Raw genomic sequence first — 57,671 nt, 5'->3', positions numbered from 1 at the left:
TTTCCTCATTCAACTGCTGGTGGGTGGTGGAGGCCGGATGGATGATCAATGATTTCGCATCCCCGACATTGGCCACATGGGACCAGAGGGTGGAATGGTCAATCAATTTACGACCGGCTTCACGTCCGCCTTTGATTCCGAAGACAACCATGGATCCGGCTCCGCCTTTCAAATACTTCCCGGCAAGGTCATAAGTGGGGTGATCCGGCAGCCCGGGATAATTCACCCAATCCACGCCTTCATGGTTCTGCAGGTAGGCAGCAATTTCATATGCCTGCTCTGCATGCTTTTCGATTCTCAGGTGGAGCGTTTCGAGTCCCTGCAGAAGCAGGAACGCGTTCTGCGGGCTCAGGCAGGCACCGATATCTCTCAAAAGCTGAACACGGAGCTTAACCGCATAGCCGGCAGGTCCAGCATCAATACCGAAGCGGATGCCGTTGTAGCTTTCATCAGGCTCTGTAAAACCCGGGAATTTTTCGTGGTTCCAGTCGAACCGGCCGCTGTCTACGACAATACCACCGATAGCTGTACCATGGCCCCCGATCCACTTCGTTGCGGAGTGGACGACGATATCTGCCCCCCAGGTGATCGGCTTGCATACATAAGGGGTGGCGAAGGTGTTGTCGACAATCAATGGAATGTGATGAGCGTGGGCAATATCCGCCACCGCTTCAAAGTCCAGCACATTCAGGCTTGGATTACCGATGGTTTCAGCGAAAATCGCTTTCGTTTCAGGTGTAATAGCTTCCTCGAAGGCATTAGGATCGTTCCCATCTACGAAAACAACGTTCACACCATAGCGGGGAAGAGTGTGCACGAATAAGTTATACGTACCTCCGTACAAGTTGGAAGAGGTGACGATGGTATCCCCGGCACCGGCAACGTTCAGGACGGCCATCGTAATTGCCGCCATCCCGGAAGCTGTAGCTACAGCGGCAGCACCGTCTTCCAGAAGGGCAACACGCTGCTCAAATACATCGACTGTCGGGTTTGTGATTCTGGAATAGATGTTCCCCGGTTCGGCCAGGGCAAATAGGTTCTGGGCATGATTGGTATCATTAAAAACATATGAAGTCGTCTGATAGATGGGAACGGCACGCGATCCTGTTGCTGGATCAGCTTCCTGTCCACCGTGAAGCAGCTGTGTTTCATCACCATACACATGATTTGAATAGGTCATTGGTTCATTCCTCCTTATGATTTCCAGGACATCCTGATCCTCGGTGTAGAGGGAATAAGAAAAACCCTCTTCTGTAAGTAAGAAGAGGGTTTTTTATGTATGTTTACCTCCCCTTATCTTTCAGATCATCTGATCTGTAGGATGTAGCACCTTTTCAAGTTTTCCTTGAAGGTTGCCGGGCGTCTCAGGGCCTAGTCCCTCTGCCGCTCTCGATAAGAGTTTTCAATATTTAATTTATCTGACTTGTTTGAAATTATAAAGGGGTCCTGCTCTCTTGTCAATTCTCAGCTTGAAACAAGGGTGTTTAAATCTATATTAGGGCGGGAATGGATAATTAAGTCTATGTTGAAGGAGATGTTTTCATGAAGGAATATAGTGTAGTACCAAATAAAGATGTAACCGGCTGGTTCGTAAAGATTGAGGACGTAGCTCCGACAGATTTATTTGATGAGCGTGATACAGCTGTAGAAAAAGCTGAAGAAATCGCGAAGCAGAACAAACCGAGCCGCTTGTACATCCTTGACCAGAATCACGAAGTTGAAGAAGAGCGTACCTTTTAAAAAATCCCCGCCCAGGGGATTTTTTTATGGCTTCCTATGCTTGTTTTCCTGTGGCAGTAGTTTTTTTACGTGAAACCGATTATGATGGGACACAGGTTGAGAAAGAAAGGAAGGACCGGAATGAATCATACATATGACGTGATCATTACAGGAGCCAGGGCAGCTGGGGCGAGTCTGGCTGTCCTGCTCGGGAAAATGGGGAAGCGTGTTCTGTTGATCGATAAAGCCGCGTTTCCAAGTGACACACTATCCACTCACTTTATGTCCCATACCCGCTTCCTTGAGGAGCTGGGCATCCTTCATAAACTGGAAGAGACTGGTTTGAGGAAAGTGAGTCGGATGCGGACGTATATCGGCCAAAGCTTTATGGAAGGACCGAGAGCGGATTATACGATTATACCTAAACGGGATGTGCTCGACCCGCTTCTGATCGAGCAGGCCGAGGGGTTGAATTCCGTTACCTTCATGCCGCGTACGTCAGCAAGAGGTTTGATCAGGGAGGATGGGCGCGTTACCGGACTTCACCTTGAAACGGAAGGGAAAACGTGGGAGGCCTATGCCGCGTGGGTGGCCGGAGCAGATGGAAAGCACTCGAACATCGCTGCCTGGACGGGAGCAGAGAAGTACCGGGAAACGAAGCCACTCCGTCCGGTGTTATACGGCTATTACACAGGCGTGGAGCCGTTAAGCGAACCTGTAACGGAGATTTTCCTGCATGAAGGACGAATCGGCTTTGTTTTTCCAATGGAGGAAAACCGGGACTGTCTCGGTATTGAAATACACCCTGGGGAGTTTGCAGACATGATGAAAGCGCCGCAGGAAACATTTGAACAAACGTTTAATCAATATTACGGAATGAAGAAGAGGATGGAGAGGGCAGTTCTGCAGGGAAAGATTATCGGAACCCCCGGAATGCCGAACTTTTTCAGGAATGCTTATGGAGAGGGCTGGGTCCTCCTTGGAGATGCTGGTCACAGCAAAGATCCAAGTACGGGGCTTGGAATCAATGATGCGTTTCTGCAGTCCTTCCTGCTGGCCGATGCTTTTCAGCAGATGGATGAAGGGGTGGATTGGGAAACGTCCCTGGATCGTTTTCAGAGTCGAAGGGATGAGCAGCTGCTGCCGGGATTTCAGCTGACATTGGATTATATCCGATCGCTACGGAAGTGGACAGACAACGAAATGGCATTGTTTCAAACCATCGCGGCCAACCCTATGGCGTGGAATAAGCTGATGCCTCATATGGGACGGCATTTAAAAGAAGACACCACAGATTTCCCTCTTTTTTATCAATCGGTGGAAGAGGAAGCTTCCTCCTTCGGTTTCAGGAAGGATTAACTTCCTTTGAAGGCGAAATGGTTAAGAGAGGTGATGAGAAGATGGAATGGTCGAAAACATCAGCTTTCGAAAAGCTGCAGGAAATTTATACAGATAAAGTGATGCAGGACGAAAAAAGAAGAATCTTTCAAATGGTGTACCGCCATCTGCATGGCCATCTTGACGATCTTGCTGTAGAAACAGGTCTGACAGAAAAAGCTGAAAAACAATTGAAGTTTTTTAAAGAATACACGTTTATGCCGGGCGATAATCTATTTCAGTCGATGCGCTGGGTCTTTTTAGTCGCCCGTGGAGAGAAACCGAAGGAAGCAGAAGAAACAAGGGAGCACTTGAACCGGATTTACCGTTCGTTGTATCAGCCGGCCGGCTTGAAGAATCCGGCCATTCCAGAGACTTTCTGGGAAACGCCTCTCGGTGTCGCCTGTCTGGTGGCAGAAGAAGGAGTCGAGGCGGTTTATCCGATTCTTGATGAAGTTCTTGAAGTCGAAAAAATATAGGATGAATGTGGTTTTCTGAAAAGGAAGCCCAAGAGAAGGGGAGGGTCAAGGATGGAACATTATGAAGTGACGATTATCGGTGCAGGCCTTGCAGGAATAACAGCCGCGCGCCGTCTGATGAAGCAGGGACGTACAAATATCCTGCTTGTCGATAAAGGGAAAAGTGTCGGGGGACGCCTCGCCACCCGCCGGATTGCAGGCGGCAGGGCGGACCACGGGGCCCAGTTTTTTACGGTCCGTACAGAAGAGCTTGAAGAAGAAGTCCAGGACTGGGTAGAGGCCGGATGGGTAAAGGAATGGTTCGGTGACGACCACCCGCGGTATACGGCTGTAGACGGAATGAATGCTTTTGCCAAGCAGCTTGCTGAGGGTATCCCCACCTTATTGGAAACAAGGGTCGAAAAATTATTGGAAAATGACGGGGGATACAGGGTCTACAGTGCAGACGGTTCTGAATGGCAGACGGACAGTCTGTATTTAACGATGCCTGTCCCCCAGGTTCTGGAGCTCTTCAGAAACAGTACCATGAGCACGCCTGAACCTGTGAAAAAACAATTGAAAGGCATCCTGTTTGAGCCAACGTATGTGGGATTGTTTGAATTCAACAAGCCTACAGAGCTCCCTGAGCATGGCCATTTGGATCAAGACCTTCCCGAAGGTGTGGAACGGATTGTCGATCATAGTAAAAAAGGAATTTCTGAAGACGTGATCGTCAGTGTCTACATGACAGGAGACTGGTCCAGAAAATACTACGGTGAGGATTATGTCATGTCTCTGGTGAAAGAAAAGGCGGAGAACTATCTTCCTTGGGACGACCTGGAGTCGGAGCAGTTGAAGCGGTGGAGGTATGCCCAGGCAAAGAAAGTTGTGAAGGAGTCCTGTCTTGATGTGAATGGAGACGGCAGACTCATCGTCGGAGGAGATGCGTTTCTCCGCCCGAACGATACAGCCGGCCGGACCCGTTTTGAAAGTGCCTATTTGTCAGGGAAAGATGCCGCCGCGCATCTGCGCTGGTAGAAAAAGTTCGTCCTATCCAGTTAGAGTTGTGCGTATGTCATGTTGAGAGGGCACGTTCCGCTTATCGGTGGATGCTTGCCGAGGCACGGCCTCAGCTAACTTGATCAAAAAAACCATTTGACCAAGTGGATCTTCGGCTCGCACTGTTCCCGCAGGCGTCACTGCCGCCTGCGTGGGGAAAGTCCTATCCATGACCAAGTATTGGTGATCGCTCCTTTGGGGTCACTAGAAAAAAGGTTTCTCTACAAGCTGAAAGGTGTTCTCTATAGGAGAACACCTTTTTATGTGACTTTCGGTTCGTATTTCTTCATGCGTTTCATGCGCGCCATCGTATAAACGGCAAGTCCTGCCCAGATGAATGTAAAGGCAACGCCATGCACCGATGTGAATGGTTCGTCATAGAGGAATACTCCGATGAACAGCATAATCGTTGGCGCGAAATACTGTAAAAAACCCACCATGGAAAGTGGAATCCGTTTAGCCCCCGCTGAGAATAGAAGTAACGGGACAGCGGTAACGACTCCAGCGCCGAAGACAAGGAGTGCTGTGAGCGATCCCCATTCTACAGATGCCCACTGTCCGCTTTGCTGTTGGAGCAGGAAGAAAAGCGCAGCTGGTGTAACGATGAACGTTTCAATGGTCAGACCAAACATGGCGTTCAACGGCACCAGTTTTTTCAGCAGGCCGTATGTCCCGAAGCTGAAGGCCAGCAGCAGGGCAAGCCAGGGGACGGAGCCGAACTTTAGTGTCATATAAAGCACGCCTGTTCCAGCGAGAGCGAAAGCGATCCACTGGGCTTTCGAGAAGCGTTCCTGAAGGAAAATCATGCCGAGCAGAATGCTGACCAGCGGATTAATGTAATAGCCGAGACTGGCTTCAACCACGTGATTGGTATTGACAGCAAGTATGTAGGTCACCCAGTTGATACTGATGGTCACAGATGCCAGTGTAATTCCGATCATCTGCCGCTTATTCGTTAAAATGCGGCGGCATTCCTTGAAAAACGCCTGCTGTTTTTGAAGAACCAAAATGATCAGCGTCATAAAGACAAACGACCAGACGATGCGGTGGGCAAGAATCTCATAGGCGGAAATTTCCTGAATCCATTTCCAGTAAATCGGAAGAATGCCCCATAAAATATAGGCCCCGGCTGTATAAATGATTCCTAGTTTTTGATCATTTTCCATCTCTGTCCTCCTTTCTACGAAAACTGATCGATGTACGTCCGAATCATTATAGCACCATTTGCAGAACAGGATGGAAGGAAAAGCTCTGAAGAAGCGTGGGTTTTTAGATGATTGAAAAGTATAGGCCGGCCACTGGTTTCTCCGAAGGATACGTGTGGCTGACCAGTGGATGCGGCCTCCGGTCATCTGGAAGCATGAGAAAAGCTTGTAGATAAACACAGGGTTTCTCTACAAGCGGTGACACGTTTGTCATTGATTATGGCGTATCCTGAGGCCGGTCTGCATCATCAAGGTTTTGAAACGGGAGTTCCGCATGGTTGTCGATCGCTATTCTCAGAAGAGGCTGGTCGGCCGGTCCTTCCATGACAGAACCATCATAGGAAAAGCGCGACCCATGACACGGGCAGTCCCAGGAGTGTTCCGCACTGTTCCATTCGACTTCACATCCAAGGTGGGTACAGGTGGTATCCAGGACGTGAAGCTGCCCCTCCTCATCTCTGAATGCACCAGCTCTCTGGCCTTTCCACTGGACAACCATTCCTTCTCCCTTCTTTAAACGGTTCGGTTTATCTTCCACCAGTTCGACTTTTCCTTCCACCAGGTGGGCGGCTACATCGAAGTTCTGGGAAATGAACTGCTTCATACTTGGATCTGACTTGAAACGGGATGGTTTGAAAAGCTCGTGGAACAAGGAGGTTTCCCCGCATACATAATCGGTAATCAGCTGGGCAGCCAGTGTTCCATTTGTCATGCCCCATTTTCGGAAACCGGTCGCAATAAAAATCCGGTCATTTTTCCGGGTGATCGGTCCGATATAAGGAACCTTATCGAGCGTCGTCAAATCCTGGGCAGACCATTGGAAGAGCTTCTTCCTGATGCCGAACGTCACGGCAGCAAACTCTTCGAGAGCCCGGTAATGGAAGCTGGTATCGATCCCCTGGCCGGTTTTATGACTTTCTCCACCGATGATGAGTACATTTTTTCCGTTGTACTCAGCCGTGCGGATCGAGCGTTTCGGTTCGTCGATGGACAGGTACATGCCCTCAGGAACTTCACGCTCGGGTTCGACAGCGATCACGTAGGATCTTTCCGCATACATGCGGGAAAAGTACAGGCCTTTTCCATCATAAAAAGGGAAATGGCTGCAGGAGACCATCTTCTCGCAGGACACGACGGACCCGCCGCCGGTTTTAATTTCAAGACGGTCTTTCTCAGTAACGTCGACCGCTTTCGTTTGTTCGTAAATTTCTCCTCCAAGTCTCACAAACTCCTCAGCGATGGCTTTCAGATATTTCACTGGGTGGAACCGCGCCTGGTTTCTCATGCGAAGTGTCTTTTCAGCATCCATGCTGAAAGGGAGTTCATTCCCGGTACCGCCGGGAATGTCCAACTTCTGATAGGCTTCGTACTCCTTGTCCAGTTTCAATGCTCCTTTAGAGGTGGTTGCGAATAAAAAAGCGTCTTCTTCCGCCCAGTCACAGGCGATATTGTACTTATCGACCCATTCTTTCATCGTTTGGAGGGCCTTTGTCTGTGCCTGGTAATAGAGGGAGGCGGACTCCTCACCAAAGTGTTTAATCAACTCGTGATAGATTAATCCGTGCTGGGCCGTTACTTTGGCTGTCGTATGTCCGGAGGTGCCGTTGATTAATCGGTCCGCTTCCAGAAGAATGACTTTTCTCCCGGTTTTGGCCAGCAGATAAGCCGTCGTTATTCCGGTAATACCACCGCCGATGACAGCAACTTCCGCAGATGTATCTTCTTTTAACGGTTCATAGGAAGACAAGGATGTATCTTCTCTCCATAGTGGTTCAGGTTGTGTCCACTGTTCAAATTGTGTCATAGAAACCCTCCTGAGAGATGCTTTTCTTTCAGTGTTTCCTTTCCTTACCAAATCATGTATCTGGAAGAAGGATAAGTTTTCGACAATCCGCAGGAAAAAATGGTCGGGCAGGCTTGTACCTGCCCCCCCCCCCCCTGTATGGAAAATTTTGTAGTATAATCAGTAGGTATATGGAATCAGATTGAGGTGATAAACAGGATGGAAGTATTTGTGGCCCGACAGCCGATTTTGACGGTGGAGGATGATGTGTACGCCTATGAGCTTCTATACCGGAATAGTGAGGAAAACCGGTTTGTGCCCATGGATGAGAACAAGGCAACATCGGACGTGCTGATGAACAGTTTCGTTACAATCGGACTGGAACGGTTGTCCAATCATAAGCCCTGCTTTATTAATTTCACGGAGGATCTGTTGTTGGAAAAAATTCCGGCATACTTCGCCCCTGAAGAATTGGTCGTTGAGATTCTTGAGGATGTGTCATTCAGTTTCGAGATGATCCAGGTGTGCCGTGAGTTGAAATCAAAAGGGTACACCATTGCTCTTGACGACTTTATCGACCCGGAAAGAGCCTCTATTTTCGAGCTGCTTCATTACGTGGATATCATTAAGGTGGATATCCGTATGGTTACAGAAGAGAACCGCAGAAAGATCATGGCGCTTGCCGGAAATTACAACATCCGGCTGCTGGCTGAAAAAGTGGAAACCAGAGAAGAGCATGAGCGGTGCCTTCAGGAAGGTTTTGAACTTTTCCAGGGTTTTTATTACAGCAGACCTGACATCGTAAAAGGGGTGGACATTCCTTTTTTCACCTCCACATACGTTCAAATGCTGATGGAACTATCGACAGCGGATGAAGACATCGATATGGAACGCATTACGAAAATCCTCGAACAGGACCCGGCCCTCACCTATAAACTTCTCAGACTGATAAACACATCACGGCGCGAGTCGAAAATTCCAGTCGAGTCCATTAAACAGGCGGTTATGCTGCTTGGAACAGAATCCTTGAAGAAGTGGCTGTATGTGCTGTCTGTGGACCAGACCATTCCTGCAAAGTCTGCTCATACCAGGCTTATTGTGAAAACAAGTCTTGTACGAGCGAAGATGTGTGAATAGATGGCTGTGAAAATCTATACGAAGGAAAAAGCAGAGGGTTATTTTCTTACAGGATTTATGTCATTAATCGATGTTCTTACCCAGCGCCCTTCGCTGGAAACGATCGAACCGCTGCCGCTTGCAGAAGAGATTAAAGAAGCTTTTCGTGGAGAGAACAATACATACAGAAAACTTCTGGATATTGCTGTAAAGCTGGAAGCGGCTGATTTTGATTGGCTGGAGCGGCTGACTGATTTTCCTCTTACTCTTTCCCAGCTGTTTGAATGTTATGGTCGTGCGGCTGCATGGGCAGAGCGGCTCTTTCATGAATATTTCAATGAATATAAGGACGGAGACGATGTGGAAGAACAAGAGTCTCTGTGATGAATATAGTAGGAAGGGGGGAGCCTTTTCCCTCCTTTTTTGATAAACTATTAATGTAAACGCTTACAGAAAAGGGAAGGGGAAGGGTTATGAAAAAGACACATATGGAAACAAAGATGATTCACAATGAGCAGGCTGGACATAATGAAACAGGGAGCCTGACCACCCCGATCTATCAAACCTCTACGTTTTCATTTGCTTCCGCACAGGAAGGGGCGCGCAGGTTTGCCGGTGAGGAGCAGGGCTATATTTATTCCAGGCTGGGCAACCCAACCGTCGCCCAGTTTGAAGAACGAATGGCCGCTTTGGAAGGTGGCGGGAAGGGACTTGCCTTTGCATCCGGTATGGCGGCTGTGTCGGCTGTCCTAATTGCGCTTACAAAAGCCGGTGACCATATTGTCTGCTCCAATGGTCTGTATGGGTGTACGTACGGCCTGCTCAAGATGATGGAAGAGAAATATGGGATTACTCATGACTTCTGTTCCATGGAGACAGAGGAGGAACTGAAGCAGACGATAACAAATCGTACGGCCTGTATTTTCGTAGAAACGCCGATAAATCCAACGATGAAAGTCATAGATTTGGAGATGGTGTCACGGACAGCCTCTTTGTCTCGCATCCCGGTTGTTGTTGATAATACGTTCTGCACGCCTTATCTTCAAAGACCGCTCGAACTTGGGTGCGACGTTGTCGTTCACAGTGCTACGAAATATATAGGAGGACACGGTGATGTCGTAGCCGGTGTCGTCGTAGGCAGTCACTCGTTTATGGAGAAGCTTGCTTCTTCCCAGCAGAAGGACATTGGCGGTATCTTATCTCCATTTGATGCGTGGCTGTTGATCAGAGGAATGAAAACAATGCACCTCCGCATGGATCGCCATAGTGCGAATGCGTCTGAAATAGCAGCTCGTCTGATTCGTCATCCGAGAGTGAAGCACGTGTATTATCCGGGCTTTGCGGATGACAGGCAGACCGCGATTGTACAAAATCAAATGAAGACCGGAGGGGGAGTCATCGCATTTGAATTGAACGGAGGACGGGAAGAAGCGGAACAATTCATCAACCGGTTAAACCTCATTAAGATTGCGGTCAGTCTGGGAGATGCCGAGACATTGATCCAGCATCCCGCTACCATGACTCATGCGGTCGTTCCTGAAGAGCAGAGGAACGCCATGGGCATTCACGAATCGCTTATCCGTATATCCGTCGGACTCGAAGCCGTCGACGATATTTGGTATGATTTATATCAGTCCCTCTCGGAAGATTGATGAACGCGTCAAAGCCGTGACACCTGTCCGGCTTTTTTGTTTTGTTCGGCGTTTATCCTTTCCGGTGCAGGGAAAAGTAAAAGTAGCTTCATGAACAACCGTGAAACTATCTTTAACATTTATAAAATCATAAAGGACGGTGCCGTATGTTTAAAAAATTATTCGGTAAAAAAAATGAAGAAGAGCAGCTTACTGCTCCTGTCAGCGGGAAAGTTGTCGCGCTTGATGAAGTGGACGACCCTGTATTCAGCCAGCGTATGATGGGTGATGGTGTTGCAATTGAACCTGCAGATGGAAAAGTGGTCAGTCCTGTATCCGGAGAAATCGTTCAACTGTTCCCGACCAACCATGCCGTAGGGATCAAAACGAAGTCCGGTGTTGAAGTCCTTGTCCACATCGGTCTTGAAACTGTATCAATGGAAGGGGAAGGTTTCGAAGGTCACGTGAAAGCTGGAGACCAGGTGAAGGCTGGAGACCATTTGATCACATTTGATATGAATCTGGTTAAGGAAAAAGCGAAGAGCACGATTACTCCTGTCATCATTACCAACTATGACGATATCATCGACTCTTTTGAACCATCGTACAGTGATCATGCAGAAGCCGGTCAGTCTACAGTGGCTGTCTTAACGACGAAGTAATAGGAAAAGCCTAAAATACTCTGGTGTTTTAGGCTTTTTTCTTTTTTTATGCAGAATACCTGAAGAAACAAAGCAAGCTTCAGGGAGAAGCATGGTTGTCGGCTCGTGCTCATCTGCTGGGATATGAATGGAAAATAGATAGAAAACGCTATATAATAGGTGGAAAGAATCAGGTGATAGGCCGTATTTATACATAGAGGGGGATGACATTGACGGAGCGTGAAGAGGAACTGAGAGAACTTGTAGAAGCGGAAGTACGTAAAAACAAAGAGAGTGTGGAAAATGACCCTTACCGCCTCACGTACCACCATATGCCTGCAGCAGGATTGATGAATGATCCGAACGGATGGATCCAGTGGAACGGGACCTACCACTTGTTTTATCAGTGGATGCCTTTCCATACAGGCCACGGGGCCAAGTTCTGGGGACATCGGACATCCAGGGATCTTATCCACTGGACAGAGCAAAAGCCTGCACTTACGCCGTCCGAATGGTTTGATAAGGACGGGGCATTCTCAGGGAGTGCTGTCGTATCGGATGATCAGCTGCATCTTTTCTATACAGGGAATATAGATGGTGATGGAGAGCCTGAAGAGGAGTATCAGTGCCTGGCCGTTTCGAGTGACGGAATGACCTTCACGAAAAAAGGTGTCGTCGCAGAGCGTCCTGAAGGGTATACCAGTCATTTTCGGGATCCTAAAGTGTGGCATCATGAAGGAAAGTGGTACATGGTCGTCGGGGCACAGACGGAAGCCAGGCAGGGGCAGGTGTTATTATATCAATCACCGGACCTGGAAAACTGGGAGTTTATCGGACCTGCCGCAGGGAGTTTCCAAGGGCCGCTGAAAGCGTTCGGTTATATGTGGGAATGCCCGGATTTCTTTCATTTGAACGGCCGGGATGTATTGATTGTTTCTCCACAGGGGCTTGACCCGGATGGGATGGATTATGCCAACACTTATCAGAGTGGATTTTTCACCGGAAGTTTGGATTATGAGGCAGGAACCTTCGATCACGGCCCCTTTAAGGAACTGGACCGAGGATTTGAATTTTATGCTCCGCAGACGATGGAGGATGAGCAGGGGAGACGCCTCCTTGTCGGATGGATGGGAGTGCCTGATCAATGGGAGGAGGCTCACCCAACGGTCGATAACCATTGGATACATGCCCTGACGCTTCCGCGGGAATTGACATGGAGGGATGGACAGCTGATTCAGTCCCCGGTGGAGGAACTGCAGGAAATGAGAGGGCCGGTCCTTCTGCATTCGTCCATCACAATTGAAAATGATCAGAAAGCTGTGAGAGGCGTGGAAGGGCGGTCCATAGAGCTTAACCTTGAATTTGAAAAGCTCGGGGATCAGTTTGCGCTGGAATTCTACCAGTATGCCTCCTTCAGTTATAGAAATGGCATCCTTACCTTATCGCGTCCACGTCTGGATGAGCATTCCGAAACGGAATTCCGGAGAGTCCGTCTTGAGCGTCCGTTGGAAAGCTTACGTATCTTTGCGGATACATCAAGCCTGGAAATTTTCGTGAACGGGGGCGAGGAAGTGTTCACCTCACGGATTTTCCCTCAGCCGGAAGAAGAGCATATTTTGTTTACTTCTCTTGGGGAGAGCACCTTCTCCATTGAAAAGTGGAATTTGTCAGGATGGACGCTTGAGCAGGGGTGAGGCCCTGCCAAGCTTCCTGAACACTATTTTTGTATGGTAAGATAAGGATACGTAATTTGCACGAAGGGGTCATGTCTATGAGTCAATCTTCTAAGAAAATGAAAGCAAATGAACGGCGGGAGTACATCCTCACCCTGTTGAAGCAGCGGGGGATGCCGATTACGGGCAGTGCTCTAGCTGAAGAAATGAATGTAACGAGACAGGTAATTGTCGGCGACGTTTCCCTTTTGAAAGCGGGGAACGAACCGATTGTGGCTACCAGTCAAGGCTACATGTATATGTCAGAGGCGAAAGAAGATCTGGCTTATCAGCGGACCATTGTGTGTCAGCACGAAGGCAGCGAGACAGAAAATGAATTGAATATCCTGGTGGATCACGGTGTCCACGTCCGGGACGTCGTCGTAGAGCACCCGGTATACGGGGATTTGACCGCAAGGCTTCAAGTGGCAAACCGCCGGGATGTAAAGAAGTTCATTGAAAAAGTCCGTTCCACCAATGCTCCCTTTTTATTGGAGCTTACGGGCGGCATCCATACGCATACGATTGCTGCAGAGAGCAGGGAAGCACTGGATGAAGCAGAACAGGCTCTTAAAGAAGCAGGAATTCTCTTGGAGCATCAAGGGTAGACGTGTATGAGACAGGCATAAGGAGATGCGCCTGTCTTTTTTTATGGTATTTTTTACATGATTTCATTCCTTTCCCAACCTGTGTGAGGTGGAGAATATGATATATTGAGAGAAATGGTGTTCAATAAAAGGCAGGTGTATACATGGTAGACATATTTCCGATTTTATTAAGTATTATTCTTGGCTTAAACGTCCTTCTGGCTTTGGCGATCATCTTCCTTGAACGAAGGGATGCCAGTGCGACGTGGGCGTGGCTGATGGTGCTCTTATTCATTCCTATTGCAGGCTTCCTGCTGTACCTGATTTTCGGGAGACGCCTCAACCGGAAAGAAATCTTCACATGGGATAAAAAGAGCCGTCTCGGTCTTCTTACGGCTGTCCAGGAGCAGTTGACGGCCATTAAGGAAGGACATCTGGAAGTTCAGCATAAAGACATTATTCCTTATGAGGATCTTATATACATGCATCTGAAGAACAATGATGCCCTTCTTTCCCAGAACAATGCTGTGCAGATCTTTACGGATGGGCAGAAGAAATTCCAGGCTCTTCTTGAAGATATTGAACAGGCGGAAGATCATATCCATCTGCTCTATTACATCCTCCGGGACGATAACCTTGGGCAGCGGCTCGCCGATGCGTTGATTCGAAAGGCGAAAGCTGGTCTTGAAGTGAAGCTTCTTTATGATGACATGGGATCACGCCTTTTGAAGCGGGGCTACCTGAAGAAGATGAAGCAGGCCGGCATCCAGGTGGAGTCGTTTTTTCCTTCCTTTATTCCGAAGGTCAATTTAAAGATCAATTACCGCAACCATAGGAAACTTGCCATCATTGATGGAAAAATCGGCTATACGGGCGGGTTCAATATTGGGGATGAATACCTCGGGTTCAATAAACGGTTCGGCTACTGGCGCGATACTCATCTCCGTGTCGAGGGAGAGGCGGTAAACAATATGCAGACGCGTTTCATTCTCGATTGGAACCATGCCTCCCGCAGAGACATCGTCTATGAAGAACGCTACTACAAGGCAGAGCCGAAGGGTGATGTCGCCATGCAGATTGTTTCAAGTGGACCTGACTCGGAATGGGAGCAGATCAAACACGGCTATTTGAAGATGATCTTATCGGCGAAAAAATACGTGTATATCCAGACTCCGTACTTTATTCCAGATGACAGTCTCCTTGATGCGCTTCGTGTCGCCGTTCTTTCAGGCGTGGATGTCCGGATTATGATTCCGAACAAACCGGATCACCCTTTTGTCTACTGGGCGACGTATTCGAATATCGGTGATATGTTGAAGGCGGGGGCAACGGTTTATATTTATCAAAAAGGATTTCTCCATGCCAAGACGATTGTTGTGGACGATAAAATCGCTTCTGTCGGGACGGCCAATATTGATGTGCGCAGTTTCCGGCTCAATTTTGAAGTCAATGCATTTCTGTATCATCCTGACGCAGCGACAGAACTGTCCGACCGTTTTCATGAAGATATCATGGATTCTACTCAACTTACCCTGCCTCTTTATCAATCAAGGTCAACGTGGATTCGTTTCAAAGAAGCGATCTCTCGGCTGTTGTCGCCGATCTTATAACGTAAAAACCCCTGCACATCGTGTGCAGGGGTTTTTTGAGAGAGGTTGATTTGGTTTTACTATCGTCATAGAAAGGACGGAGGGACAGGTGACAGGCAAACAGGATAGGAGGGGGGGATCTCAGCTGTCTGCCTGCCACCGTCCGTTCGGTCGTTTCTTTATCTGTCCCTGCTTCTCAAAAAGGAGGTTAGTCTTTTTAAGACGCAGAGACTCCACTTTACTTTGGCTGGCTGCTGAAACAGCCCTGCCTGCTCACAGGCATAGGGGTTGGGTTCCGGTGAACGAGGCTTGACTGTTCCATATTTTCTGTTCGTATCCGTATTCTTCATATCTGTTCAATACTTACTGAGAGGTCAGTGTGAGCTGGACGGTGGTTGGGGTCCCGTCCCGATACACTTCAAGCTCTACAGTATCTCCGTTCTGTGCTTGGCTGTAGAGATACTGCCGTAGACGGATGAGCGAGTCTACTTTATTCCCGTCGATGGCGGTGATGACATCGTAGCGTTCCAGTCCTGCTTCCTGAGCAGGGGAATCTTGCTCGACGCCCTGGACAAGGACGCCGTGGGTGATATCAGTTGGTAAACCCAGTTCACTTTCCAGAACAGGATTTGGAATCTGGCTTACATCCTGCAGGGAAACACCCATATATGGGCGCTGTACTTCACCGTTGGTCTCTAAGTCTTCAATCACAGGTTTGGCTGCGTCCATAGGAATCGAAAAGCCAATACCCTCGACTTCGGCCTGGGCGATTTTCATAGAGTTGATACCAATGACTTCACCTTGAAGATTAATCAGCGCACCACCACTGTTGCCCGGGTTAATGGCTGCATCTGTTTGTATGACTTCGGTCTGCCAGTCGGCCTGGTCGTCACCATTGATGTCCACCGGAATATTCCGGTTCAATCCACTGATGATTCCCTTTGTGGCCGACCCTGCGAATTCCATGCCCAGTGGGTTGCCGATGGCTATGGCTGTCTGGCCGATCTCTACGTCATCGGCATTTCCTAAATCAGCAACTTTCTCGACATGTTCGCTATCTATTTGTAAAACGGCCAGGTCTGTCAATGGGTCGCTGCCTTTTAATTCGGCTTCTACTTTGCTCCCATCACTAAGGATGACTTCAAGGGCTGAAGCATTCTCAATAACATGATGGTTGGTGACGACAAATGCTTGATCACCTTCTTCTTTGTAAATGACCCCGGAACCTGTGCCGGCCTGTTGTGTTCCCTGAGCTGAACTTTGAATGTTGCTTATACCAACGACTGCCGGAGAAACCTCATTCACTGCTTGAGTGACATCTTCCTCGTTCTGTCCGATATTCACTTCATCAGCCTGTGCTGTCGGCTCTTCGGTGTTGACTTCAATCGAAATTCCTTTCCATTGAAATACGGTCGTTACGATGAAAACAGCGATAATGGCACCGAGGACGCTGAAGGCCATCCCCGAACGTTTATACTGTTTTCTGCTTACATTCTTATCATCATCCAACATAGAGTAACGGCTGCCCCTTTCGTGAAGATTTGCTGGGATGTCTTTGGTGTTTCCCTCTGACAATTCTTATTATAGGAATGACTTATGGAATGACTTTGGAGAAAATGTGTAAAAAGTGTGTAATGGAAGAGGAAGTTTTGAAAATGTGAGAGAATAAAAAGAAAAAACCAGGAGGAAACGTGATGAATCGACTTATTGGATTGGTGGAAGATGATCCAAACATCAGGGATATAGTAGAAGCCTACTTAAAGAAAGAAGGCTATCAAGTGATCAGCGTGGAAACGGCAGAAGAGGCCTGGGGAATATTCGAAGCGTCTTCTCCGGACCTCTGGGTGCTGGATATTATGCTGCCAGGCATGGATGGGTATGAATTCTGCAAGAAAATCCGTCTGACCTCAGAAGTTCCGATTATCATCATTTCTGCCAAAGATGACGAAATCGATAAAATTCTCGGCCTTGAGCTCGGAGGTGACGATTATTTGACGAAACCCTTCAGCCCGCGGGAACTGGTCGCCAGGGTGAAACGACACTTGAAGCGGTGGGAAGCGATGAAGCCTCTTTCAGAAGAAAAGGTTGATGTGATAAAGGCCGGCGACCTTGAATTGAGTGAAGCCGAGAGGCGGGCCTATTTCAAGGGAACGGAAGTGGAAGTGACGACAAAGGAGTTTGAAATGCTCCGCATTCTGGCTTCTCAGGAAAACCGGGCTTTCTCAAGAGAAGAGCTTCTTATTAAAGTATGGGGCGATGATTATTATGGCAGCGACAGGGCCGTCGATGATCTAATCAAACGACTGCGGAAGAAGATGAAGGAACTGCCAATTGAAACGGTCTGGGGTCATGGCTACAGGTTGAGGGATCAGTCCTCATGAAACTTCTCTATCAATTGAACGCAGCCTTCACTGCGTTAATCATCATCGTCATGTCCATTACAGCTTTTTTCGTTTATTCCCTCTTAATGGATATGCTTATTCAGGATGAGCAGCGGCAGTTGAAAGGACGGGCGGAACTTTTAATCGATTTGATTAACGACCAGGATGAAGACCGTACCCCCGAATTATCTCAGTTGATTCAGGACCGCAATTATCCTATTTTATTGTTCAACAGCGACAATGGAGAAATCCTGTTCCGTACGATGCCGGCCGCTATTGCTGCTTCCTGGATGGAGCGGTATGAGGAAGAATTGGAAGGGGAGGAAGTGTGGGAGAGTGAAGGGGAGAAGTATGTGGTCTATGATTTCCCAGTCAATGCTGGAAACAGTCAGATTCTCGTGATGGCCACCCCGCTGAATGATCTGCAGGCGGTCCAGTCCGTATTTGCGATCCGGATGATCATGGTGTTTCTGATCGGCCTCCTCCTGGCCTTGATTGTCAGCTACATTTTAACATGGCGGCTCGTTACACCGTTGACGAAGCTGAAGCAGGAAGTGAAAAAAATCGAGAAACGCCGGTTCGATGATGTTAAACAGGTCCAGGCCTCCGGGGAGATCAAAGAAGTCGAGCAGAGCGTCCGGCATATGGCCGCGGAGCTTGCGCGTTACATCCATTCCCAGAAACAGTTTTTCCAGAATGCCTCCCATGAGCTGAAAACACCGCTCATGTCTATTCAAGGATACGCCGAAGGGATACGGGACGGTATTTTCCAGGGGGAAGCGGCGGAAAAAGGATTGAACGTGATGGTCAGTGAAACGGAACGACTGAAAAAGATCGTCAATGAAATGATTCTGCTTGCTAAGCTCGACAGCAGTGAGGATGTGTACCATCCTGAGCAGACAAACATCACTGATGTAGTCATACAAGCGAAAGACAGACTCATTCCACTTGCGAACGATAAGGATATGACCATTGCCTTGAAAGGCGGCGCTTCGTTTTATTCTTTTGTAGATCGAGAGCGTATACTACAAGCGGTCATCAACATATTAAGTAATGCTGTCCGTCACGGAACCCATCATGTGACTGTGGAAATCGAAACACAAGCCGAACAGATGAAAGTCAGAATCATGGATGATGGCACAGGGATTCCAGAGGCACTTCTCCCGCAGATGTTTGAGCGGTTCATCAAAGGGAAAGAAGGGGAAACGGGACTCGGTCTTGCTATCGCCCGGGCCATCATCGAGAGGAGCGGAGGAACCATCAAGGCCTATAACCGCGATGATCAACCAGGAGCCGTTTTTGAAATCCGTTTTCAAAGGAAAGACGAGCTCCTCTAACATGATATAATAAATCTCAGAGAACGATTCCACATGAAGGTGAGGAAAAAGATATGGATGCAAAACCTTGTATAGATTCACTGACCGTTAAAAATTCACATGTACTTCCTCCGGATACCAATACCCACGGAACCCTTTTCGGTGGAAAACTGATGGCTTACATTGATGACGTGGCGGCGATAGCTGCTGTCCGGCACTGCCGCAAACCGGTGGTCACCGCTTCCACTGACTCTGTCGACTTTCTTCAGCCGGTATTTGAGGGCGATACGATCTGCCTTGAAGCCTTTGTGACATGGGCGCATAATACATCCATGGAAGTATTCGTGAAAGCAACGACAGAAAACCTGCTTACAGGAGAACGGAAAGTATGCACCACCGCTTTTCTATCCATGGTGGCTGTTGATGAAAATAATGACCCGACACCAGTACCGCCGGTGTACCCCGAAACAGAGGAAGAACAGTGGCTTCATGATCACGCCCAAAAGCGTCATGAGCACCGGAAAAGCCGTCGGAAGGAATCCAAGGAACTCGCTGAAAAATTCGGTACGAGTCTTCCATGGCTAAGGAATTCCTAATACTTGACCAGGAGAAGCAGAGCTTCTCCTGGTTTTTTTTATACCCGGATAGCCTTAACTTCGGCTGGATCCTGAAAAATAACGGGCTTTCCATCCTTTTTTCAAACGGAAACATCCAGCTGGGGAAGGAAGCCTTTCATTAGAAAGGCAGTAGTGGTGGACTCCGATTGTATGATAAAATAAAAAAGTTGAACTTATTCATGTTTTTTTCCTTTAAGGAAAGGGAATACGTGTGTTAAAACAGGAAAACATTTACATTTTATAGGAGTGATCAGTGTGCAGGAAGTCTTATCCTTTTTGAATGACTGGATGTGGGGGACCATCCTTGTCGCCGCCTTACTGGGTGTTGGCCTATGGTTCTCGATACGTTTGAAATTCGCACAGTTTCGTTACATACCCGAGATGTTCCGAGTCTTGTTTGATAAACGGGCAATCTCGGCAGAAGGAAAGAAAGGAACCTCTCCTTTCCAGGCCTTCGCTATTAGTACGGCATCCCGTGTCGGTACAGGGAACCTGGCAGGTGTCGCTGCGGCTATTACTGTCGGAGGACCTGGTGCGGTTTTCTGGATGTGGATTGTAGCTATCCTCGGAGGAGCTTCCAGTTTTATTGAAAGCACCCTGGCCCAGGTCTATAAGGTTCCGGATAAAAACCAATACCGAGGCGGACCGGCTTATTATATTGAAAAAGGATTAAAAAACCGGACGCTGGGGATTGTCTTTGCCGTTACCATCACTTTTACATACGGCCTCGTTTTCAGTTCTGTGCAGTCCAATACGATCAGGCTTGCCTTTGAAAACTCCTTTGATATTGATAAATGGCTGATGGGGGCCATCCTGACCGTTTTCGTAGCTTTAATTATTTTCGGTGGACTCAAGCGTATCGCCCAGGTGACGCAGTATATCATTCCGATAATGGCTATCTTCTATATCATTCTTGCCACGTACGTCCTTGTCGGCAATATTGCTCAAGTACCGGAAATGATTGGACAGATTTTCGCTGGGGCGTTCGGCTTCCGTGAAATCGCTGGTGGAACCTTCGGCGGTATGATTCTAATTGGAATTAAGCGCGGCCTCTTCTCCAACGAAGCCGGTATGGGTAGTGCGCCGAACGCAGCGGCCACTTCAGAAGTGACGCACCCGGTCAAGCAGGGACTGATTCAGACGCTTGGTGTGTTCACGGATACGCTTCTTATCTGTAGTGCTACAGCTGTCATCATCCTGTTTGCCGGAGGTTATGAAAATACTTCCCTTGATGGCATCCAGCTGACTCAGGAAGCTTTCGAATCCCAGCTTGGATCATGGGCAGCGGTATTTATCGCAATTGCCATTCTTCTATTTGCCTTTAGTTCGATTGTTGGAAACTATTATTATGGAGAAACGAACATCGAATTTATTAAAACGAGTAAAAGCAGCATTTTCATCTATCGTCTGGCGGTACTGGCTATGGTTATGTTCGGTGCTGTCGCTGAATTTGACCTTGTCTGGTCACTGGCGGATCTAACGATGGGAATCATGGCTTTAATCAACCTGTATGCCATTTTCCGGTTGTCATCGGTGGCCTATGCAGCTCTCAATGACTATGTGAAACAGAAAAAAGCCGGGAAAGACCCTGTCTTTTATCAAGATCACCTGCCCGGTGTAGAAGGAATGGAATACTGGAGAAGAGACCAGTCCTCTGAGAAAGAAGACGCATAACTTGATAGAAAAGCTGTTGACGGGTGACGCCCTGTCGGCAGCTTTTTTCTTCCCCTCCCGGATTCCATCCTGCACAGCAGAAGGGGCCGGTGTGATATGATGGGAGCAGATTCTTATTAAAGGAATGAGCGTAATGAGTTTATTATCAGTCAATCAACTGAGTAAAAGTTATGGAGATAAAGATTTATTTGACGACCTATCCTTCACGATATCCAGCCAGCAGAGAATCGGCTTGATCGGTGTGAACGGGACCGGAAAATCGACCCTGCTGAAAATTCTTGCCGGAATGGAAACAGGGGATAAGGGCGATATGGATCATGCGAAGGATTTTACAGTGGAGTATCTGCCACAGGACCCTCAATTCAACCAAAGCCAGACGGTTCTGGAACATATTTATGATGGGGAAGCCGAAATTATGGTGCTGATGCGCAAATACGAGCAGGTCATGCTGGAACTTGCTGAAAATCCAGAGGACACCGGTGTCCAGGAGCGGATGCTCGACCTGCAGCAGAAAATGGATGAAAAAGGGGCGTGGGAAGCGAGCACTGTTGCCAAGACCGTCCTTTCCAAGCTCGGCGTCACGTACTTTGATAAAAAAGTATCGGAGTTGTCGGGCGGTCAGAAGAAGCGGGTAGCCATCGCCAAGGCGCTTATTCAGCCGGCCGATCTTCTGCTGCTTGATGAACCGACCAACCACTTGGATAATGAAACCATCGAGTGGCTGGAAGAGCATCTTTCCTCCTACAAAGGGGCTCTTATGGTTGTGACGCACGACAGGTACTTCTTGAATAGAGTCACGAACCTGATCTATGAACTCGATCAAAGTAGTCTGTATACGTATGAGGGAAACTATGAAACCTTCCTTGAGAAAAAGGCTGAACGGGAAGAGTGGGAACTGCAGGCTGAACAAAAGCATAAAAATACCCTGCGTAAGGAACTAGCCTGGCTGAAAGCTGGAGTGAAAGCGAGATCCACAAAGCAGAAAGCGCGTATTCAGCGGGTGGAAACGATGAAAGAAGAGACCTTCCACACGAAAAAAGAAAATGTTGATATGGCTATCGGCTCATCAAGGCTTGGGAATCAGGTGATCGAGCTACAGGGGGTTACCCACAGCTACGGCAGCCATAAACTGCTGGAGGACGTCGATTACTTAGTCGTTCCCGGAGAGCGCCTTGGGATTATCGGTCCCAACGGATCTGGAAAAACAACCCTCCTGAATATTATGGCGGAACGGATTGCACCGGACGCAGGAAATGTGCACACGGGCCAAACCGTTAAAATCGGATATTACACACAGGATCATGGAGAGCTCGATGAAAGCTTGAAAGTGATTGAATACATTAAAGAAGTGGCAGAAGTCATACGGACTGAAGACGGAACAGAGATTACCGCCGAGCAGATGCTCGAGCGTTTCCTATTCCCACGACCGCAGCAGTGGACTTACATTAAGAGGCTCTCCGGTGGAGAACGCCGGCGTCTTTATTTGCTGCGTGTCCTGATGAGTGAACCGAACGTTTTGTTTCTGGATGAGCCGACGAACGATTTGGATACAGAAACCCTGGGCGTTTTGGAAGACTATTTAGAGCAGTTCCCCGGTGTCGTCATTACGGTTTCTCACGATCGTTATTTCCTTGACCGCGTGGTAAACCAGCTGCTTGCGTTCGAACAGAGCGGAAGACTGCGTCGTTTCTATGGAAATTATTCCGAGTATCTGGAAGCTGCCAAAGAAGAGCAGACGGTTTTGAAGGAAAATAAACAGCCGTCCGCCCAGGAGGAAACGAGAAGAGGGAACCGTAAGCGGAAACTTTCCTATAAGGAAAAACAGGAATGGGAGACCATTGAAGACGATATAGCCGCTTTGGAAGAGAAGATCGAAGAGTTGAATGACCAGCTGGCTCAAGAGGCTGCCAATTATGACAAGGTCAGGGATCTTACCGCTCAACAGGAAGAAGCGGAGGCGGAGCTGGAGCAGAAAATGGAACGCTGGGAAGAGCTCTCCCTCATAGTTGAAGGGCTTGAATAATGCTCGGAGAAAGAGGCTGGAACTTTGAAAGAACGTTCGCCTTCTTTTTCATAGATGCAGGGCAGTGGTCCATCCGACCCTGTCCCGCTTCCTTTCATATGTTTTGTAGTCATCGATTTTTTGTGGAATAATGAATACGGATACACTGTTTAAATATAGGAGGTAGACAGATGAAAATGCCAAGTATGGATAAACTTGAAAAATATGCAGAACTGGCGCTTCGTACAGGCGTCAATCTACAAAACGATCAGCTTTTAATGATCAATTCCACCATTGAAGGGGCGGAATTCACACGCATTGTCGCCCGTAAAGCTTTTGAAATGGGAGCCAAGGATGTACATATTAACTGGGGAGACGATGAGCTGACTCGCATGGCTTATGAGCACGCGGATCAGGAAACACTCTCCCACGTACCGGAATGGCAGCAGGAAAAATACACGTATTTCGCAGAGCAGGGAGCAGCCATCCTTTCCATCCGTTCCACGGACCCGGACCTTTTGAAAGGGATTGATGCTGGAAAAGTGGCTTCTGCTGCTAAAGCACGCTCAGAGGCGATGTCCACATTCCGTAACTACACGATGAATGACCGGATCCAATGGTCGATCATCAGTATTCCTCTTCCAAAGTGGGCACAAAAGATTTTCCCAGGGGAAGAGGAAGATACAGCCGTGGAGAAATTGTGGGAGCAGATTTTCAGCATCGTCCGTGTTGATCAGGACGATCCGGTGGAAGCTTGGAAGAAGCATAATGATACGCTTATTACGGCTCGTGAATATTTGAATAAGAAACAGTATCAGAAGCTGATTTATAAAGCACCGGGAACTGAACTTGAAGTGGCTCTTCCAAAAGGACATGTCTGGAAAGGCGGACCGGCCAAAACGGCGGAAGGTAAGATTTCATTTAATCCGAACATGCCGACAGAGGAAGTTTTCACAGCTCCTCACAAATACGGTGTCGATGGGAAAGTGGCGAGTACGAAGCCGTTGAACTACGGTGGGAACGTCATTAATAACTTCTCTCTCACTTTTAAAGAAGGAAAAGTGGTGGACTTTACGGCGGAAGAAGGAAGCGAAACCCTTCAACACCTGCTGGATACGGACGAAGGTTCCCGTCACCTTGGTGAACTGGCTCTTGTGCCTCATGAGTCACCGATTTCTCAATCCGGACTGATTTTCTATAACACCCTTTATGATGAGAACGCATCCTGTCACCTTGCGCTTGGAAAAGCGTATCCGAATAACGTTCAGGGCGGTTCCGACATGAATGAGGAAGAACTTGATCAAAACGGTGTGAACCACAGCCTGACCCACGTGGACTTCATGATGGGATCCGGGGAACTGGATATCGACGGCGTGCTTGAAGACGGTACAACCGAAGCCGTCATGAGAAAAGGCAGCTGGGCGATTACTTTTGAATAATGAATAAGACGACAGCCGGGACCCCCCGGCTGTCTTTTTTGTTTCTTCCCATCTCAACGAAGAAAAGGAAGAAACAGGTAGATACCTTCCATTCTTCCTGTGCACATAAAAGATCCATAATAGGTAAAGAGATTATCTCAGAATAACTTTTTATTAGGTAGTGTTTTTGAATCGGCTGTTTTCTTTTTAAACATCGATCGATAAGGGGAAAGAATAAAAAAAGGAGGTGGCCGATCTGATCTATGATGCTGCTGTTGTGGGTGCTGGTTTCGGAGGGCTGGCAGCTGCTGCGGATTTAACCTATAGAGGGTATAAAGTCGTTGTTTTTGAAGCGTCCAACGAACTGGGCGGAAGCGCGGGTAAATTCGAGAGGAGCGGGTATCGTTTTCAATCCGGTGCTACAGTTGGGATGGGTTTTGAGCCCGGAGGTGTACTGGACAACTTGTTTGAACGGCTGGGGTTGGAAAAACCGCCAATGAAAAAGCTGGATATTATTATGGATGTCCACCTTCCGGATCGTACCATTCATTATTATCGTGACCGGCATGAATGGTATAAAGAGATGTCCCGGGTTTTTGAAGGACCCGGGAGCAATTTTGAGAATTTCTACGATGAAGTTTTCAAAGTAGGGCAGCTGGTGGATCAGTTGACAGACAAGCTTCCGGTGTTTCCTCCAAGGACAATGGGGGACTATGCTTACCTTCTGACGCTTGTGAATGAAAATTCTCTCCGGCTGCTTCCCTATATGACACAAACCGTGGAGGACCGGCTTAAAAAACATGGACTGGATCAGCACCGCATGTTTAGGACGTTTTTAAATGGTGAATTAATGGACAGTGTACAGACGAGTGTAGAAAAATGTCCTGCCTTTTTAGGGTTTGCTGCTCTTCAAACGTTTCATAAAGGTGCTTTTGCCGTCCACGGTGGTCTTGCTGAATCTGCTGCTAAACTGGCTGCATATATTCGGGAGCATGACGGGACCATTCTTATGAGGCACCCGGTTCACTCCATCGAAAAAGGAGAGGCAGGGTTTATCCTTCATTCCAAAAGAAGGTCTACATTTCAGGCCCGGCAGGTCATCCTGAACAATTCTGTTCACAACCTTCACGACACGTTAACAGAGGATCTCAGCTCGCAGTCTTATATTCGCCCCCGGAAAGAAACAGCAAAAAAAGCCTGGGGGGCGTATATTATTCACGGCGGTGTAGACGCAGACGTTTTCCAAAATACGGACGTGCTGTACCATCAGTTTATCGATCCCCATCATCCGGATGACCTCCATAATGGCGGACAGTTCCTATTGTCATTATCGGACCCTGAAGATCGTTTGATGGCTCCGGAAGGGAAACGGTCGTTTACCCTGTCAACCCATACCGACATCACTCCTTGGTGGGAGTCCGACCATTATGAAGCCGAAAAGCGTTGGATGAAGGAGAAGCTGATACGGACCGTGGAGCACTATTTTGGAGGGTTCACCGATCAGCTTGATGTTGTCCTGCCGGGTACACCCGTCACTTTTGAAAAATGGCTGCGCCGTAAAGATGGAAAGGTAGGCGGTTATGCACCTGATGGAAAATACAGCTGGTTGTCCAGTTACTCGATAAGAACCGGCATCCCTGATCTGTATCAGTGCGGGGATACCGTTTTTCCGGGTGCCGGAACGCTCGGCGTAACGCTTTCAGGATTAATGGCCGCAAAACAGGCCGCAAAAGGACTAAAATGAAAAACGTTGGGAATACAAAGAACAGCATATGAAAAAGGAGAGGGTCCTATGGTGGGCGACGGATATGAGATGAACATCTTCGGAGCAAACCCCAACCGTCACGATGAATGCTCACGCTGTGGAAAGCCGCTCGTTTCCAAGGCAGAGGAAGACATCAATCTTTGCAGGGAATGTCAGCGCCGGCAGGAAGACCACAAAGTGGAGGAACGGGATTGAAAGGTCACAATAGTGACCTTTTCATCTGCGGGATAAAAGATTTTTCTTTACACCATAATAGGGGTAATGTTAGAGTCAGTTATTGTGCTTTCCCCCGAGAAAGTAACACCATTGTCAAAAGGAGATCAAAATGGATAAACAATCGAAAGGCCGGATAGACTGGCCTGTATTTGCAATCAGTGGAGGCTTATTGACACTCTTCGTGATTATTGCTCTTATCGACATTTCGTTTATAGAAACAGTTGTAAGTGAAAGTTTTGCCTGGTCAGCCACTTATTTTGGTGCGTTCTGGCAGGTATTGATGCTGGCGACCTTCTTCGTCGGTATATGGCTTGGATTTTCTAAATATGGAAAAATAAAAATGGGTAATATGGATAAACCGGAAATCGGTTTGTATAAATGGCTTTCAATTATCATGGCTACACTACTGGCCGGCGGAGGCGTCTTCTGGGCTGCCGCTGAGCCGATGTGGCACTTCCTTACTGCACCTCCGTCTCAATCCGGAGTAGAAGCGGGCACAGAGGCGGCAATTGATCCTGCTCTTGCTCAAAGCTTCATGCACTGGGGATTTCTTGCATGGGCGATTTTAGGTACAATCAGTGCCGTTGTTATGATGTACGGACACTATCAAAAAGGGATGCCTATGAAGCCGAGGACCCTGCTTTACCCAATCTTTGGTGAAAAGCTTCGGAACAGCTTCTTCGGAACGATTATTGATGCGTTTGCTGTAATTGCCGTGGCAGCAGGGACAATCGGTCCGATCGGATTCCTGGGTCTGCAGGCCAGCTATGGTCTTCAGGAAATCTTCGGCATTCCAAATTCATTCAGTACACAGTTTACAATCATTCTTGTTGTCGTCCTGGTCTCTACGATCTCAGCTGTGTCCGGTTTGTATAAAGGGATTCAGATGCTGAGTAGTTTCAATGTCCGCCTTGCTCTTGGACTTATGATTTTCATCGTCATCTTTGGACCTGGCGGCTTCATTATTGACCACTTTGTCTCCGGATTCGGTTATTACGTGGACCAATTCATTCCTATGAGTACGTACCGCGGGGATGAAGGCTGGTTATCTCTATGGACTGTCTTCTTCTGGGGCTGGTTTATCGGATATGGTCCAATGATGGCCATTCTTGTCAGCCGGATTTCCAGAGGACGGACCATTCGCGAAATCATTGTCGCGGTGTCTGTGTTTGCTCCGGTTATTTCAACGTTCTGGTTTACCGTCCTTGGTGGATCCGGAATATTCTTCGAATTGGAGAATCCGGGATCGGTTTCAAACGCTTTGAATGAGGCAGGAAACCCGGCAGCGATGTTTGCAATTACCGGACAGTTCCCACTGGCGGAAATTGTGTCGCCGCTGTTCTTGATTCTGACGATTCTATTCGTTGTCACAACGTCTGACTCCATGTCCTACACCATTGCTATGGCCGTGACAGGAGAAGGAAACCCGCAGACATGGCTCCGTGTATTCTGGGCTGTGCTTATGGGAGCGATTGCTGTCATTCTTCTGATTACAGGAGACAGCGGAATTACACAGCTGCAGAACTTTATTGTGGTGACTGCCGTTCCTGTGTCCCTCCTTCTGCTTCCTATGATCTGGCTGGCGCCGAAAGTGGCGAAGATCATGGCTGTGGAACAACGGATTTCAAAGAAATAAAGATAAAAAAGGTGGACGTCAAAAGACGTCCACCTTTTTTTACTGCAAAATTACAGGTTTCTCAGCACAGCGCGTACCGGACTGCCGTCTGCTTGAGTCATTTTCAACGGGAAGGCCATAAGCTCATAGATGCCCGGCTGGATGTTTTCCAGGACGAGACCTTCAAGAATGAGCAGATCATGGGCGCACAGACTGTGATGGGCAGGGAGGTCCTTGCTCGTTTCCGGATCAACAGAAGGGGTATCGACGCCGATCAGGTCAATGCCTTGTTCGGCCAGGTAAGCAGCCAGGTCACTTCCGATCACTGAATAGGAAGCAGGGAAAGCGGAACGGTCAGGCCAGCTGTTTGTACGAAAGAGGATTTTATCCACTTCTGTCAAATCGATATCCATCACTTGTTCTTTATGAATAACTTCCGGTCGGTCCAAATGAACGACCACCGCTTTTCCTGAGAAACGTTCGACAGGCAGGTCTGCTATCCGGGCTCCTGAGGAATCATAATGGAAAGGGGCATCGACATGTGTTCCGATGTGACAACTGCCTTTAAACTGACCTACGTTGACAGATCCGGTGTCTTCCATTGCATAAGTGACTTCGTACGTAAAAGGTTCATCCCCCGGCCATGGCGGGGTTTCTGCATCCAGTTTCATACTGATATCCATCCACTTCATCGGTATCCTCCTAAGCAATAATATCCCGTTCATTTTTAAATGACTTATGCTTTTCTTTCTGCATGATTTCTTTTAAAATCCTGACAACATTAAAAACATCCTCATAGGAGGTGTAAAAAGCTACCGGGGCGAGCCGGATGACATTCGGGGATCGATAATCGGGAATGACCCCTTCGCTTTTCAATGCTTTACAAAGACTGGCTGCTTCTTCATGAACGAGGCAGACGTGACCGCCCCGGCGCTCCTTTTCTACAGGGTTACGCAGGGTGAACCCGAAGCCTTTCAGTTCCTGATGAACTAAATCCATAAACAACTGGGTGAGGGCCAGTGACTTTTTTCTGATTCCCTCGATACCTGCTTCCAAAAACATTTCCAGAGATCCAAGAAGCGGAGCTGAGCTTAAAATATGCGGAGTTCCAATCTGGAAAGCACCTGCACTGGAAGAGGGGGTCAGCTCGTGATCCATATCAAACTGCTTTTCTTTATCAGAACTGAACCAGCCGGCAAGTCCGGGATGAGTCCCGAGATGCCGGCGGTTCACGTATAATCCACCTGTACCACCGGGACCGCTGTTCAAGTATTTATACGTACACCAGACAGCGAAATCCACCTCCCATTCATCCAGCTGATGGGGAACAGCGCCGATGGAATGAGCAAGATCAAACAATACAAGAATTCCATGCTTGTGCGCCTCGTGGGTGAGGGCTTTCATATCAAGAAGCTGCCCGCTTCTGTACAAAACGGAAGGGAGCAGAAGAAGAGCTACGTCATCCTTCATCTGGGCGATAATGTCCTCTTCTTTCAGTGTATACCCATCAGCGCTGGCGATTTGTATGAAATGCTCTTCAGGGTCAAGGTGGTGGAGCGCCATCTGACTCTTGACAGCGTATATATCGGAGGGGAAGTTTAGTTCGTCCCCGATAATTTTTGTCCGCCCTTTTTCCGGATTGTAAAAGGTCGCAAGCAGCTGATGGAGGTTTGTCGTAATGGACCCTGTGTTAATGACCTGTTCCGGAGAAGCCCCCAGGAGAGGAGCTGTCATCCGTCCGAGCTTTTCAGACATGAAGTACCACGGTTCATCAGCTTGTGTCCACCCTTCGATGCCGTGCTCTTTCCAGTCATTAAGAGATTGCTGCAAAGCGGATTCGGAACGCCTGGATAACAGTCCAAGAGAGTTGCCGTCCATGTAAATGCTGTCTTCTTTGAGGAAGAATTCCGATTTATACTCGTTCAGTTCATCATTTTTATCCCATTTTCTCACATCATCCAGGGTAATCATCCCATTCCTCCTTTTATCTGTTCAGGTAACGGTGTTTGATTAATACAGCTTTTATCATGGAATACGTAAACGTGTCCGGAAGCTCTTCTTTCAACGGCTTCAGCTTTTTCTCCTCGAGCTTGTGGTATTGTTGGAGGACCTGCTCCTCTTGTTCTTCATCAAACCAGTAGTCCCACGAAATATCTTCCCCTTCCTGCACACAGCGGAACAGGTGGTTTTCAATCGTCTGCGGACTCATGCCGCGCTGATCTGAAATGTCCCGGATAGAGTGGCTGCCGCTTTTCCACAATTCAAACGTTACGATGTGGCTGGGCCTGTCATCAAATGGATCTCTCGGTTCCGGCCGGCGTGACTCAATAGGGGCTGATTCGGCTTGTTCGGACCACGGCCGGATCACTTCCAGGAATGTTTCGCCGTACTGCTCGTACTTCCGCTCTCCCACCCCTTTCATCTGAAGCATTTCTTCTTTTGTCCGCGGCAGGTGATTGGAAAATTCTTTCAAGGTGGCATCAGAAAAAATGACGTAAGGCGGGAGCCCGGCTTCATCAGCCAGCTGTTTCCTTAAGTGACGCAGTTCTTCAAAATACTGCACATGATATTCAGACGACTGTTGGACGGCTGCGGTTTCCACGAGCATTTCTACAGGTTTTTCCCCTTTGAGTACAGCTGCTGCTTCTGAGGTGAGCTGGAGGGAAGGGTATTTCCCTGATCCGGCCGTTAAATAGCCTTCAGCCGTCAGGAAGTGAATAAACTGGGTCAATTCCTTCTCGGTAATTTTCGGCATGATCCCGTAGGTGGAAAGCTTGTGAAAACCGAACTGCTTCACCTTTTGGTCGCGGGAGCCCTTCAGCACTTTGGCTGTCAGACCTGCCCCGAATCCGCCTCCCATACGTTTTACACAGGACAGCACCATCTGGGCTTCTTTCGTGCGGTCTTCCACTTCCCCATTATGTGTACAGTTGGAGCACTTTCCGCAGCGTTCATAGGGGACAGGGTCGTTGAAGTACTCCAAGATATACTTCTGCAGGCACGTATGGGTGTGGCAGTAATTCGTCATCGCCTGCAGTTTGGCATACTCTTCTTTCTTTTTTTCTTCAGAAGGCGACTGGTCGATCAGGAACTTCTGCAGATTAATGTCTTTGCTCGCAAAAAGAAGGATACAGTCTCCGGGTTCGCCATCCCTTCCTGCACGTCCTGCTTCCTGGTAATAGGATTCTATATTCATCGGCATGGCGTAATGGATGACATAGCGGACGTTGGATTTATCGATGCCCATCCCGAACGCATTAGTCGCCACCATCACTTTCGTCTCGTCCTGTACAAAATCCATCTGTGCCTGTTTCCGCTGATGCTCAGTCATACCGGCATGATACCTGCCTGCTGCGTAGCCCTTTTTCTCGAGAACATAGTGCAGCTGGTCGGCTTCTTTCCGGGTGGCGGTATAGATGATACCGGACTCATTGGGAATCTGGCTCATGTATTCTGTAATAAACTCCCGTTTATCTCTTCCTTTAACGATACGAAAAGACAGGTTTTCCCTTATGAACCCTGTGTTAATCACATGGCCGTTTTCGACATGGATCAGCTGTTTGATGTCGGCCACGACCTCCTGGGTGGCTGTCGCTGTCAAAGCCATGAGTACAGGGAGGTTCGGAATTTTATTAAGCGTCGGGACGATGGAACGGTAGCTCGGTCGGAAATCGTGTCCCCACTGGGATATACAATGGGCCTCATCGAAAGCGATAAGAGAAAGAGGGATCCGGCTTACAGCGGAGAGAAAGGAAGGAGTTTCAAATCGTTCCGGTGCGACGTAAATGAAGGAGTAGCGTCCTTTTTCCATATCTCTCAGTCTTGTCCGCTGCTCTTCTGCAGTAAGGGAGCTGTTTATGTAGGTGGCAGCCACCCCGTAGGAAAGCAGGGCATCGACCTGATCTTTCATTAACGAAATCAATGGCGATATGACGACAGCCGTTCCTTCAAGTGCAAGGCCAGGGATCTGATAGCACAGCGACTTTCCGCCCCCGGTCGGCATGACGGCGAGAGTGTTCTGCCCGTTCATCACCTGTTCAATCGCTTCCTCCTGTCCCGGCCGGAAGGAAGAATATCCGTAATACTGCATTAAAATTTTTTCGGCCTGTTCCATCATGTGAATCATCCTTTAATGTAATCGTTCTCTTCACATCTTACCATGTTTCACGTGAAAATATAGGGGAAAACTAACCAGGATCAATCTTCAAAAAAGGAGTCGGTTTCATCATGAAAGCTGTCATAATTGAACAGTACGGAGGTCGGGAACAGCTCGTTGAGAAAGAAGTTCCAAACCCCGTACCTGAGAACAAGCAGGTGGTTGTGGAAGTCCGTGCGACCTCCATTAACCCGATTGATTGGAAATTGCGTGAAGGGTACTTGAAAGATGCAGTTCCTTTCGAATTCCCGATTATTCTTGGATGGGATGCCGCAGGGGTCATTACCGAAGTAGGAGAAGATGTGAAGGATTTTTCACCGGGGGACCGGGTATTCGCAAGACCGGATACGACACGGTTCGGAACATATGCCCAGTATACAGCGGTGGATGAACACCTGCTGGCACCGCTGCCTGAAGGAGTGACCTTCGAGGAAGCGGCGGCTGTTCCTCTGGCCGGCCTTACAGCATGGCAGTGCCTTGTTGATTTTTCCGATATTAAAGAAGGGGATCGTGTGCTTATCCATGCGGGATCAGGCGGAGTGGGCCATTACGCTGTCCAAATTGCCAAACATCTCGGAGCATACGTTGCGGCCACCGCAAGCGGCAAAAACCGGGAATGGGTAGAGAAGCTGGGAGTGGACCGCTTCATTGATTATAAAGAGGAGGATTTCTCTGAAGTCCTTCAGGATTTTGACATCGTTGTCGACACGCTTGGCGGAGACATTCAGGAAAAAAGCTTTCAGGTTCTGAAAGAAGGAGGAAAGCTTCCGTCAGTCGTCCAGCCACCAGATGAAACGAAAGCGGTCGAGAAAAACATCAAGACTGGTTTTGTCTGGCTGGAACCCAGTGGAGAACAGCTCTCCAAGCTGGGTAAGATGATGGAGGAAGGTACATTGAAGTCTGTGATCGGCCATGAACTGCCGTTCTCTCAGGAAGGACTTCGGGAGGCTCATGAAATCAGTGAAAGCCACCATGCCAAAGGTAAAATCGTCGTTACAATGAAATAAGGGTGTGTCCCCAGGAAACCTCGAAATTTGAGGAATTCTGGGGCTTTTTGTTAAATGTACTAATTTTCTTACAATTTCGGCCTAATCTTTGTTAACTTAGGGTAAAGGATAGTTATTACATAGGAAACGGAGGAGAGGTCGTGTTAACCAATTATAAAACGGGTGTCTACTTTGATGAAATGATGAAGGAAGATGGACAGCCTAAAAATCATTACCAATGGTTTTATCAATTGGTCCATCAATTTAATGAACGAGAGCTGATGAATAAACATGAAACCGCTCAGTTGAATTTTCTCAGGCAGGGGATCACCTTTACGGTTTACAGTCATACCGGAGGGACAGAACGAACGATGCCCTTTGACTTTGTGCCGATCATTATCCCGCGCGGAGATTGGGAAAAGATCGAGAAGGGTATGAAACAGCGGATGACGGCGCTCAACCACTTTCTCGATGACATTTATCATGAACAGCGTATTGTGGAAGCCGGTGTGATTCCGAGGGATCTGATTGAAAACAACCCGTACTATTATGATAAGCAGATCGGCGGGGTGCGCGTGCCGCTGAATAATCATATTTTCCTTGCCGGGGTGGACCTGATCCGGGATGAGCACGGAGAGTACCGGGTGCTGGAGGATAACCTGCGCAATCCATCAGGCATGTCCTATGTGTTTCAAAACCGGTATGTTATGAGGCAGGTCTATCCGGAATTGTTCAACCAGCATTCCATTGAGACACTGGAACACCAATTATCTGAACTTCACCAGTCCTTAATCACACAGGTGCCGTTGAATGCGGAGCCCGGAAAGAAACCGACAGCTGTTCTGCTGACTCCGGGCATCTATAATTCTGCGTATTATGATCATGTCTTCCTTGCTCAGCAGATGGGCATCGAGCTTGTGGAAGGCCGTGACCTGGTGGTGAAGGATGATATGGTTTATATGAAAACGACCCGCGGTCTGCAGAGAGTGGATATCATCTACCGCCGGATTGATGACGATTTCCTCGATCCTGAAGCCTTTCGTCCCGACTCCATGCTCGGTGTGAGCGGATTATTGAGAGCGTATAAGAAAGGGAATGTGTCGATTTTGAACGGGATTGGCAACGGCGTGGCTGATGATAAGGCCATGTATGTGTATGTTCCGGACATGATCCGCTTCTATCTCGATGAGGATCCGATCATTCCCAATGTGGAAACATACTTCCTCAGTGACCCGGAGCGTCTGGATTATGTACTGGAGAATATCGACCAGCTGGTGGTTAAAAATGTCGGTGCTTCCGGTGGATACGATATGCTTATCGGTCCACAGTCCGATGAAAGCGAACAGGAAATCTTCAAGAAAAAGATAGTGGAGAAGCCGAGCCAGTATATTGCCCAGCCGACCATTAAATTATCCAGAGCTCCTGCGTATCAGGAGGGACGCTTCTATCCCTGTCATGTGGACCTCCGAGTCTTTATCATGAGCGGTGAGCAGATGAACGTCCTTCCAGGCGGACTTTCCAGGGTAGCCTTGAAGGAAGGATCGCTCGTCGTGAACTCTTCCCAGGGCGGGGGCGGCAAGGATACATGGATTCTTTCAGAAAGTGGTGATCAACATGCTTAGCCGGGTAGCGGATTCTCTGTATTGGATGTCCAGAAATATCGAGAGGGCTGAGAACAATGCCCGGGTATTGAAAGTACAGCTGATTCATATGCTGGAGGCTTCCAGCAAAGATGCACTGGACAAGGAATGGGAGGAAATTCTGGAAGTCTGTGCTTCTACAGCGGATTACTACAGCTTTTATGAACGGATGGATCGGGAAACGATGATCCAGTATTTGACGATCAGTCCGCTCAACGTCAATTCCCTGATGAACACGATGAATTACGCCCGGGAAAACGCAAGGGCGACAAGGGACATCCTTCCCGAAGAATTATGGGAAGTGCTGAATCAGTTCCACCTCGATCAAAAAGACTGGCAGGAGCTTCCGAACACCAGGGATCATACCCAGCAGTATTTAAACCGGGTGATCCAGACATCCATGACCTCCCAGGGAGTCATTGAATCAAGCATGAGCCGTGGTACGCCTTATTCGTTCATCAAAATCGGAAAATGGCTGGAGCGGGCTGAAAAAATGGCACGCATCCTGAATGTTACCTGTGAGAAAAACCGTAAGGAAACCGGCGGGGGGACTCATCATTATTACCACTGGCTGACGGCTCTCCATTTTCTGAATGGGTATGATGCCTATATTAAAGAACATCCACCGACGATGGAACCGAAGAATGTGTTGAGCTTCCTCATTAAGGAACGGAATTTCCCGCGCTCGATTCAGTACTGTATGGATCATGTCCTTGAGGCTGTAACCAATTTGGAGGATGGGAAAGTCTCACACTACTCGGAAAACCTGTTTCAAATGCTGGAAGTGATTCAAAATGAAATCGAAGAATCATCGATTGAAGATATGGGCATGGAAGAACTGATGCAGTTCCTTGACCACTTCCAGGACCGCTGTATGACATTAAGCCGGATGTTTTCGGAAACCTACTACTTAATCGAACCTGTTCGGGTGAAATAGAGAACAATCAGGAGGAATACCCAGTGAAGTTTCAAATCGAACATACCAATACCTTCTATTATGATAATTTCGTGGACCAGAGCATGAATCATATCCGGCTTAAACCGAGAACCGATGAATGTCAGCGTCTGCTTGCCTACCGGACGGAGATTACGCCGTCCTCCATGACAAAGGAACATATCGATTTGTGGGGAAACCATGTGGAAACATTTTTTATTCCGGAAAAACATGAACACCTTACTCTCAAAACGATTTCCACCGTCAGTATCCAAAAAAGTCCATTCATCCGTATGATCGAATGCTCGGATGAGATGCAGTCGATTTTCCATTCAGAATTGTTCCGGCATCATTACCTGGCTTATATAAATGAAACACCCTATACCTTTTTATATAAAGAACAGATTGAAGAATTCAAGGAGATTCTGGGACCCATGCAGGACCCTGTCCGGTATTCCCTGCGATTGATGGAGTACATTCACGAGTCGTTCCGTTATGATACAAGTACGACCCAGGTGAGTACGAAAGCGTATGAGTCCTGGCCGTTTCGTGCAGGTGTCTGTCAGGATTATGCCCATATTATGATTGGCGTCCTCCGTTCCCAGGGGATTCCGGCCCGTTACGTAAGTGGGTATTTATATGTAGGGGAAGACTCTGCCTTAGTCGGAGATGCCGCTACACACGCCTGGGTGGAAGTCATGATTCCGGGTATTGGCTGGGTCGGTCTTGACCCGACCAACAATGTAGAAGCTCTTGAGCAGCATATCCGTATCGGTACGGGAAGGGACTATGCAGATGTCAGCCCGCTGCAGGGAGTTTATCGTGGGGGCGGCCAGAACCTGGACGTGAAAGTCAGCGTCACGCTCATTGATCAGTAATAAAAAATCCCTCTTTCATAAAAGAGGGATTTTCTAATACCTAAGATTTCTGGTAACTCTCTGTTGTTCTCGTCTGACCTTTGAAGGTTTGATACAGCCAGCCGGCAAGACCGCCGATAATGGCCGGGAACACCCAGCTCAGGTTCAGCTCATAAAAGGGAAGGCGGCTGATAAACGGGGTAACAGCGGAGACATCGGCCCCGAATGCTGCCAGTCCATCATAAAGCCCGATGAAAGCTGTCAGAATGATTGCTCCACGGTACACATAGGAAGAGTGGTTGAACAGCCGGCTCATGAACGTCAGACCGACAAGGACGATCGTAATAGGGTAGACGAACACTAAGACGGGTACAGAATAGGAAATGATCTGGTTTAATCCGATGTTGGAAATAGCGAGACTCACGATGGTCACGAGTACAATGACGGAATGATACGACAGCTTCCGGACACGCTTCGAGAAAAACTGTCCACAGGCGACGGTCAGTCCAACACAGGTGGTTAGACAGGCCAAACCGACAATAACACCAAGAAGAACAGTACCCGTATCTCCAAACATGATCTGGGCGGCCCCGGATAGGATCGCACTTCCGTTATCATACGTACCTTCTACGGCCATTTTAGCTCCGATCCAGCCGATAGCCACATAAACGGATGTCAGACCGGCAGCTGTGACAAGCCCGGCTTTTAATGTGGAGAGCGTCACCTGCCTGGGCTCTGTAACACCGCGTTCCCTAAATGATGATACGACAAGTATTCCAAAAGCGAGGGAAGCGATGGCATCCATGGTCAGGTATCCTTCGACAAAGCCGGTAAAGAATGGCTGGGACGCATACTTTTCGCCTGCCGGCTGTATGGGACCGTCAAGGGCGAAGAAGCTGCCGATCACAAGGGCGACGATGGCCAGAAACAGGGCAGGTGTCAAAAATTGACCGATTCGATCCACTAATTTGGAAGGATTGCGGCTCAATAAATACACGAGCAGGAAAAAGACGATGGTAAAGATAAAGAGCGTCAGGGATTCTCCGTTTACAAAAGGCGCTACACCTGTTTCAAATGCGACGTTGGCTGCTCTTGGTATGGCGAAGAAAGGCCCGATCACTAAATACACCATGGAAGTAAAAAGAATTCCGAACAGAGGGTGCACGCGTCCGGCCAGCTGGACCGCGCCGTTTTGAACAAGAGAGATGGCAGCCACTGTGATGATGGGAATACCGACTCCCGTTATGACGAACCCTAGAATAGCAGGTGTATAAGACGTTCCTGATTCAATTCCTAACGTAACAGGGTAGATTAAATTGCCGGCGCCGAAAAATAAGGCAAATAGTGTAAATCCGATAAACAGCGTATCTCTGGCTCTCATAAAGCAGCTTCCTCCTCATGGGTGTCTATATATTCTGCGTAAAAAAAATCGCTCCTATCCAGACATGAACACAGCTTGTCTGGAAGTGACGATAGGCGTGGGATCCATCAAAAATTTTAAGAAATTTCAATTAGCACCGGAGTAATGTTATCAGGGAGGGAATACCATGTCAACCCTTTTGTCTGAAAATTTAAACGGTTAAGATTACCAGGAAGAGAATGTCATGATATTTTCATAAAACTGATAAGATAAGTTAGTTTACAGAAGGAAAACCGGGTTATAGAATATGGCTATACATCAATCACGGCTGTTGATAAACATAGAAGATAAGGAGACTACTACATGATCGATTCGCTGTTACTGCAATTGACCCTGGTTGGCTTTCTCGGCGTCGGCTCTCAATGGGTGGCATGGCGCTTCCGCCTGCCGGCTATCGTAGTCATGTCCATCGCCGGACTGCTGGCTGGACCTGTATTTAATTTAATGAACCCGGAACAGGATTTTGGAGATCTTTACAAACCGATAATCTCCCTGGCTGTTGCGGTGATTTTGTTTGAAGGCAGTTTGAATCTTGACTTTAAGGAAGTTCGTGGACTGGGGAGACCGGTGTTCCGGATTGTTACGTTCGGCGCATTCTTCAGCTGGATTCTCGGGTCCTTTGCTGCCCATTATGTTGCCGGGCTGTCCTGGGCGGTGGCCTTTACGATCGGCGGTTTGTTTATTGTAACCGGACCGACCGTGATCCTCCCGCTTCTCAGGCAGGCGAAACTGAAACCCAGACCCGCTAAGATTCTTAAATGGGAAGGGATTATCGTCGATCCGATCGGAGCGCTTCTTGCGGTTTTCGCGTTTGAAATCATTGTGTTTCTAACTGTCAATGACCCATCGGCCCTGCTTATGTTCTTTTTAGCTTCAGCTTTCGCAGTCTTTCTTGGCTGGCTGTGCGGAAAAGGCGTAGGATGGATGTTCGAAACCGGCTACGTGCCGGAGTTTTTAAAGTCGCCTGTCGTATTCGCGGTTGTCATTGCCTGCTTTACAGGAGCAGATGAAGTCATGCATGAGACAGGTCTTCTCTCTGTTACTGCGATGGGGATGACTCTTGCTAATATGCACATTTCATCCATTGCGGACATGAGGCACTTTAAGGAGAATATCTCCCTGCTGTTAATTTCAACAATCTTTATTATGCTGACAGCTTCCTTAACGGTGGATACACTGGTGGAGATCTTTAATATCCGGATTATCGGTTTTGTTCTTCTGATGTTATTCATCGTTCGGCCGTTGTCGATCTTCCTGTCGACAATCGGAACGGATTTATCAAAATCAGAAAAACTGCTCGTGGGCTGGATTGCTCCAAGGGGTATTGTAGCCCTTACGGTTGCCAGTTACTTTGCGAGTATCCTGCTTGAAGGTGGATATGAAGATGCATCCATACTGATCTCCCTTACCTTCGCCCTTGTCTTTACGACAGTTGTGGCTCATGGATTTTCCATCGGCTGGCTCGCTAAAAAACTCGGCTTGTCTATGGAAGGACCGCCGGGGGTGTTGATTGCAGGTGGAAGTGCGTTCACAACAGGCCTGGCAAAAACGCTGGAGGAACTGAAAATTCCAGTGCTTCTTACGGACTCTTCCTGGCAGCGACTGTCACGGGCGCGTTCCAGGGGGATTGCCTCTTATCACGGGGAGATCCTTTCTGAACAGACGGAATATTATCTCGACATGACGCCTTATGAATACCTCGTGGCGGCAACAGAACTGGATTCCTACAACGCACTGGTCTGTACGACATTCGTGCCGGAATTCGGCAGGAACAACTCTTTCCAATTGAGTCTCTCCAATAAGGAAGGGGATAATTTGGAAGATCTTGTTCATACAATTGGAGGCCGTGTCCTGTTTGAGGAAGGAGCTTCGTGGGAAGAACTGAACGCCCGGGTTGAAAATGGGTATGTGTTCAGAAAAACAACCCTGACGGCTCAATATTCTTTTGAAGATTATCGAAAAAATATGGATGAACATGCGATGCTGCTATTCGCCAAACGGACATCCGGTAAAGTTGAATTCTTCACACCTGGGGTGGAGTTCCGTCCTGAAAATGGGGATGTGATCGTTTCCTTAATGCCTCCGAGCAAGGAATTCGAAAAAATTCAGGAAAAGCTCGAAGGTCAGAGGAAGAACCAGGAAGAGAAAAAATCATAAAGCAGCAAAGTCAAAGGAGAAGCCGGAACCGGCTTCTCCTTTGACTTTGGAAAAAGTGGTTGTAAGGTCGTGTAGAAGGCAGCGTTCCGCTTATCGGTGGATGCTTGCCGCGGGCACGGCCTCAGCTAACTTGGTCAAGGAAGCCACTTGACCAAGTGGATCTTCGGCTCGTGCTGTTCCCGCAGGCGTCACCACCGAACGCTCCTCGCCGGCGGCATGGTTCGGTTGTAAGCAGGAAACGATCTTAACAGTTATTAAAATGGTCCAAAAACCGTTCATGCACAGGTAATGGAGACCCTGCCAGGATACGAAAACCTTCATGGTTGCTTAAGTGAAGGTTCGTATTTTCGATTATGAAAGAACATTCCTGCGGAAAAACAGACGTCCAAGAACCCCCATGGAGGTTTTTCTGGGAGACTTGGACGTTCCTCCGGTAAAGGGAATGGTCAGAATTTCTGAAGACAAGAGGCTGCACTGGGATTCTATACAAAACAAGGAGAAGCCGACATCGGCTTCTCCTTCTTATTATACTTCTGCAAGCTTCTTATTTAATACCTTCAACTCTTCTTCCATCCGGGCGAGCTGCTGTTCAGCATTTTGGATATTCCCACCGGCGGCTTCCAGTTTATCAAGATCGCCTTGGATTCGTACATAGTCTGATTTTAAGAAGGCGATTTGGTCACGAATTTCCTGTTCAGTCACAGGATCACTCCTTTTCATCTTGTTCTCCATTTATTGACAACGTATAATGGAAAAACGATACTATATTCAGAATTTTAACAAAAAATAGTTTAGAGTTAAAGGGGAAGGGGTAATAATTGATGATCATTCATAATGACGAAAGTCCTAAAGAGTTCTTGTCCAAGGTGGAACCACTCCTCTTGGAAAAAGAAGCTGAAAATAACCTGCCTTTAGGTGTTCTGGAGCGTTTCGTGCTTGGCAGGGAAGAAGGATCCTGTTATACCCTCCGTATTACGGAAGGGGACAAGACGGAATACATGGCTTTACGCACACCCCCTCATTTGTGGATTCTGCCGAGCGTACGAGGAGATGCCACTCCTTACATTAAAGCAGCAGCCCGTTATTTCTATAACCATGAATACGAAGTGCCGGGTGTCATCGGAGATGAAAAATCGACCGCCGTATTCGTAGAAGAATGGACGCAGCTGACTGCTGTCACACCTCAGGTCCATGTACAGCAGGGCGTCCATCGTCTTGATGAATTGAATGACATTCCTCAAAGCAGCGGTAAACTCCAGGCCGCAGACATGTCCCACCACTCCATAGTAAAAGAATGGATGACCCAGTTTGGAAAAGAAACGAACGAACCCCTTGTCGTGGAAAGAGCGGCGGAGCTGACCGACAGCCTCATCCGTGACCAGCGCTTATTCCTATGGCTGGTGGACGGAACACCGGTTTCGATGGCAGGCCGGGCCAGAACAACGAAAAACGGGGCAACCATCAACGCTGTTTTTACACCGGACTCCTTTAAAAAAAGGGGTTACGCCACCCAGGCGGTCTGGCACTTAACGAAAGATCTTCTTCAGAAGGGATACAGCTTCTGCTCGTTATACACAGATCTCGCCAATCCTACCTCAAACTCCATTTATAGAAAAATCGGGTATAACAAAATCAGTGACTCCATCGTTTATCATTTTCACAAAAATTAAAAATAAATGTTATATATTGTAAATGTAAGCGGTAAAGAGGAGGATTCTCTATCTAGAACGAGCTATCCGCATCATAAAGGACCTTCACCCATGCATTTCCATCTGAGGGCTTGATTTGGTTAATCAGTACAAAATATTCTGTTCATACTGATTTGAGTGAATTTTATGGTTCCGGTATGATGTTTAGTAATTGGCCTGAAAACTACTACATTCGATCTATTTAGGAGGATTACATACTTGAAGGTTTTTAAGGCAGTAGACAAAATCATATTAAAAATTGAAGAATTCATATTAAGCTACGCAGTCATTATTATTGCTTTAATGGTTGTAGGCAAGGCTTTGAGCCGGGCTCTTTTCAGCTATTCGCCGCCCTTCGCTGATGAAGTCAGTCAAATTGCCATTGTCGTAGCCACCTTTATGGGGATCAGTTATGCCGCGCGTAAAGGACGGCATATCAGCATGTCCGCCTTTTATGATCTGGCCCCTTTTAAGGTGAGGAAATTCCTTTCTATTCTAATTCCCTTCGGCACAGCAGCCGTGCTGTTTGTCCTAGCTTATTATTCGAGCCTTTATGTACAGGATGTGTATGAGTCAGGAAGAGTGACGTCAGCACTGGAAATGCCGGCCTATTACCTCTACATCTTCATTCCAATCGGGTTTTTGCTGGGAGGCATCCAGTTCCTTAGAAACATGTGGATCAACATTACGAACCGGGATGAAGTGTACTTGGGAACCGATGTCAAGGACTACAACGACGAAGATACAAATGATCTGGAAGGAACGCATTTATAAAAATCGGATACAAGAAAGGATAACGATATGATCGCGACTATGCTCATTATCATGGTGGTGCTTTTATTCTTAAACTTTCCCATGATGATTCCGCTGATGGCAGCCCCATTAGTCATCATGTTTATTTATTTCCCAACATTGGACCCCATGATCCTCATGCAGCAATTCTCTACAGGAATCGAACCATACGTATTACTAGCTGTTCCCTTATTCATTTTTGCCGCTGATATTATGACAACAGGAAAGACATCGAACCGCCTTCTGGATTTCATTGGCTCATTCATCGGCCATATCCGTGGAGGATACGCTGTAACAACAGCGGCGGCCTGTACGCTTTTTGGCGCGATATCAGGGTCCACACAGGCTACAGTAGTCGCCATCGGTAAGCCGATGAGAGAGCGGCTTCTGAAAATCGGTTATAAAGATCCATCAGCCATCGCCTTAATTATCAATTCCAGTGATGTCGCACTCCTTGTGCCGCCAAGTATTGGAATGATCATATACGGTCTCGTTTCCGGCACTTCTGTCGGTGACTTGTTCATCGCTGGGATCATTCCCGGGATCATCGTATTCATCAGCTTTGCGGTCTACAGCATCATCTACGCTAAAATGGCCGATATTCCGCTGGCAGGAAAGGCGAGCTGGAGCGAAAGGTGGACGATGACAAGAAAAGCGATTCTGCCGCTCGGATTTCCAATTGTCGTCATCGGCGGTATTTATACAGGGCTCTTCAGTCCTACAGAAGCAGCGGGGGTTTCGGTGCTGTACGCCTTTATTCTCGAGGTGTTCATTTATCGTTCCGTACATATCAAAGAGCTTCCGAAAATCGCCAGGTCCACGGGTCTTGTTACTTCAGCCGTTTTTGTTCTTGTAGCGGGTGGACAGGCTTTTACATGGGTCATTTCCTTTGCCCGGATCCCGCAGATGATTACGGAAACCGTTCTTGGAACCGATCCTAGTGCGATCTATGTCCTATTGATGGTCACGCTCTTCTTCTTTATCGGTTGTATGTTTGTCGACCCGATCGTCGTCATTCTCATTCTGACGCCGATTTTCTACCCGGCTGCGATGAGTGCCGGTATAGATCCGGTCCACCTCGGAGTGGTCATCACATTCCAGGCGGCTCTGGGATCAGCTACGCCGCCGTTTGGAGTGGATATCTTCACGGCCAGTGCGGTCTTCAATAAACCGTACCTGGAGGTGATCAAGGGGACACCGCCGTATATTCTTATTTTGTTTGCTATCTCAGGTTTACTTATATTTTTTGACGAACTGTCACTCTTCCTTCTTTAGGGAGAGGAGAGTTTAAATACAAAGGGAGGTCATTATCATTCGAAAAAAGAATGGATTAGCAGTTCTAATTTTAGGATTGATCAGCTTGGTGCTGGCTGCCTGTGGAGGCGGTGAAGAAAGCAGCGGTGACAATGGGGGAGATGGACAGACCTACAATTGGAAATTCGTAACAGAGGAAGTGGAAGGTCAGGTTCAGTATGAATACGCCCAGGAGTTCGCCAAGCGCATGAATGAAAAATCCGACGGTGCTGTTAATATCGACGTGTATGAATTCGGAGGACTCGGTAGTGAAACAAACCAGGTTGAGCAGCTGCAGAGCGGTACCGTGGAAATGGCTGTCATGTCTCCAGGGTTCACAGGGAACATGGTGAAAGAAGGACAGATCTTTGCGCTCCAATTCCTTTTTCCTGAAAGTGTAGAAAAGACACAGAACATCCTCAACGACAGTGAAGCCTTGAATACAGATCTGCGCGAGCTTTACGAAGAACACAGCATTTCTCCGCTTTCCTTCTGGTCTGAAGGTGCGATGCAGTGGACAGCAAGCAAGGAGATTTCCGAACCTGCGGATTTCGAAAACTTCAAGATGCGTACACAAACGTCTCCATTGATCCTGAAGTCTTATGAGGCGTATGGCGCTGATCCGACACCAATGAGTTGGTCTGAGCTTTACACAGCCCTTGACCGTGGCACAGTGGAAGGACAGGAAAACCCGATCTTCTTCATTGGGGATGCCTCCTTCAACGAAGTACAGGACTATATGACGATGTCGAATCACAACAACTACGTAGCGATGACTACTGTGAACACAGACTGGTATGCCGGCCTTGACGAAGAAATGAAAACGATGGTGGATGAAACAGTAACAGAGATGCAGGATTGGGTATTTGAAGAACAGAAGAAGCAGAACGAAGAATACTTAGAAACCATTAAGAACGATACGGAAAACCCGACAGAGATTGTAGAACTTTCCGACGAACAGCGGGAAGCTTTTAAAGAAAAGGCTGAACCTGTCCGCGACTTCTACCGCAGCGAAGTATCCACAGTAGATGGCAAAGTTCTTGATAAGCTGATTGAAGAAATCAATGCTGCAGAATAATGAAAAAGCCCCGCTGTGATGCGGGGCTTTTATTATTGAGGCGACTGCCACGGTTCGGTCTGTCTTCTTAAGTCGATCACCGTCAGTACCATCACGACTAAAAAAAGGAAGCTGGAAATTTTGAACAGGGCAGCTGTGTTTACAAATTGATAGATAAACCCGAGAACGAGAGCACTCGCGCCGATGCCGAGGTCAATGGAGGAGTAGTACATCCCGTTGGCTATCCCGCTTCGCTCGATGGAGGTCTTGGAGATGACCCAGGCCTGGAGTGCCGGCATCATGGATCCATAGCCGGCACCGAATAAGGCTCCCGCGATAATAAGGTCCAGATTCGAATCGGCTGATGCCAGTACCCACATCGCAATGAAGGAAATGACCGAGCATACAATAATCAAGTTCCATGGACCACGCTTATCAAAATACCGCCCGGTAACCGGACGGGAGACGGTAGCGAGGACGGCATTGAAGAAGTAAAAAAGAAAGGTTCCGTCAAGACCTTGTTCGTTCCCGAAGATGACGATATAGGTGACGACCGCTCCGTACCCAAACGTGTTGAGAATCGTAACGAGAGCCGGATACCAGCTCCGCTTTTCGATTAAGGCGTCCTTAAAGGAGAAACGGGGCGGATTTTTTTGATTTTCATATACCTGATCCGGAGTCGTAAAGCTGGTGACTGAAAATAAAAGGAGTGCAATGATTCCAAGGGCCGCGGAAATCCATACGAGTAGAGAGAATGAATAGTTCTGATACAAGTAGATACCGAGACTTGGAGCCATGATCATTCCGACAGTAACGGATAAACCGAAATAGCCCATCCCCTCACCTACACGGCGTCTTGGGACGATGTCAACAGCAGCGGTTCCGTTGACCGTCGTCGACCATCCCCATGCAAGGCCGTGGATGAAGCGGATGACCAGCAGGAAGAAGACGACCTGTGTCAAAGGATACATCATAGTCAGAAGAAGCAGGGCACCGGCACCGATGAGGATGAGCAGTTTCCGTGCCCGGGTCATCAGCAGGTGACCGATAAACGGACGAATCACGATCGCTGCAAAAGCGAAGGTGGTCGTAATCAAGCCGACTTCAAGGGCACTGCCGCCAATCGACTCGATATACGGGGGGAGGTTGGGAAGCAGCATCTGGAAGCTCATGAACGTAAACAAGTTGGCGAGAATGAGAAAAATAAAAGGACGGGTCCATAATCTTGGTTTATGCATAGAAAATCCCTCGCTTCGATGATATGGAATGAAAAAAGGAGACCCCCTATTGAAAACAATAGCGGGTCAAAGCGTTTGTATAATCAGCTGTGATCAGCTGTTCTCCGGTCAAGCCACTCCTGATAGAAGTGACGGACAATTGTCTTGATAACGGCATAGGTGGGAATAGCAAATAATAGTCCAAGGAAGCCGGCAAGACTTCCAGCTGCGAGAATCAAGGTAATGATGGTGAGCGGATGGATGCTCAATGCTTTACCCATGACGTTTGGCGAAACAAAATTCCCTTCCAGCTGCTGAGCGATAATCGTAATGACAGCCACCCACACAGCCAGGATGGGATCTTCGAACAATCCGACAAGGATGGCTGGTACCACGGCCAGGAAGGGGCCGACGAATGGGATAACATTCATCACCATGGCAAATAAAGACAGTGTCAGAGCGTATGGAAGATCGATGATTAAATAACCGACAAGCAGCAGCAGACCGACAACAATACTGACCGTCAGCTGACCGAGAATGAAGGAATGAAGCGTATGATCGATGTCGTGAGCCAGTTTAGCAAAACTTTTCCCCGCTCTTTTTCCTAAAAACTGCCTGATGAACGGGATAAGTTTGTCGCCATCCTTCAGCATGAAGAAAAGGAAAAACGGGATCAGCACAAGGGCGAATACAAAGCTGATCAACTGGCTTACGACGTTGATGACCACCGTGGAGGCATCCTGCAGGTAAGATTCCAGGTTGTTGGCCACATTATCGATGGTCGCATTGAACTGACTTGGTATAATGTCCTGATTCTGCTGCCAGTATGTTACGCCTTCGCCAATCATTTCAGCCATATCCGGAATGTTATCTACGAGCCGGGTGAACTGCTCCTGGGCGATAGGAGCAATGAACTGGGTGATGATGTAACCGAGAACAATGAACAGTAGGAAGATGATGACAATTCCGAGGATTCTCGGCACCTTGTAGTGTTCCAGAAGCTTTAGTAATGGCCGGGATAAATAAAACAGAATCCCGCCGCCGATTAAAGGAAAGGCGATGGCTCCGACATAGGTCATGATCGGATCAAAGAAAAACTGAATTTGATGCAGCAGTAAAATCAACAGAGCAAGCAGGATGGCAGTTACGATGGCTTGAAACCATTTTTTTTGGACCACAGATAAGACACACCTTTTTATGTAGAATGAAGAAAAGCTGGATGCTCCAGCTTTCAGACGTTCGTGCATATTCGTTATAATAAGGATACCAAATTTCGGGGGGGAAGCAATAGATTTACTTTTCCTGTATGAAAGTTTAACCCGAAAGAGACATGGGAGGAGCATCAATGATGAAAAAAGAACTGTTGGAGCGTTTTGTTTCTTATGCGAAAATGAATACCCAATCCGATGAAACCACCGATCGTACTCCTTCAACGAAAGGACAGTGGGAGCTCGCTCATAAGCTTGTCGCAGAACTTGAAGCCATCGGGATGAGTGAAGTCCGTGTGGATGACCATGCTTATGTGATGGCAACTCTTCCTTCAAATACGGAAAAAGATGTGCCGGTGATCGGCTTTCTCGCTCACCTGGATACAGCCACCGATTTTACCGGCGAACACGTAAGTCCTCAAATTGTTGAAAACTACGACGGAGAGGCGATCCCTTTGAATGAAGAGGTGGAGCTTCGTCCGGAAGATTTTCCTGAGCTTTCTGCCTATAAAGGGCAGACGTTGATTACAACGGATGGAACGACCCTGCTTGGGGCCGATAATAAAGCAGGCATTGCCGAAATTATGACAGCTGTGAATCATCTGATTCAACATCCCGAAATCAAGCACGGGAAAATCCGCGTGGCGTTTACGCCGGATGAAGAAATCGGCAGAGGTCCCCACAAATTTGACGTCGATCGCTTTGGCGCTTCCTACGCTTACACCGTGGACGGAGGTCCGCTCGGTGAACTTCAGTATGAAAGTTTCAATGCAGCAGGCGCCAAGCTCATATTTAACGGAAACAGTGTGCATCCGGGGACGGCAAAAAATAAACTCGTCAACGCGGTAAAGCTTGCTCTGGAATTCCAAAATCAGCTTCCAGCCGAAGAAGCGCCTGAACATACAGAAGGGTATGAGGGTTTTTACCATCTCCTTGGCCTGCAAGGGAATGTGGATCGGGCTGAGCTTTCCTATATTGTGAGGGATCACGATAAAGAAAAATTTGAGGAGAAAAAACAGCGGTTACATGAGCTGGCTGCTGAAATGAATGAACGCCTTGGAGAAAAACGGGTGACAGTGGAGATGGAGGATCAGTATTACAACATGGGGGACAAAATCAAACCGGTCCGCCATATTGTTGATATCGTTGAAGAAGCGATGCAGAACAAAGGTGTCAAGCCCGTCATTCAACCGATCCGCGGAGGGACGGATGGGTCACAGCTCTCCTACATGGGACTTCCTACGCCGAATATTTTCACCGGGGGAGAAAACTTCCACGGAAAGTATGAGTACATACCTCTGGAGAGTATGGAAAAAGCGGCAGAGGTCATCGTCGAAACCACCCGTTTATTTGAAGAGAAAGCCTGATGGACGCGTGTTATCCCGAATGTATCAAACGATTGATGAACGACGTATAAGGATTCCGTCCCCTCCCCATACTAAAGTGATTCCATAATGTGGGCGGGAATGATTGACAAAAAAAGGCTTCATGCTATGATTAAGAAAGATATAGCATTCCTAAAGGGGAGTAGCTGATACAATAAAGTCGTCATTTCGGGAGTCCTCCCCGGCTTTATTGGCAACGTACGTTGTTAGCGAGACCTTTACCCACAGTGGTAAAGGTCTATGTAATGGCCCGGACCACTTTGGTCGGGGCCATTTTTTAATGGCAGCTTGTATAAATGAGGAGAGTGAAACTGTGGATGTTCAATTGTTGATTGAGTATGGCTGGGTTTTGATTGTACTTGTCGGTCTGGAAGGTATTCTAGCCGCAGACAACGCTCTTGTTCTGGCCATTATGGTGAAGCACCTGCCGGAAGAAAAGCGTAAAAAAGCCCTGTTTTATGGACTGCTTGGTGCGTTCATTTTAAGATTTGGTTCTTTATTCATTATATCTTTCCTTGTCGATGTCTGGCAGGTGCAGGCTCTTGGTGCCGCCTACCTCTTATTCATCTCGATCAAACACCTCGTTGATAAATGGAGGTCCAGCGGAGAGGAAGAGGAAGAAGAGGAAGACACAGGTTCAGGACGGGGCAAAGGCTTCTGGATGACTGTATTGAAGGTCGAGCTTGCAGACCTTGCTTTTGCAGTGGATTCGATTCTGGCTGCTGTCGCCCTTGCGGTTGCTCTTCCAGAAACGGATCTTCCCAATGTCGGAAGTCTGGATGGGGGACAGTTTGGCGTCATCCTGGCAGGAGGGATGATCGGAATTATCATCATGCGTTTTGCTGCCAACGTGTTCGTCAATCTGCTTCAATCCCGTCCGGGTCTTGAAATCGCCGCCTTTGTTATTGTGGGATGGGTCGGTGTAAAGCTTGTCGTATCAACGCTTGCCCACCCGAATATTCAAATCCTCGATGAACACTTTGCTCATTCGACGGTATGGAAAATTATATTCTATTCTGTTCTTGTTCTAATTGCAGTGCTCGGCTGGTTCCTTTCCGGTAAAAAGGAAGAAAAGCAAGCCTGAGTTTAAAGCGAAAGAGCCCGGCATTGAGGAGAAAACCCGTACTATGTGCGCACACAGTACGGGTTTTCATGTATCACTCAGTTGAAGAACGGCACTTTCCGCACCCGTTCATGGGCCGTGGAAGTGTCGTTTGGTTTATTGAAAATAAAAAGAACGATACAATATAGAAAAGGGGGAATGAGCGGTGGGAAAAGCTGTAGAGAATACATCCGATCAATTCCGTTATGTGAAAAACCGGATTGATATGCTGCACCAGGTTGTTGAGAGCATGGATCCAGAAGAACTCGATCGGGAAGATTTTCAGCGTGTCCATCAAATGGTGGAGCAGCTGCATATAAAAATGGATCGCTTCAAGAAAGACTGGGACGCCCGGGAGTCATAATGTCCATCAACTTTTCCAGGATGACCCAGCAGGAAGCCGAGGAAATGGCGGCGTGGCATTATCCACCGCCGTATGATTTTTACGATATGACCGCTGATGAAGAAGATTATCATGAGTTTATCGACCCTCATCGGAGAAGCCCGCATACGTACAGCGCCTACAAGGAAGGTGCGCTGATCGGCTTCTTCACCTTTCATCCGACTGATGAAGAAACGGTGGATGTGGGCCTTGGACTCCGCCCCGATCTAACAGGAAAGGGGAAAGGAGATTCCTTCGTGGCAGCTGGTTTGAGTTTTGCGGAGCGCCACTATGAGGCCTGTTTTTTTACATTGAGCGTTGCTGAGTTCAATCAGCGGGCAGTCGAAGTATACCGAAGAGCGGGATTCAAAGAAACGCACCGGTTTATGCAGAAAACAAATGGAGGTACGTATCCATTCATTGCTATGAAAAAATAAAAAGGAGGTTGTTCTGCTTTGGCATTACATCATTTTCATTTAAAAGCAGACTGGCCGGGCGGCCGCAACGAAGTCGGCCGGATCGAATCAGATAAATTGAAAACAGAAATCTCCATCCCTAAAGAAATGGACGGACCGGATGTAGGAACAAACCCGGATGAAATGCTTCTGGGAGCGGCGGCGACCTGTTACATCATTACGCTGGCCGCTATGATTGAAAGAGCGGATCTGCCGCTTCAGGAAATGGATATGACTTCGGAAGGTCAGGTCGATGTGACCGACGGAGTCTTCACCTACAAGAAAATCATTCACCGTCCCCGCGTCGTGTTGAAGCGGGAGGCAGATGAGAAGGACCTGCAAAAACTTCAGCGCCTTGTTGAAAAAGCTGAAAAGTCCTGCATGATCTCACGAGCGATTGCAGGAAACGTAGCGTTGGAGCTGGACTCAGATGTAACCATTGCTTCCTGACTGACAGGAAGGGAAGAAAAAAAGCGGTCTGTATGGCATTTCATACAGGCCGCTTTTCGTTTCTAATGAATCCGCCTTGTCGGGAAGAGAGAACCACTATACATCCACCATGGTTTCATGAGCCTTCCGCCTTTACGTTTCCATAAGGTAAACACGGGCTTCATAAGGCTTCAACGGGAAGCTGGATACGTTGGTATGAAGGTTTACAATTGTATTGGACAACATCAGCTGACTTGAGCTGAGCGGTTCCTCCGCCTGAAAGTCAGCTGCTTGATCGGTCAGATTGACGATGACGATGGCTTTTTTATTGTCCAGCGTCCTTGTATAAGCATAAATCTGCTCATCTTCTGGAAGAAGCAGATCATAAATGCCGTACGTAAACACATCCTGCTCCTTTTTCATGGCAATCATTTTTTTGTAATAGTTCAAAATGGAATGAGGGTCCTGTTCTTGATCGGCCACGTTGATGGACGTGTAGTTCGGGTTGATTTTCATCCACGGTTTTCCAGTTGTAAAACCGGCCTGTGCTTCACGGCTCCACTGCATCGGTGTACGACTGTTGTCCCGGGATGTGTTCCAGAGAATGTTCATGATGTCCTCATGAGCCATGCCTTTTGCTTTTTTGTTCTGATATAAGTTTTTCGCAGCCACATCATCATAATCTTCAATGGAAGGGAAGGCCATATTCGTCATGCCGATTTCCTGACCTTGATAAATGTAAGGTGTCCCCTGCATAAAGAAATACATCGTTGCAATCGCCGTCGCACTTTCCCGCCAGTAGACTTGATCATCCCCCCACGTCGAAACGACCCGGGCCTTGTCATGGTTTTCTACAAAGAGAGCGTTCCATCCATCACCTTCAAGAGCTTTCTGCCATCGGGTCAGTACTTTTTTCAACCCCTTAATGTCAAGCTGCTGTTCAGCATCCTGATCCCAAAGATCCAGGTGCTCGAATTGGAAGATCATATCCATTTTTCCGTTGTCGCCGACCCATTGATCCGCTTCATCGGCGCTTACCCCGTTCGCTTCTCCGACTGTCATCACGTCATAATTATCGTATGTGCGGTCTTTGAATTCCTGAAGGTGGGTGTGGATCCCTTTTTGGTTCATATGCATATCAAAGGAGGACACATACGTTTCTTTTTTAGGGTTCGGCATATCAGGAAAGCCCGGCCGCTTTTTGATATGGCTGATGGCGTCTATGCGGAAGCCGTCGATTCCTTTATCCAGCCACCAGTTCACCATGCTGTATAAAGCTTCGCGGACGTCTTCGTTCTCCCAGTTCAAGTCCGGCTGCTTTCTGGAGAACACATGAAGGTAATACTGACTTGTTTCCTCGTCATATTCCCATGCCGATCCTTCAAAGATACTCTCCCAGTTGTTCGGCTCGCGGCCGCCTCTGCCATCGCGCCAAATATACCAGTCCCTCTTTGGATTGTCCTTGGATTTCCGGGATTCTAAAAACCACGGATGTTCATCACTTGTATGGTTGAGGACGAGGTCGATGATCAACTTCATGTCACGCTTATGCACTTCCTTAAGCAGCTCGTCGAAATCCTCCATCGTTCCGAATTCATCCAGGATGTCCTGATAATCAGAAATATCATAACCATTATCGTCCTTCGGCGATTTATACATTGGGCAGATCCAAATGAAATCAATGCCCATATCTTTCAAATAGTCCAGACGGCTGATCATTCCCTGCAGATCCCCGATCCCATCTCCGTTTGAATCTTGAAAACTTCTAGGATAAACTTGATATCCTACCGCTTCTTTCCACCATACCCGTTCCATATACAGCCCCTCTTTCCTAATAAAATCACTCGTGATATGCAAACGTTTTCTTATTGTGAATGATTGAATAAACAGCTTGATTATTCAATAGCCATAACTATAAAAAATCTAGAAATATATCATATTATGCAAACGTTTTCCTGATAAATCCTATACTAGCTGATTTTCTTCTGCTTTACAATAGGAGGTTCGTGAAAACAGCGGGCTTACACATCATTGGATTGTTAAAATCAGAGGTATCGATTTGGTGAATCTTCTGTGTGGATGTTGAAAGACTGTCATGGATCCTGTTGATTTCACAACAAGGCATTATGAATCGGGTGGACAGTTATCCGTGTACCCCTGATGGGGGTGGTCAGTTTTATGAGTACATAGCCTTAATGGGTGCTGTTTAAACCTTAAGGATTGCGGCAGCTGAGGATTTCATATATATTTAAAGTAATTCAACTGAATATGGAAACCTTCGGGGTCGGGTGAAAGTCCCAGCCGGCGGTAATGAGCTTCTGCTCTCAGCCCGCGACGGAGAATCAGTGTTAAGCACGGTTCTCCCTGATTTGGTGAAATTCCAAAGCCGACAGTTAAAGTCTGGATGGGAGAAGGTAATGGAAACGTATAGGTACCGTTTATGCAACACGTGTACCCTTTGTTTGCTGTACGCAAAAAAATGACGTTTAAGACCCTGGAGAAGTATGTCTTCTTCAGGGTTATTTTTATGGAAAAAGAGCAGGTGATGAAGATGGAGCGTGATGAGCAGTACATGGCAATGGCTGTACAGATGGCCAGGGAAACGGTCGGCCAGACGAGTCCCAATCCTTCAGTAGCCGCTATTGTGGTCAAAGATAATCAAGTCGTCGGTATGGGCGTGCATGTGAAAGCTGGTGAACCTCATGCGGAAGTGCACGCACTACGGATGGCAGGAGAAAAAGCGGAAGGAGCGGACATCTATGTCACCCTAGAACCGTGCAGCCACCATGGACGGACGCCACCGTGTGCCGAAGCTGTCGTGAAGGCAGGCATCCGCCGGGCCGTTACGGCTTCATCGGATCCGAATCCTAAAGTTTCCGGCCGGGGCATTGAAATGATGAAGCGGCAGGGAGTGGAGGTCCGGACGGGGGTTTTGAAAGACGAGGCTGATGAACTGAATCGTGCGTTCTTTCATTACATTCAAACAGGTGAACCTTATGTCCGTTTAAAGACAGCGATGAGCCTTGACGGAAAAATTGCCACCGCCAGTGGAGAGAGTCAATGGATCACAGGAGAAGAGGCGCGGCAGGACGGTCACCGCTATCGTCATCAATCGGACGCGATTCTCGTCGGAATCAATACGGTCATGATGGATAATCCGACATTGACGACAAGAATTCCGGGTGGCGGAAAGCATCCGATCCGTCTTGTCCTCGACACGCACCTTCGTATTCCGGCTGCTTCGAAGCTGATACAAAACAATGAATCTCCAACGTGGATTTTCACGTCAGCGGATATACCGGATGAAAAGCGTCTGATTCTTGAAAAGTATCCCCATGTCCGCCTTATTCCGCTTGGCCGCACCATCGATCCTACAGAAGTCCTGCGCTATTTAGGAAAGCACAAGGTTACCTCTCTCCTTGTTGAAGGAGGGGCCACCATTGCCGACGCTTTTGTCAGATCAGGAAAGGTGAATGAGACGATTACGTATATTGCTCCCAAATTGATCGGTGGAAAAGAAGCACTGACCCCGGTTGCCGGCCGCGGCATCCAACAGTTGAAACAGGTGGCATCTTTTGAGTTTGTATCGACCGAAAAGCTTGGAGAAGATATTAAAATTGTTTCGATCAGAAAAGGGGAATCCTAATGTTTACAGGAATTGTGGAAGAAATAGGAACACTGAAGTCCGTTAAAAGTAAAACAGAAGCGTTGGAGATAAAGATTGCGGCATCCAAAATCCTGGAAGATATCAAGCTCGGTGACAGTATTTCCATTAACGGTGTCTGTCTGACCGTTACAGATTATACGAAGGATACCGCATCCTTTGATGTGATGCCGGAAACGTACCGAGCCACCAACATCCATGAATTAAAGCAGGGCAGCGATGTCAATCTTGAACGCGCGATGGCGGCAGATGGACGTTTCGGTGGTCACCTTGTATCGGGTCATATTGACGGTACGGGAGAAATTGTTTCAAAACGGCCGGAGTCCAACGCCGTCTATTATGACATTCAGCTTCCGTCCGACTTGGTTCCTTATTTTGTCTATAAAGGCTCGATAGCTGTCGATGGTACATCCCTGACTGTATTCGGAGTAGAAGAGGATCGTGTCACCATTTCTTTGATTCCGCACACGATGGAACATACCGTTCTCGGCAGGAAAGGTCCGGGAGACAAAGTCAACATCGAATGTGACATGATTGGAAAATATGTCGCTCACTTCCTGAGTGGGCAGAATCAAGAGCACCCGCGATCAGCCATCTCCAAAAAGATGCTGGCTGATAACGGGTTTGCATGAAGAGGGGGAAAGCACATGTTTGATTCGGTTGAAAAAGCGATTGATGTATTGAAGCAGGGAAAGCTTGTCATCGTTTGTGATGACGAGGACAGGGAAAATGAAGGGGACTTTATCGGAATCGCAGAACATGCTTCCACAGAGATGATCAATTTTATGATCAAGCATGGGCGTGGGCTGGTGTGTGCCCCGATTACGAATGAAACAGCTGAAGCGCTCGAGCTGATGCCTATGGTCAATGATAATTCAGACCCTAATCAGACAGCGTTTACGGTCAGTGTGGATCATCAAGAGACAACGACTGGAATTTCAGCGGACGAACGGGCCCTGACCATCAGAGAAATGCTGAACCCGGAAAGTAAAGCTTCCGATTTCCAGCGGCCTGGTCATATTTTCCCGTTGATTGCCAAGGAAGGCGGCGTGCTGCGGAGAGCAGGTCATACGGAAGCTGCTGTCGACCTGGCACGTCTTGCGGGAGCCCGGCCGGCCGGTGTCATCTGTGAAATCATTAAAGATGATGGAACGATGGCCCGTGTGCCTGACCTGAAAGAAATGGCCGAGGCGTTTGACATTCCGATGATCACCATTGCGGATTTGATTGCCTACCGCCACGAGCAGGAAAATCATGTGACCCGGGAAATAGAAGTGCAGATGCCTACAGAATACGGCGAATTCCGAGCGGTAGGCTTCAAGAATGATATCGATTTTAAAGACCACATCGCTCTTGTGAAAGGAGACATCCATCCGGATGAGCCGACCCTTGTACGGGTACACTCCGAATGTCTGACAGGGGATGTCTTCGGTTCCTACCGCTGTGACTGCGGTCCTCAGCTTCACAACGCTCTACGGCAGATATCCGAAAATGGCAGCGGTGTTCTGCTGTACATGAGGCAGGAAGGCCGCGGCATCGGGTTAATGAATAAATTGAAAGCCTATAAGCTTCAGGAAGAAGGCTATGACACGGTGGAAGCGAATGAAAAACTCGGCTTCGGGCCTGATTTAAGAGATTATGGTGTCGGAGCTCAAATTCTGAAGGACCTGGGCATTACAAAACTTCGTCTGCTGACGAATAACCCGAAGAAAATTTCCGGACTTGGAGGCTTTGGTCTTGAGGTTGTCGAGAGGGTGGCTGTTCAGATGCCTTCCCGCAAAGAAAATGAAAGCTACTTGAAAACGAAACAGTCTAAAATGGGGCACTTATTCCACTACTAGAAAGGAAGAGACATATGGTCAAAACATTTGAAGGTAATCTTGTAGGAACAGGACTGAAAATCGGTATTGTAACAGGAAGGTTCAACGACTTTATTACGAGTAAGCTGTATGAAGGAGCTGTGGATGCGCTGAAGCGCCACGGCGTCGATCTAAACGATGTAGAGGCCGCTTATGTGCCTGGAGCTTTTGAAATTCCATTGGCGGCTCAGAAGATGGCGGAAACCGGGAAGTACGATGCGGTCATCACCCTGGGGGCTGTTATCCGCGGCTCCACTCCGCATTTCGACTATGTTTGCGGCGAAGCGGCCAAAGGGGTTTCCCAGGCTTCCCAGAAGACTGGAATCCCGGTCATCTTCGGGGTCATTACAACGGACACCATTGAACAGGCCATCGAGCGTGCAGGTACGAAGGCCGGTAACAAAGGCTGGGAGGCTGCCACAGCAGCGATTGAAATGGCAACACTGATGAACGCCTTCAAATAAAAAAACGGGTCTTCTGGAATTAGAACCTTTTGGAATAAACAGGGCTTTCCAGAGGTGGTATCTGCGGTTATGTTTCGCTTATCGGTGGATGCCTGCCGCGGGGGCCACCACCGAACACTTCTCGTAATTTCGTCAAAATAGTATAAAAAAAGGGGGGTCTGCTTAGCAGACCCCCCTTTTGGCTGTAGAAAAAGCCTGTGTTAACCAGTTAGAATTGTCCACTTGTCGTGTGAAGGGTCACTTTCCGCTTATCGGTGGATGAATGCCGCGGGCACGCCCTCAGCTGATTTGGTAAGGAAGGCCGCCTGCCCAAGTGGATCTTCGGCCCGTGCTGTTCCCGCAGGCACCACCGCACGCTCTTCGTGCCGACGTTAGAATATAGAGGAGAGAGACTGCGCACTAAGCAGGTTCGCAGATTCAAAAGAACGGCATCGTCTGCGCTATTGCCGCTCACGTGGAAAAGAAAAAGGGAAAGAACAGGCGCTGATGATGGCTGCCGGAATATGAAAAAGACTCTCCTCCATCCAGCAAGGGAGAGCTGGGTGAAGGAGAGTCTTGTTTGATGTTAAAGAACGCCCAAGGAGCGGTGCCCCTTCCACTCCTGCGGAAGAACGAGTGGTCCGAGATCGCCGAGCGTGGGTTTTG

The 57,671-nt window shown here is 47.9% G+C and carries 51 protein-coding genes and 2 riboswitches (1 of these 53 running past the window's edge); of the genes, 38 read left to right on the top strand and 13 right to left on the bottom strand.

The genetic code is table 11. The features are described from left to right. A protein-coding gene (locus tag H615_RS0100725; RefSeq protein WP_027953365.1) for an O-acetylhomoserine aminocarboxypropyltransferase/cysteine synthase family protein crosses the window boundary here: on the bottom strand, positions 1-1,180 show its 5' portion. It extends 521 nt beyond the left edge of the window; the window shows 1,180 of its 1,701 coding nt (coding positions 1-1,180); it begins with the start codon at positions 1,178-1,180; its stop codon lies off the left edge, out of view. Positions 1,181-1,290: 110 nt separating this feature from the next. Next, positions 1,291-1,399, bottom strand: a riboswitch (SAM riboswitch). A 143-nt stretch (positions 1,400-1,542) separates the two neighbouring features. Between H615_RS0100725 and H615_RS0100720 the strand changes: the two genes are divergently transcribed. The 4 genes from H615_RS0100720 (at position 1,543) to H615_RS0100700 (ending at position 4,592) form a co-directional block, all read left to right on the top strand. Beyond that, positions 1,543-1,740, top strand: coding sequence for a DUF2188 domain-containing protein (locus H615_RS0100720; RefSeq protein WP_027953364.1), 198 nt, complete (start codon positions 1,543-1,545; stop codon positions 1,738-1,740). Positions 1,741-1,860: 120 nt separating this feature from the next. After that, complete coding sequence (locus H615_RS0100710) at positions 1,861-3,078, top strand: NAD(P)/FAD-dependent oxidoreductase (protein WP_027953363.1); 1,218 nt, start codon at positions 1,861-1,863, stop codon at positions 3,076-3,078. 41 nt (positions 3,079-3,119) lie between these two features. Then, positions 3,120-3,575: a hypothetical protein gene (locus H615_RS0100705; protein WP_027953362.1), complete on the top strand. Its 456-nt coding sequence runs from the start codon at positions 3,120-3,122 to the stop codon at positions 3,573-3,575. 51 nt (positions 3,576-3,626) lie between these two features. Beyond that, on the top strand, positions 3,627-4,592 hold the full coding sequence (locus H615_RS0100700) for an NAD(P)/FAD-dependent oxidoreductase (RefSeq protein ID WP_027953361.1): 966 nt from the start codon (positions 3,627-3,629) through the stop codon (positions 4,590-4,592). A gap of 281 nt (positions 4,593-4,873) precedes the next feature. Here the strand turns inward: H615_RS0100700 and rarD are convergent, their stop codons facing one another. Continuing rightward, a complete protein-coding gene (gene rarD / locus H615_RS0100695; RefSeq protein WP_027953360.1) occupies positions 4,874-5,779 on the bottom strand; it encodes an EamA family transporter RarD in 906 nt (301 codons plus the stop codon). 256 nt (positions 5,780-6,035) lie between these two features. Further along, positions 6,036-7,622 (bottom strand): FAD-dependent oxidoreductase, encoded by a 1,587-nt coding sequence (locus H615_RS20675; RefSeq protein WP_035531052.1) that lies wholly within the window; start codon positions 7,620-7,622, stop codon positions 6,036-6,038. A gap of 198 nt (positions 7,623-7,820) precedes the next feature. Between H615_RS20675 and H615_RS20670 the strand changes: the two genes are divergently transcribed. The 7 genes from H615_RS20670 (at position 7,821) to cls (ending at position 14,898) form a co-directional block, all read left to right on the top strand. Continuing rightward, on the top strand, positions 7,821-8,738 hold the full coding sequence (locus H615_RS20670; protein ID WP_244877709.1) for an EAL and HDOD domain-containing protein: 918 nt from the start codon (positions 7,821-7,823) through the stop codon (positions 8,736-8,738). Then, complete coding sequence (locus H615_RS22645; RefSeq protein ID WP_244877708.1) at positions 8,739-9,101, top strand: YuxH family protein; 363 nt, start codon at positions 8,739-8,741, stop codon at positions 9,099-9,101. 89 nt (positions 9,102-9,190) lie between these two features. Continuing rightward, positions 9,191-10,369 carry a methionine gamma-lyase gene (gene megL, locus H615_RS0100680; protein WP_027953359.1) on the top strand — a complete coding sequence of 393 codons (1,179 nt, stop codon included), beginning with the start codon at positions 9,191-9,193 and terminating at the stop codon, positions 10,367-10,369. A 146-nt stretch (positions 10,370-10,515) separates the two neighbouring features. Beyond that, positions 10,516-11,010: a PTS sugar transporter subunit IIA gene (locus H615_RS0100675; protein WP_027953358.1), complete on the top strand. Its 495-nt coding sequence runs from the start codon at positions 10,516-10,518 to the stop codon at positions 11,008-11,010. Positions 11,011-11,219: 209 nt separating this feature from the next. Beyond that, positions 11,220-12,683 carry a glycoside hydrolase family 32 protein gene (locus tag H615_RS0100670; protein ID WP_027953357.1) on the top strand — a complete coding sequence of 488 codons (1,464 nt, stop codon included), beginning with the start codon at positions 11,220-11,222 and terminating at the stop codon, positions 12,681-12,683. Between the two features lie 77 nt (positions 12,684-12,760). After that, the gene (locus H615_RS0100665) at positions 12,761-13,309 is read left to right on the top strand and encodes a transcription repressor NadR (protein ID WP_027953356.1); all 549 of its coding nucleotides are present in this window, start codon (positions 12,761-12,763) and stop codon (positions 13,307-13,309) included. Positions 13,310-13,452: 143 nt separating this feature from the next. Then, positions 13,453-14,898: a cardiolipin synthase gene (gene cls / locus H615_RS0100660; protein ID WP_027953355.1), complete on the top strand. Its 1,446-nt coding sequence runs from the start codon at positions 13,453-13,455 to the stop codon at positions 14,896-14,898. Positions 14,899-15,240: 342 nt separating this feature from the next. On the opposite strand, the gene H615_RS0100655 is transcribed toward cls, so the two are convergent. Next, entirely contained in the window at positions 15,241-16,389 is a 1,149-nt protein-coding gene (locus H615_RS0100655; RefSeq protein WP_027953354.1) for a S1C family serine protease, read from the bottom strand. A 182-nt stretch (positions 16,390-16,571) separates the two neighbouring features. On the opposite strand from H615_RS0100655, the gene H615_RS0100650 reads away from it, so the two are divergent. The 9 genes from H615_RS0100650 (at position 16,572) to H615_RS0100605 (ending at position 27,902) form a co-directional block, all read left to right on the top strand. Then, positions 16,572-17,258, top strand: a complete 687-nt coding sequence (locus H615_RS0100650) for a response regulator transcription factor (RefSeq protein WP_027953353.1) — start codon at positions 16,572-16,574, stop codon at positions 17,256-17,258. Continuing rightward, positions 17,255-18,595: a sensor histidine kinase gene (locus H615_RS0100645; protein WP_027953352.1), complete on the top strand. Its 1,341-nt coding sequence runs from the start codon at positions 17,255-17,257 to the stop codon at positions 18,593-18,595. Before H615_RS0100650 ends, H615_RS0100645 begins: the two co-directional genes overlap by 4 nt. A gap of 53 nt (positions 18,596-18,648) precedes the next feature. Next, complete coding sequence (locus H615_RS0100640) at positions 18,649-19,170, top strand: acyl-CoA thioesterase (RefSeq protein WP_027953351.1); 522 nt, start codon at positions 18,649-18,651, stop codon at positions 19,168-19,170. 309 nt (positions 19,171-19,479) lie between these two features. Next, entirely contained in the window at positions 19,480-20,865 is a 1,386-nt protein-coding gene (locus H615_RS0100630; protein WP_051254548.1) for an alanine/glycine:cation symporter family protein, read from the top strand. A gap of 133 nt (positions 20,866-20,998) precedes the next feature. Then, positions 20,999-22,888, top strand: a complete 1,890-nt coding sequence (locus H615_RS0100625; RefSeq protein ID WP_027953349.1) for an ABC-F family ATP-binding cassette domain-containing protein — start codon at positions 20,999-21,001, stop codon at positions 22,886-22,888. Positions 22,889-23,058: 170 nt separating this feature from the next. Further along, positions 23,059-24,306 carry an aminopeptidase gene (locus tag H615_RS0100620; RefSeq protein WP_027953348.1) on the top strand — a complete coding sequence of 416 codons (1,248 nt, stop codon included), beginning with the start codon at positions 23,059-23,061 and terminating at the stop codon, positions 24,304-24,306. Positions 24,307-24,532: 226 nt separating this feature from the next. After that, positions 24,533-26,029, top strand: a complete 1,497-nt coding sequence (locus H615_RS0100615; protein ID WP_051254546.1) for a phytoene desaturase family protein — start codon at positions 24,533-24,535, stop codon at positions 26,027-26,029. Positions 26,030-26,077: 48 nt separating this feature from the next. Then, a complete protein-coding gene (locus H615_RS22495) occupies positions 26,078-26,245 on the top strand; it encodes a hypothetical protein (RefSeq protein ID WP_169516174.1) in 168 nt (55 codons plus the stop codon). Between the two features lie 130 nt (positions 26,246-26,375). Continuing rightward, on the top strand, positions 26,376-27,902 hold the full coding sequence (locus tag H615_RS0100605; RefSeq protein ID WP_027953346.1) for a BCCT family transporter: 1,527 nt from the start codon (positions 26,376-26,378) through the stop codon (positions 27,900-27,902). 50 nt (positions 27,903-27,952) lie between these two features. Here H615_RS0100605 and kynB read toward each other — a convergent pair whose 3' ends face one another. Genes kynB through recQ form a run of 3 tightly spaced genes read right to left on the bottom strand, consistent with a single transcriptional unit; the run spans position 27,953 to position 31,998 of the window. Continuing rightward, a complete protein-coding gene (gene kynB, locus H615_RS0100600) occupies positions 27,953-28,573 on the bottom strand; it encodes an arylformamidase (RefSeq protein WP_027953345.1) in 621 nt (206 codons plus the stop codon). Positions 28,574-28,583: 10 nt separating this feature from the next. Beyond that, entirely contained in the window at positions 28,584-29,852 is a 1,269-nt protein-coding gene (kynU, locus tag H615_RS0100595) for a kynureninase (RefSeq protein ID WP_027953344.1), read from the bottom strand. 13 nt (positions 29,853-29,865) lie between these two features. Further along, the gene (recQ, locus tag H615_RS0100590) at positions 29,866-31,998 is read right to left on the bottom strand and encodes a DNA helicase RecQ (RefSeq protein ID WP_027953343.1); all 2,133 of its coding nucleotides are present in this window, start codon (positions 31,996-31,998) and stop codon (positions 29,866-29,868) included. A 110-nt stretch (positions 31,999-32,108) separates the two neighbouring features. On the opposite strand from recQ, the gene H615_RS0100585 reads away from it, so the two are divergent. The 4 genes from H615_RS0100585 (at position 32,109) to H615_RS0100570 (ending at position 36,475) form a co-directional block, all read left to right on the top strand. Next, positions 32,109-33,044 (top strand): NADP-dependent oxidoreductase, encoded by a 936-nt coding sequence (locus H615_RS0100585; RefSeq protein WP_027953342.1) that lies wholly within the window; start codon positions 32,109-32,111, stop codon positions 33,042-33,044. Between the two features lie 140 nt (positions 33,045-33,184). Beyond that, positions 33,185-34,645: a circularly permuted type 2 ATP-grasp protein gene (locus tag H615_RS0100580; protein WP_027953341.1), complete on the top strand. Its 1,461-nt coding sequence runs from the start codon at positions 33,185-33,187 to the stop codon at positions 34,643-34,645. Further along, positions 34,638-35,600 (top strand): alpha-E domain-containing protein, encoded by a 963-nt coding sequence (locus H615_RS0100575; protein WP_027953340.1) that lies wholly within the window; start codon positions 34,638-34,640, stop codon positions 35,598-35,600. Before H615_RS0100580 ends, H615_RS0100575 begins: the two co-directional genes overlap by 8 nt. A 23-nt stretch (positions 35,601-35,623) precedes the next feature. Continuing rightward, positions 35,624-36,475: a transglutaminase family protein gene (locus tag H615_RS0100570; protein ID WP_027953339.1), complete on the top strand. Its 852-nt coding sequence runs from the start codon at positions 35,624-35,626 to the stop codon at positions 36,473-36,475. Positions 36,476-36,515: 40 nt separating this feature from the next. On the opposite strand, the gene brnQ is transcribed toward H615_RS0100570, so the two are convergent. Next, positions 36,516-37,835, bottom strand: a complete 1,320-nt coding sequence (gene brnQ, locus H615_RS0100565) for a branched-chain amino acid transport system II carrier protein (protein WP_027953338.1) — start codon at positions 37,833-37,835, stop codon at positions 36,516-36,518. 342 nt (positions 37,836-38,177) lie between these two features. On the opposite strand from brnQ, the gene H615_RS0100560 reads away from it, so the two are divergent. Continuing rightward, positions 38,178-40,031 (top strand): cation:proton antiporter, encoded by a 1,854-nt coding sequence (locus H615_RS0100560; protein ID WP_027953337.1) that lies wholly within the window; start codon positions 38,178-38,180, stop codon positions 40,029-40,031. A gap of 525 nt (positions 40,032-40,556) precedes the next feature. Here the strand turns inward: H615_RS0100560 and H615_RS22490 are convergent. Further along, positions 40,557-40,733, bottom strand: coding sequence for an SE1832 family protein (locus tag H615_RS22490; protein WP_169516173.1), 177 nt, complete (start codon positions 40,731-40,733; stop codon positions 40,557-40,559). Between the two features lie 119 nt (positions 40,734-40,852). Here H615_RS22490 and H615_RS0100550 point away from each other — a divergent pair, with 119 nt between their 5' ends. The 4 genes from H615_RS0100550 (at position 40,853) to H615_RS0100535 (ending at position 44,882) form a co-directional block, all read left to right on the top strand. Then, the gene (locus tag H615_RS0100550; protein ID WP_027953336.1) at positions 40,853-41,701 is read left to right on the top strand and encodes a GNAT family N-acetyltransferase; all 849 of its coding nucleotides are present in this window, start codon (positions 40,853-40,855) and stop codon (positions 41,699-41,701) included. A gap of 237 nt (positions 41,702-41,938) precedes the next feature. Next, positions 41,939-42,493, top strand: a complete 555-nt coding sequence (locus tag H615_RS0100545; RefSeq protein ID WP_027953335.1) for a TRAP transporter small permease — start codon at positions 41,939-41,941, stop codon at positions 42,491-42,493. A gap of 27 nt (positions 42,494-42,520) precedes the next feature. Then, entirely contained in the window at positions 42,521-43,786 is a 1,266-nt protein-coding gene (locus H615_RS0100540; protein WP_027953334.1) for a TRAP transporter large permease, read from the top strand. Positions 43,787-43,862: 76 nt separating this feature from the next. Continuing rightward, the gene (locus H615_RS0100535) at positions 43,863-44,882 is read left to right on the top strand and encodes a DctP family TRAP transporter solute-binding subunit (protein ID WP_242520416.1); all 1,020 of its coding nucleotides are present in this window, start codon (positions 43,863-43,865) and stop codon (positions 44,880-44,882) included. A gap of 32 nt (positions 44,883-44,914) precedes the next feature. Here the strand turns inward: H615_RS0100535 and H615_RS0100530 are convergent, their stop codons facing one another. Continuing rightward, positions 44,915-46,099, bottom strand: a complete 1,185-nt coding sequence (locus H615_RS0100530) for an MFS transporter (RefSeq protein ID WP_027953332.1) — start codon at positions 46,097-46,099, stop codon at positions 44,915-44,917. A gap of 83 nt (positions 46,100-46,182) precedes the next feature. Further along, positions 46,183-47,256, bottom strand: a complete 1,074-nt coding sequence (locus H615_RS0100525) for an AI-2E family transporter (protein ID WP_027953331.1) — start codon at positions 47,254-47,256, stop codon at positions 46,183-46,185. A 170-nt stretch (positions 47,257-47,426) separates the two neighbouring features. On the opposite strand from H615_RS0100525, the gene pepT reads away from it, so the two are divergent. The 5 genes from pepT to H615_RS0100500 all read left to right on the top strand — a co-directional run bounded on the left by pepT (position 47,427) and on the right by H615_RS0100500 (position 51,060). After that, positions 47,427-48,653, top strand: coding sequence for a peptidase T (pepT, locus tag H615_RS0100520; protein ID WP_027953330.1), 1,227 nt, complete (start codon positions 47,427-47,429; stop codon positions 48,651-48,653). Positions 48,654-48,984: 331 nt separating this feature from the next. After that, the gene (locus H615_RS0100515; protein WP_027953329.1) at positions 48,985-49,755 is read left to right on the top strand and encodes a TerC family protein; all 771 of its coding nucleotides are present in this window, start codon (positions 48,985-48,987) and stop codon (positions 49,753-49,755) included. 184 nt (positions 49,756-49,939) lie between these two features. Then, positions 49,940-50,137 (top strand): SE1561 family protein, encoded by a 198-nt coding sequence (locus tag H615_RS0100510; protein WP_027953328.1) that lies wholly within the window; start codon positions 49,940-49,942, stop codon positions 50,135-50,137. Beyond that, complete coding sequence (locus tag H615_RS0100505) at positions 50,137-50,592, top strand: GNAT family N-acetyltransferase (RefSeq protein ID WP_027953327.1); 456 nt, start codon at positions 50,137-50,139, stop codon at positions 50,590-50,592. Before H615_RS0100510 ends, H615_RS0100505 begins: the two co-directional genes overlap by 1 nt. 18 nt (positions 50,593-50,610) lie before the next feature. Beyond that, complete coding sequence (locus H615_RS0100500) at positions 50,611-51,060, top strand: OsmC family protein (RefSeq protein WP_027953326.1); 450 nt, start codon at positions 50,611-50,613, stop codon at positions 51,058-51,060. Between the two features lie 132 nt (positions 51,061-51,192). On the opposite strand, the gene H615_RS0100495 is transcribed toward H615_RS0100500, so the two are convergent. Continuing rightward, on the bottom strand, positions 51,193-52,854 hold the full coding sequence (locus H615_RS0100495) for a glycoside hydrolase family 13 protein (RefSeq protein ID WP_027953325.1): 1,662 nt from the start codon (positions 52,852-52,854) through the stop codon (positions 51,193-51,195). Positions 52,855-53,309: 455 nt separating this feature from the next. Then, positions 53,310-53,459: riboswitch (FMN riboswitch) on the top strand. Positions 53,460-53,590: 131 nt separating this feature from the next. On the opposite strand from H615_RS0100495, the gene ribD reads away from it, so the two are divergent. The 4 genes from ribD to ribH are packed head-to-tail and all read left to right on the top strand — an operon-like array spanning position 53,591 to position 57,026. Beyond that, positions 53,591-54,685: a bifunctional diaminohydroxyphosphoribosylaminopyrimidine deaminase/5-amino-6-(5-phosphoribosylamino)uracil reductase RibD gene (gene ribD, locus H615_RS0100490; protein WP_027953324.1), complete on the top strand. Its 1,095-nt coding sequence runs from the start codon at positions 53,591-53,593 to the stop codon at positions 54,683-54,685. After that, positions 54,685-55,335 (top strand): riboflavin synthase, encoded by a 651-nt coding sequence (gene ribE / locus H615_RS0100485; RefSeq protein ID WP_027953323.1) that lies wholly within the window; start codon positions 54,685-54,687, stop codon positions 55,333-55,335. Before ribD ends, ribE begins: the two co-directional genes overlap by 1 nt. A gap of 15 nt (positions 55,336-55,350) precedes the next feature. After that, positions 55,351-56,544, top strand: coding sequence for a bifunctional 3,4-dihydroxy-2-butanone-4-phosphate synthase/GTP cyclohydrolase II (locus H615_RS0100480; RefSeq protein WP_027953322.1), 1,194 nt, complete (start codon positions 55,351-55,353; stop codon positions 56,542-56,544). Between the two features lie 14 nt (positions 56,545-56,558). After that, positions 56,559-57,026 (top strand): 6,7-dimethyl-8-ribityllumazine synthase, encoded by a 468-nt coding sequence (gene ribH / locus H615_RS0100475; protein WP_027953321.1) that lies wholly within the window; start codon positions 56,559-56,561, stop codon positions 57,024-57,026. A gap of 450 nt (positions 57,027-57,476) precedes the next feature. On the opposite strand, the gene H615_RS22615 is transcribed toward ribH, so the two are convergent. Further along, the coding region (locus H615_RS22615; RefSeq protein ID WP_211225359.1) for a hypothetical protein at positions 57,477-57,671 on the bottom strand (195 nt) is incomplete at its 5' end.

It is taken from the genome of Halobacillus kuroshimensis DSM 18393 (genome assembly GCF_000425705.1).
In the GTDB taxonomy this organism is placed as follows: domain Bacteria; phylum Bacillota; class Bacilli; order Bacillales; family Halobacillaceae; genus Halobacillus; species Halobacillus kuroshimensis.
The sequence above is the reverse complement of the archived record's forward strand: the minus strand, read 5'-3'. Positions and strand labels throughout refer to the sequence as shown.

What these genes read in the sequence shown, in the direction of transcription:
- H615_RS0100720 (WP_027953364.1), top strand. Translation starts at nt 1,543, where the DNA reads ATGAAGGAATATAGTGTAGTACCAAATAAAGATGTAACCGGCTGGTTC.
- H615_RS0100710 (WP_027953363.1), top strand. Translation starts at nt 1,861, where the DNA reads ATGAATCATACATATGACGTGATCATTACAGGAGCCAGGGCAGCTGGG.
- H615_RS0100705 (WP_027953362.1), top strand. Translation starts at nt 3,120, where the DNA reads ATGGAATGGTCGAAAACATCAGCTTTCGAAAAGCTGCAGGAAATTTAT.
- H615_RS0100700 (WP_027953361.1), top strand. Translation starts at nt 3,627, where the DNA reads ATGGAACATTATGAAGTGACGATTATCGGTGCAGGCCTTGCAGGAATA.
- rarD (WP_027953360.1), bottom strand. Translation starts at nt 5,779, where the DNA reads ATGGAAAATGATCAAAAACTAGGAATCATTTATACAGCCGGGGCCTAT.
- H615_RS20675 (WP_035531052.1), bottom strand. Translation starts at nt 7,622, where the DNA reads ATGACACAATTTGAACAGTGGACACAACCTGAACCACTATGGAGAGAA.
- H615_RS20670 (WP_244877709.1), top strand. Translation starts at nt 7,821, where the DNA reads ATGGAAGTATTTGTGGCCCGACAGCCGATTTTGACGGTGGAGGATGAT.
- H615_RS22645 (WP_244877708.1), top strand. Translation starts at nt 8,739, where the DNA reads ATGGCTGTGAAAATCTATACGAAGGAAAAAGCAGAGGGTTATTTTCTT.
- megL (WP_027953359.1), top strand. Translation starts at nt 9,191, where the DNA reads ATGAAAAAGACACATATGGAAACAAAGATGATTCACAATGAGCAGGCT.
- H615_RS0100675 (WP_027953358.1), top strand. Translation starts at nt 10,516, where the DNA reads ATGTTTAAAAAATTATTCGGTAAAAAAAATGAAGAAGAGCAGCTTACT.
- H615_RS0100665 (WP_027953356.1), top strand. Translation starts at nt 12,761, where the DNA reads ATGAGTCAATCTTCTAAGAAAATGAAAGCAAATGAACGGCGGGAGTAC.
- cls (WP_027953355.1), top strand. Translation starts at nt 13,453, where the DNA reads ATGGTAGACATATTTCCGATTTTATTAAGTATTATTCTTGGCTTAAAC.
- H615_RS0100655 (WP_027953354.1), bottom strand. Translation starts at nt 16,389, where the DNA reads ATGTTGGATGATGATAAGAATGTAAGCAGAAAACAGTATAAACGTTCG.
- H615_RS0100650 (WP_027953353.1), top strand. Translation starts at nt 16,572, where the DNA reads ATGAATCGACTTATTGGATTGGTGGAAGATGATCCAAACATCAGGGAT.
- H615_RS0100645 (WP_027953352.1), top strand. Translation starts at nt 17,255, where the DNA reads ATGAAACTTCTCTATCAATTGAACGCAGCCTTCACTGCGTTAATCATC.
- H615_RS0100640 (WP_027953351.1), top strand. Translation starts at nt 18,649, where the DNA reads ATGGATGCAAAACCTTGTATAGATTCACTGACCGTTAAAAATTCACAT.
- H615_RS0100630 (WP_051254548.1), top strand. Translation starts at nt 19,480, where the DNA reads ATGTGGGGGACCATCCTTGTCGCCGCCTTACTGGGTGTTGGCCTATGG.
- H615_RS0100625 (WP_027953349.1), top strand. Translation starts at nt 20,999, where the DNA reads ATGAGTTTATTATCAGTCAATCAACTGAGTAAAAGTTATGGAGATAAA.
- H615_RS0100620 (WP_027953348.1), top strand. Translation starts at nt 23,059, where the DNA reads ATGAAAATGCCAAGTATGGATAAACTTGAAAAATATGCAGAACTGGCG.
- H615_RS22495 (WP_169516174.1), top strand. Translation starts at nt 26,078, where the DNA reads ATGGTGGGCGACGGATATGAGATGAACATCTTCGGAGCAAACCCCAAC.
- H615_RS0100605 (WP_027953346.1), top strand. Translation starts at nt 26,376, where the DNA reads ATGGATAAACAATCGAAAGGCCGGATAGACTGGCCTGTATTTGCAATC.
- kynB (WP_027953345.1), bottom strand. Translation starts at nt 28,573, where the DNA reads ATGAAGTGGATGGATATCAGTATGAAACTGGATGCAGAAACCCCGCCA.
- kynU (WP_027953344.1), bottom strand. Translation starts at nt 29,852, where the DNA reads ATGATTACCCTGGATGATGTGAGAAAATGGGATAAAAATGATGAACTG.
- recQ (WP_027953343.1), bottom strand. Translation starts at nt 31,998, where the DNA reads ATGATGGAACAGGCCGAAAAAATTTTAATGCAGTATTACGGATATTCT.
- H615_RS0100585 (WP_027953342.1), top strand. Translation starts at nt 32,109, where the DNA reads ATGAAAGCTGTCATAATTGAACAGTACGGAGGTCGGGAACAGCTCGTT.
- H615_RS0100575 (WP_027953340.1), top strand. Translation starts at nt 34,638, where the DNA reads ATGCTTAGCCGGGTAGCGGATTCTCTGTATTGGATGTCCAGAAATATC.
- brnQ (WP_027953338.1), bottom strand. Translation starts at nt 37,835, where the DNA reads ATGAGAGCCAGAGATACGCTGTTTATCGGATTTACACTATTTGCCTTA.
- H615_RS0100560 (WP_027953337.1), top strand. Translation starts at nt 38,178, where the DNA reads ATGATCGATTCGCTGTTACTGCAATTGACCCTGGTTGGCTTTCTCGGC.
- H615_RS0100550 (WP_027953336.1), top strand. Translation starts at nt 40,853, where the DNA reads ATGATCATTCATAATGACGAAAGTCCTAAAGAGTTCTTGTCCAAGGTG.
- H615_RS0100540 (WP_027953334.1), top strand. Translation starts at nt 42,521, where the DNA reads ATGATCGCGACTATGCTCATTATCATGGTGGTGCTTTTATTCTTAAAC.
- H615_RS0100530 (WP_027953332.1), bottom strand. Translation starts at nt 46,099, where the DNA reads ATGCATAAACCAAGATTATGGACCCGTCCTTTTATTTTTCTCATTCTC.
- pepT (WP_027953330.1), top strand. Translation starts at nt 47,427, where the DNA reads ATGAAAAAAGAACTGTTGGAGCGTTTTGTTTCTTATGCGAAAATGAAT.
- H615_RS0100505 (WP_027953327.1), top strand. Translation starts at nt 50,137, where the DNA reads ATGTCCATCAACTTTTCCAGGATGACCCAGCAGGAAGCCGAGGAAATG.
- H615_RS0100495 (WP_027953325.1), bottom strand. Translation starts at nt 52,854, where the DNA reads ATGGAACGGGTATGGTGGAAAGAAGCGGTAGGATATCAAGTTTATCCT.
- ribD (WP_027953324.1), top strand. Translation starts at nt 53,591, where the DNA reads ATGGAGCGTGATGAGCAGTACATGGCAATGGCTGTACAGATGGCCAGG.
- ribE (WP_027953323.1), top strand. Translation starts at nt 54,685, where the DNA reads ATGTTTACAGGAATTGTGGAAGAAATAGGAACACTGAAGTCCGTTAAA.
- H615_RS0100480 (WP_027953322.1), top strand. Translation starts at nt 55,351, where the DNA reads ATGTTTGATTCGGTTGAAAAAGCGATTGATGTATTGAAGCAGGGAAAG.
- ribH (WP_027953321.1), top strand. Translation starts at nt 56,559, where the DNA reads ATGGTCAAAACATTTGAAGGTAATCTTGTAGGAACAGGACTGAAAATC.